The 56,691-nt window shown below is 70.1% G+C and carries 49 protein-coding genes, 1 tRNA gene and 1 pseudogene (1 of these 51 only partly in view); 23 read left to right on the forward strand and 28 right to left on the reverse strand.

Going from position 1 to position 56,691, the window contains the following annotated elements:
• Positions 1 to 139 precede the first annotated feature (139 nt).
• Both ACFWTC_RS14285 and ACFWTC_RS14290 read right to left on the reverse strand, forming a co-directional pair.
• A complete protein-coding gene (locus tag ACFWTC_RS14285; protein WP_384027588.1) occupies positions 140 to 2,908 on the reverse strand; it encodes a hypothetical protein in 2,769 nt (922 codons plus the stop codon).
• Positions 2,909 to 2,918: 10 nt separating this feature from the next.
• Entirely contained in the window at positions 2,919 to 4,370 is a 1,452-nt protein-coding gene (locus ACFWTC_RS14290) for a hypothetical protein (protein ID WP_384027586.1), read from the reverse strand.
• 208 nt (positions 4,371 to 4,578) lie between these two features.
• On the opposite strand from ACFWTC_RS14290, the gene ACFWTC_RS14295 reads away from it, so the two are divergent.
• The 4 genes from ACFWTC_RS14295 to ACFWTC_RS14310 all read left to right on the forward strand — a co-directional run bounded on the left by ACFWTC_RS14295 (position 4,579) and on the right by ACFWTC_RS14310 (position 8,094).
• A complete protein-coding gene (locus ACFWTC_RS14295; RefSeq protein WP_384027585.1) occupies positions 4,579 to 5,295 on the forward strand; it encodes a hypothetical protein in 717 nt (238 codons plus the stop codon).
• 59 nt (positions 5,296 to 5,354) lie between these two features.
• Positions 5,355 to 6,425, forward strand: coding sequence for a helix-turn-helix domain-containing protein (locus ACFWTC_RS14300; protein ID WP_384074210.1), 1,071 nt, complete (start codon positions 5,355 to 5,357; stop codon positions 6,423 to 6,425).
• Between the two features lie 98 nt (positions 6,426 to 6,523).
• Positions 6,524 to 7,033 (forward strand): hypothetical protein, encoded by a 510-nt coding sequence (locus ACFWTC_RS14305; RefSeq protein ID WP_384027581.1) that lies wholly within the window; start codon positions 6,524 to 6,526, stop codon positions 7,031 to 7,033.
• A complete protein-coding gene (locus tag ACFWTC_RS14310; protein WP_384027579.1) occupies positions 7,030 to 8,094 on the forward strand; it encodes a serine/threonine-protein kinase in 1,065 nt (354 codons plus the stop codon). The genes ACFWTC_RS14305 and ACFWTC_RS14310 overlap by 4 nt, the downstream gene beginning before the upstream one ends.
• Positions 8,095 to 9,136: 1,042 nt before the next feature.
• On the opposite strand, the gene ACFWTC_RS14315 is transcribed toward ACFWTC_RS14310, so the two are convergent.
• From ACFWTC_RS14315 to ACFWTC_RS14335, 5 genes are read right to left on the reverse strand one after another with little or no spacing between them, the layout of a single operon-like run.
• Positions 9,137 to 9,748 (reverse strand): NUDIX hydrolase, encoded by a 612-nt coding sequence (locus ACFWTC_RS14315; RefSeq protein ID WP_384027577.1) that lies wholly within the window; start codon positions 9,746 to 9,748, stop codon positions 9,137 to 9,139.
• 5 nt (positions 9,749 to 9,753) lie between these two features.
• Positions 9,754 to 10,875 (reverse strand): NAD(P)-binding domain-containing protein, encoded by a 1,122-nt coding sequence (locus tag ACFWTC_RS14320; RefSeq protein ID WP_384027575.1) that lies wholly within the window; start codon positions 10,873 to 10,875, stop codon positions 9,754 to 9,756.
• Positions 10,876 to 10,926: 51 nt separating this feature from the next.
• The gene (locus ACFWTC_RS14325) at positions 10,927 to 11,412 is read right to left on the reverse strand and encodes a DUF5949 family protein (RefSeq protein WP_384027573.1); all 486 of its coding nucleotides are present in this window, start codon (positions 11,410 to 11,412) and stop codon (positions 10,927 to 10,929) included.
• Positions 11,406 to 11,828: an ATP-binding protein gene (locus ACFWTC_RS14330; RefSeq protein WP_384027571.1), complete on the reverse strand. Its 423-nt coding sequence runs from the start codon at positions 11,826 to 11,828 to the stop codon at positions 11,406 to 11,408. The genes ACFWTC_RS14325 and ACFWTC_RS14330 overlap by 7 nt, the downstream gene beginning before the upstream one ends.
• Before the next feature lie 7 nt (positions 11,829 to 11,835).
• On the reverse strand, positions 11,836 to 12,288 hold the full coding sequence (locus ACFWTC_RS14335) for a hypothetical protein (RefSeq protein WP_384027569.1): 453 nt from the start codon (positions 12,286 to 12,288) through the stop codon (positions 11,836 to 11,838).
• A gap of 144 nt (positions 12,289 to 12,432) precedes the next feature.
• On the opposite strand from ACFWTC_RS14335, the gene ACFWTC_RS14340 reads away from it, so the two are divergent.
• From ACFWTC_RS14340 to ACFWTC_RS14355, 4 genes are all read left to right on the forward strand, one after another.
• Positions 12,433 to 13,536: a helix-turn-helix domain-containing protein gene (locus tag ACFWTC_RS14340; protein WP_384027567.1), complete on the forward strand. Its 1,104-nt coding sequence runs from the start codon at positions 12,433 to 12,435 to the stop codon at positions 13,534 to 13,536.
• Between the two features lie 15 nt (positions 13,537 to 13,551).
• Positions 13,552 to 14,217: a YdcF family protein gene (locus ACFWTC_RS14345; RefSeq protein WP_384027566.1), complete on the forward strand. Its 666-nt coding sequence runs from the start codon at positions 13,552 to 13,554 to the stop codon at positions 14,215 to 14,217.
• Positions 14,162 to 14,995, forward strand: a complete 834-nt coding sequence (locus tag ACFWTC_RS14350; protein WP_384027564.1) for a WbqC family protein — start codon at positions 14,162 to 14,164, stop codon at positions 14,993 to 14,995. The genes ACFWTC_RS14345 and ACFWTC_RS14350 overlap by 56 nt, the downstream gene beginning before the upstream one ends.
• Before the next feature lie 151 nt (positions 14,996 to 15,146).
• Entirely contained in the window at positions 15,147 to 16,016 is an 870-nt protein-coding gene (locus ACFWTC_RS14355; protein ID WP_384027562.1) for a helix-turn-helix domain-containing protein, read from the forward strand.
• A gap of 105 nt (positions 16,017 to 16,121) precedes the next feature.
• On the opposite strand, the gene ACFWTC_RS14360 is transcribed toward ACFWTC_RS14355, so the two are convergent.
• From ACFWTC_RS14360 to ssd, 6 genes and pseudogenes are all read right to left on the reverse strand, one after another.
• Positions 16,122 to 16,550 carry a hypothetical protein gene (locus ACFWTC_RS14360; RefSeq protein ID WP_384027560.1) on the reverse strand — a complete coding sequence of 143 codons (429 nt, stop codon included), beginning with the start codon at positions 16,548 to 16,550 and terminating at the stop codon, positions 16,122 to 16,124.
• Complete coding sequence (locus ACFWTC_RS14365) at positions 16,550 to 19,063, reverse strand: hypothetical protein (RefSeq protein WP_384074205.1); 2,514 nt, start codon at positions 19,061 to 19,063, stop codon at positions 16,550 to 16,552. Before ACFWTC_RS14365 ends, ACFWTC_RS14360 begins: the two co-directional genes overlap by 1 nt.
• The gene (locus ACFWTC_RS14370; protein ID WP_384027556.1) at positions 19,060 to 20,859 is read right to left on the reverse strand and encodes a hypothetical protein; all 1,800 of its coding nucleotides are present in this window, start codon (positions 20,857 to 20,859) and stop codon (positions 19,060 to 19,062) included. The genes ACFWTC_RS14365 and ACFWTC_RS14370 overlap by 4 nt, the downstream gene beginning before the upstream one ends.
• Before the next feature lie 158 nt (positions 20,860 to 21,017).
• Positions 21,018 to 22,472: a site-specific integrase gene (locus tag ACFWTC_RS14375; protein ID WP_384027554.1), complete on the reverse strand. Its 1,455-nt coding sequence runs from the start codon at positions 22,470 to 22,472 to the stop codon at positions 21,018 to 21,020.
• Between the two features lie 105 nt (positions 22,473 to 22,577).
• Positions 22,578 to 23,300, reverse strand: a pseudogene (locus tag ACFWTC_RS14380) (CpaF family protein); the annotation flags it as partial.
• On the reverse strand, positions 23,297 to 24,457 hold the full coding sequence (gene ssd, locus ACFWTC_RS14385) for a septum site-determining protein Ssd (RefSeq protein ID WP_384027553.1): 1,161 nt from the start codon (positions 24,455 to 24,457) through the stop codon (positions 23,297 to 23,299). The pseudogene ACFWTC_RS14380 and the gene ssd, both read right to left, overlap by 4 nt.
• A gap of 540 nt (positions 24,458 to 24,997) precedes the next feature.
• Between ssd and ACFWTC_RS14390 the strand changes: the two genes are divergently transcribed.
• Positions 24,998 to 25,870 carry an HAD family hydrolase gene (locus ACFWTC_RS14390; protein ID WP_383926692.1) on the forward strand — a complete coding sequence of 291 codons (873 nt, stop codon included), beginning with the start codon at positions 24,998 to 25,000 and terminating at the stop codon, positions 25,868 to 25,870.
• Between the two features lie 442 nt (positions 25,871 to 26,312).
• On the opposite strand, the gene ACFWTC_RS14395 is transcribed toward ACFWTC_RS14390, so the two are convergent.
• Positions 26,313 to 27,134, reverse strand: coding sequence for an oxidoreductase (locus ACFWTC_RS14395; RefSeq protein WP_383926689.1), 822 nt, complete (start codon positions 27,132 to 27,134; stop codon positions 26,313 to 26,315).
• Between the two features lie 109 nt (positions 27,135 to 27,243).
• On the opposite strand from ACFWTC_RS14395, the gene ACFWTC_RS14400 reads away from it, so the two are divergent.
• Positions 27,244 to 28,284, forward strand: a complete 1,041-nt coding sequence (locus ACFWTC_RS14400) for an ATP-binding protein (protein WP_383926686.1) — start codon at positions 27,244 to 27,246, stop codon at positions 28,282 to 28,284.
• Here the strand turns inward: ACFWTC_RS14400 and ACFWTC_RS14405 are convergent.
• On the reverse strand, positions 28,238 to 29,545 hold the full coding sequence (locus ACFWTC_RS14405) for a hypothetical protein (protein ID WP_383926683.1): 1,308 nt from the start codon (positions 29,543 to 29,545) through the stop codon (positions 28,238 to 28,240). The two genes, ACFWTC_RS14400 and ACFWTC_RS14405, sit on opposite strands and share 47 nt — an antisense overlap.
• A 235-nt stretch (positions 29,546 to 29,780) precedes the next feature.
• Here ACFWTC_RS14405 and ACFWTC_RS14410 point away from each other — a divergent pair, with 235 nt between their 5' ends.
• The 6 genes from ACFWTC_RS14410 (at position 29,781) to ACFWTC_RS14435 (ending at position 37,909) form a co-directional block, all read left to right on the forward strand.
• Positions 29,781 to 32,264 (forward strand): SulP family inorganic anion transporter, encoded by a 2,484-nt coding sequence (locus tag ACFWTC_RS14410; protein ID WP_384027551.1) that lies wholly within the window; start codon positions 29,781 to 29,783, stop codon positions 32,262 to 32,264.
• Positions 32,265 to 32,445: 181 nt separating this feature from the next.
• Positions 32,446 to 34,443: an acetate--CoA ligase gene (gene acs / locus ACFWTC_RS14415; protein WP_383926677.1), complete on the forward strand. Its 1,998-nt coding sequence runs from the start codon at positions 32,446 to 32,448 to the stop codon at positions 34,441 to 34,443.
• A gap of 280 nt (positions 34,444 to 34,723) precedes the next feature.
• On the forward strand, positions 34,724 to 36,106 hold the full coding sequence (nhaA, locus tag ACFWTC_RS14420) for a Na+/H+ antiporter NhaA (protein WP_384027592.1): 1,383 nt from the start codon (positions 34,724 to 34,726) through the stop codon (positions 36,104 to 36,106).
• A 55-nt stretch (positions 36,107 to 36,161) separates the two neighbouring features.
• Entirely contained in the window at positions 36,162 to 36,620 is a 459-nt protein-coding gene (locus ACFWTC_RS14425; protein ID WP_383926674.1) for a phage holin family protein, read from the forward strand.
• A complete protein-coding gene (locus ACFWTC_RS14430) occupies positions 36,617 to 37,576 on the forward strand; it encodes an alpha/beta fold hydrolase (protein WP_383926671.1) in 960 nt (319 codons plus the stop codon). The genes ACFWTC_RS14425 and ACFWTC_RS14430 overlap by 4 nt, the downstream gene beginning before the upstream one ends.
• 159 nt (positions 37,577 to 37,735) lie before the next feature.
• Positions 37,736 to 37,909, forward strand: a complete 174-nt coding sequence (locus tag ACFWTC_RS14435) for a hypothetical protein (RefSeq protein ID WP_383926668.1) — start codon at positions 37,736 to 37,738, stop codon at positions 37,907 to 37,909.
• 145 nt (positions 37,910 to 38,054) lie between these two features.
• On the opposite strand, the gene ACFWTC_RS14440 is transcribed toward ACFWTC_RS14435, so the two are convergent.
• From ACFWTC_RS14440 to nth, 3 genes are all read right to left on the reverse strand, one after another.
• Positions 38,055 to 39,257, reverse strand: a complete 1,203-nt coding sequence (locus ACFWTC_RS14440; protein ID WP_384027549.1) for a MarP family serine protease — start codon at positions 39,255 to 39,257, stop codon at positions 38,055 to 38,057.
• Between the two features lie 13 nt (positions 39,258 to 39,270).
• Positions 39,271 to 40,005, reverse strand: coding sequence for an NUDIX hydrolase (locus ACFWTC_RS14445; protein ID WP_383926662.1), 735 nt, complete (start codon positions 40,003 to 40,005; stop codon positions 39,271 to 39,273).
• A 218-nt stretch (positions 40,006 to 40,223) separates the two neighbouring features.
• Positions 40,224 to 41,093: an endonuclease III gene (gene nth / locus ACFWTC_RS14450; RefSeq protein ID WP_384027547.1), complete on the reverse strand. Its 870-nt coding sequence runs from the start codon at positions 41,091 to 41,093 to the stop codon at positions 40,224 to 40,226.
• A gap of 250 nt (positions 41,094 to 41,343) precedes the next feature.
• Here nth and ACFWTC_RS14455 point away from each other — a divergent pair, with 250 nt between their 5' ends.
• Together ACFWTC_RS14455 and ACFWTC_RS14460 are read left to right on the forward strand one after the other, a co-directional pair.
• The gene (locus ACFWTC_RS14455; RefSeq protein ID WP_003981529.1) at positions 41,344 to 42,018 is read left to right on the forward strand and encodes a Crp/Fnr family transcriptional regulator; all 675 of its coding nucleotides are present in this window, start codon (positions 41,344 to 41,346) and stop codon (positions 42,016 to 42,018) included.
• Between the two features lie 121 nt (positions 42,019 to 42,139).
• Complete coding sequence (locus ACFWTC_RS14460; RefSeq protein WP_384027545.1) at positions 42,140 to 42,958, forward strand: nucleotidyltransferase domain-containing protein; 819 nt, start codon at positions 42,140 to 42,142, stop codon at positions 42,956 to 42,958.
• 6 nt (positions 42,959 to 42,964) lie between these two features.
• Here ACFWTC_RS14460 and ACFWTC_RS14465 read toward each other — a convergent pair whose 3' ends face one another.
• From ACFWTC_RS14465 to ACFWTC_RS14485, 5 genes are all read right to left on the reverse strand, one after another.
• The gene (locus ACFWTC_RS14465; protein WP_383926659.1) at positions 42,965 to 43,258 is read right to left on the reverse strand and encodes a hypothetical protein; all 294 of its coding nucleotides are present in this window, start codon (positions 43,256 to 43,258) and stop codon (positions 42,965 to 42,967) included.
• Positions 43,255 to 44,100: an MBL fold metallo-hydrolase gene (locus ACFWTC_RS14470; RefSeq protein WP_383926656.1), complete on the reverse strand. Its 846-nt coding sequence runs from the start codon at positions 44,098 to 44,100 to the stop codon at positions 43,255 to 43,257. Before ACFWTC_RS14470 ends, ACFWTC_RS14465 begins: the two co-directional genes overlap by 4 nt.
• Positions 44,097 to 44,996: an NUDIX hydrolase gene (locus ACFWTC_RS14475; RefSeq protein WP_383926653.1), complete on the reverse strand. Its 900-nt coding sequence runs from the start codon at positions 44,994 to 44,996 to the stop codon at positions 44,097 to 44,099. Before ACFWTC_RS14475 ends, ACFWTC_RS14470 begins: the two co-directional genes overlap by 4 nt.
• A 197-nt stretch (positions 44,997 to 45,193) precedes the next feature.
• Positions 45,194 to 45,667 (reverse strand): RidA family protein, encoded by a 474-nt coding sequence (locus ACFWTC_RS14480; RefSeq protein ID WP_383926650.1) that lies wholly within the window; start codon positions 45,665 to 45,667, stop codon positions 45,194 to 45,196.
• A complete protein-coding gene (locus tag ACFWTC_RS14485) occupies positions 45,664 to 45,825 on the reverse strand; it encodes a DUF4177 domain-containing protein (protein ID WP_007264966.1) in 162 nt (53 codons plus the stop codon). The genes ACFWTC_RS14480 and ACFWTC_RS14485 overlap by 4 nt, the downstream gene beginning before the upstream one ends.
• A 72-nt stretch (positions 45,826 to 45,897) precedes the next feature.
• Here ACFWTC_RS14485 and ACFWTC_RS14490 point away from each other — a divergent pair, with 72 nt between their 5' ends.
• Together ACFWTC_RS14490 and ACFWTC_RS14495 are read left to right on the forward strand one after the other, a co-directional pair.
• Entirely contained in the window at positions 45,898 to 46,878 is a 981-nt protein-coding gene (locus tag ACFWTC_RS14490) for an ArsA family ATPase (RefSeq protein WP_383926647.1), read from the forward strand.
• Positions 46,875 to 48,269, forward strand: coding sequence for an ArsA family ATPase (locus ACFWTC_RS14495; protein WP_384027544.1), 1,395 nt, complete (start codon positions 46,875 to 46,877; stop codon positions 48,267 to 48,269). Before ACFWTC_RS14490 ends, ACFWTC_RS14495 begins: the two co-directional genes overlap by 4 nt.
• Before the next feature lie 29 nt (positions 48,270 to 48,298).
• Here the strand turns inward: ACFWTC_RS14495 and ACFWTC_RS14500 are convergent, their stop codons facing one another.
• Positions 48,299 to 48,649 carry a WhiB family transcriptional regulator gene (locus ACFWTC_RS14500; protein WP_267721232.1) on the reverse strand — a complete coding sequence of 117 codons (351 nt, stop codon included), beginning with the start codon at positions 48,647 to 48,649 and terminating at the stop codon, positions 48,299 to 48,301.
• A 397-nt stretch (positions 48,650 to 49,046) separates the two neighbouring features.
• Between ACFWTC_RS14500 and ACFWTC_RS14505 the strand changes: the two genes are divergently transcribed.
• Complete coding sequence (locus tag ACFWTC_RS14505) at positions 49,047 to 51,314, forward strand: transglycosylase domain-containing protein (protein ID WP_384027542.1); 2,268 nt, start codon at positions 49,047 to 49,049, stop codon at positions 51,312 to 51,314.
• A 131-nt stretch (positions 51,315 to 51,445) separates the two neighbouring features.
• On the opposite strand, the gene ACFWTC_RS14510 is transcribed toward ACFWTC_RS14505, so the two are convergent.
• Positions 51,446 to 51,907 carry a GatB/YqeY domain-containing protein gene (locus tag ACFWTC_RS14510; protein ID WP_383916559.1) on the reverse strand — a complete coding sequence of 154 codons (462 nt, stop codon included), beginning with the start codon at positions 51,905 to 51,907 and terminating at the stop codon, positions 51,446 to 51,448.
• Positions 51,908 to 51,975: 68 nt separating this feature from the next.
• Between ACFWTC_RS14510 and ACFWTC_RS14515 the strand changes: the two genes are divergently transcribed.
• Positions 51,976 to 52,944, forward strand: a complete 969-nt coding sequence (locus ACFWTC_RS14515) for a metallophosphoesterase (protein WP_383916556.1) — start codon at positions 51,976 to 51,978, stop codon at positions 52,942 to 52,944.
• Between the two features lie 402 nt (positions 52,945 to 53,346).
• Positions 53,347 to 53,420, forward strand: a tRNA-Pro gene (locus ACFWTC_RS14520).
• 156 nt (positions 53,421 to 53,576) lie between these two features.
• Here the strand turns inward: ACFWTC_RS14520 and ACFWTC_RS14525 are convergent.
• From ACFWTC_RS14525 to codA, 3 genes are all read right to left on the reverse strand, one after another.
• Positions 53,577 to 54,089, reverse strand: a complete 513-nt coding sequence (locus ACFWTC_RS14525) for a hypothetical protein (RefSeq protein ID WP_384027540.1) — start codon at positions 54,087 to 54,089, stop codon at positions 53,577 to 53,579.
• A 388-nt stretch (positions 54,090 to 54,477) separates the two neighbouring features.
• Positions 54,478 to 55,014, reverse strand: a complete 537-nt coding sequence (locus ACFWTC_RS14530; RefSeq protein ID WP_384027538.1) for a DUF5956 family protein — start codon at positions 55,012 to 55,014, stop codon at positions 54,478 to 54,480.
• Positions 55,015 to 55,787: 773 nt separating this feature from the next.
• Positions 55,788 to 56,691, reverse strand: partial view of a cytosine deaminase gene (codA, locus tag ACFWTC_RS14535; protein WP_384027536.1) — the 3' portion only. Its footprint extends 419 nt past the window's final position; 904 of the gene's 1,323 nt are visible here — the last part of the coding sequence; the start codon falls outside the window, past its right edge; its stop codon occupies positions 55,788 to 55,790.

The raw sequence follows: 56,691 nt of genomic DNA on the forward strand, positions 1-56,691 counted from the left end.
GTGAACGGGGCTATCCAGGACGGCTCCGACGCCGTGATCACACCAGCCACACCAAGATCATCTCACCGTGACCAGCAGTTACGGGACAAGCCTTAGCGTGAACCCCAAACGAGCCACCGCCAGCATCGGTTGAGTCGGCTCAGGTCAGTGATTGGTTCAAAGGGGCGGATGACTGCCACGGCGTCGACGCGTCGCATTCGAGGCCGCCAGCATCGGACACTCTGAGTATGAATTCGCGACCGGCCTCAAGGTCGTCGTCGCCCTCCGGCGACCAAAGATATTTGTCTCGCTCTCGAAAGATTTGTCGCAGATCACCAAGCCGGCCAACCACGACAAGGACGCGAACGCCACCGAGGTAGTGGTCCGCCTCGCCGCTTTGAAAGTAGGTGAAGGTCAGCTGCCCCTGTTCGCGGTTGACCGGCTTGTACCAGCGCTCCACGTTCAGGGTGGCCCGCAGAAGTCCATTGCCCATTGTTTCTACGCTGACTACCGTGCCCTCGGCAATGTCCGCGGCGCACCACCCTCCAGTCCCGTCCGGCAGCGTGAGCCCCGCCCCGAGAGTGCTGTTGAGGTGGTTGTAGTACAGGTAGCCCACGCCAGCCAGCACCACAATCATCAACGCCAGGAGAGCCCCCGTGATCTTCAGCGCAGTCCGCGACCGCCGCCGGCGATTCGGTCGTGGCCTATGAGCATCGCCCCTGAAAAAGAGTTGCTCGCGCAGCAGGGCTGTATCGGTATCCGCGACTTCGGCATCACGCTTGGTACCCTCCGGCGCTGGCTTTGCTGTGACCGCAGTGAGGTCGAGACGGTCCAGGATGCGGGGATGCTGGGCTAGTTGCTGCCAGGAAGCGAACCCGCCGAGCGAGGCGTGGGCGGGCAGATACCGGACGAGGTAGGGGTTCAGTGGGGCTGCAGGGAGCCGGTCGTCAGCGTCCGCCGCGAGACGGGTGGTGATGAGGCGGTGACGGCGATCGTCGGGCGAGGAGGCGGCGAAGTGTTCAGCGAATGTGCGGTGAGCGAGCCGGTAAACGCTCTGGCCGAACTCGGTGTCAAGCATGAGGTACGGCGCTGCCGCCCGGGTCAGCGCCACGATGTCTGCGTCAGAGACTGTGACATCGTCGCTGACGGCGGTGGCGGCGCTGGCCCAGAGACCGTCACGGACCGGAAACCCGTGTCCCTGGGCGAGGGCGAGAGCCTCGAGGAGCGGTCGGTACGCCGGGGCTAGAGCGGTGAGACGGTCAACAGTGCGTGCGAACAGCTGGCGGTGGTCGCTCGCCAGTAAGGATTCCAGACCGTCCAGCGCCCCGAACAGGGCATCGCTTTGGATGATTTCGTAGACCGCGAGTCGGGCGTACAAAAATTCCCTGCCCTGGGAAGCAATGTCCGTTGCCAATCGGTCGACGTTAGCTAACGCCCCCATAAATCCGATCCTGTGTGCGGCGGCGGTCAGGCGTTGTCGCACATATCGGATGACCGCCTCGGGCTCCCGCCTTACGTTGATCACCACCGCTGCGCTGTCCGGGGCGGCGCCGAGGGCCTCGAGCAGGTTTTGGTCGTCGCGCTGCGGGACGTCGGGGCTCCTCTTCGTAGAGCGGCGGGTTCCGACGACGACGCGTACGTGGGGCAGGCTGGCGAGTCGGCGCAGGATGTGTTCTGCGGTGGCGAGCGGAAGTTGTGCCTCGTCGAGGGCGTCTGCGAGCACCGTGAATCGCCTACGCCTGCGGCGCATGCGTTCGTAGAGCCAGTTGGCCTGGACGGTGAGGGATGGGTCGGTGGGCAGGGCGCCGAGGGCGGCAGCCGTGGCGATGCGTGCGACCAGCTCCTGGGGTGTGACGCCGGTGAGGTGGAGGACGGCGTCGAAGGGCTCTTCCGGGCGGGGGGTGGTGGAGGGGAGGGGGTCGAGGTGGCCTGCGCGTTCGAGGAGGCGGCTCAGTTCTGGATGGGTGTGGATCAGAACGCGGCCGAGTAGCGCGGACTTGCCGGAGCCTGCCGCGCCCGTCACGACGAGGAGGCCACTGCGAGCCGTCCGCAGCCAGGTCAGCACCTGATGAAGTTCGTCGGCACGGCCTTCGAAATGCCAGAGCTGCTCGCCCAGTTCGACTCCGGTGGCTTTGTGGACGATGTGGCGGCGTTCGTCGTCAGTGAGGGTGGCGAGGACGGCTTCGAGCTCGGCTAGCGTGTCGAGCGGGGCGGTTAGGGCGCCCGCGAGGGCGGGAACCTTGCGGTGGAGGGCAGCGTCGGGGGCGGGGCTGTGGGGGATGACGGGGCAGCCGTGCAGGTTGCGGCCCAGCTCGCCCGCGAGTGTCCATAGGTTGATGGCGTCCTCGGCCGGGAAGTTGACCGTCAGGGCGGTGGACAGCGCCTGGCGGAACTGGCCTAGATTCGCGACACCGTCCTCCGATGTGGACACCAGCAGCACATTGCGTGGCCCGCCACTGGAGTCGCTATGGGCCTTGGCGCTCATCAGCTGGACGAAGCGGGCGGAGCGGCAGGCATCGATGACGACGATCGCCCAGCTTCCTCTCGCCTGACGGTGGGCCTGGCGTGCGGCCAGGTATTGCACGAGCGTCTCCGGCGTCATTCCGCCGGCGGTCAAGGGGCGGGGGCTGAGAGCGTGCGCGAGGAGTGCCGACTGGCCGTCGCTCTCGCCGTGGCCGACCCAGTATAGGAAGGTATTGCCGGGGTTCTGGGGCTCCGACCAGGCGCGCAGGCGTTGTTCGACTGCGTCCGCGCCCTTGTCGTGTTCGTCGTCGATGTTCCAGGTGTCGGTCTCGGCGCCGAAGGGGGCGAGGAGGTCGGCAACCCCGTCAACCTCAGCACGTGCATTGAGCTGGGCATGGTGGCGGTAGGTCCCGATGTCGACCGGAAAGTACTGCAGTAGGCGGTCGGCGTCCGCGTCTCTGGCCATGGCAAGCGCCTTATGAGTCCTCGTCCGAACCGTCCGGTCCGGAGGCCATGACGAGTTGGGTTACGGGTGCGTTGCCGCCCGTGTCGACCCGTACCCGGTACAGCCCGGGGGCGGGCAGAGTGACCCAAGCTGCGATTTCGTCATCTGTCCATCCCAAACGAGGAGTGGCGATGCGACGGTCGTCTTCGGCGTTATGCACGGTGCACGTGATGCCGACGTAGGTGTCCGCTCCCGTCACCCGCAGAGTCCAGGCCTGGCCTGCGACGATGTCCTCCGGAACGGCAAGGCCGATCTCGCCCGCGCCCATCGGCGGGCCCAGGTGCTCGACCTGCTCGGTGATCACAGCCCGAATGTGACGCAGCACAACACTGTCCTTGGCGAGGGCGCCGTGCTGCAGGGGTAGGTACGTGACGGCGGGGCCGGGGAGGGTGGCAGATTCACGGTAGACCGTGCCGTCCCCGGCCCGGTCGCGGCGTTCGGGTATGCCGTTGGTATCGCGGAGAAGAGCACCGTCGGAGTGGGTCTGAAAGGCTACGTACTGCTCGTGGACCAGGCCGTCCGTCAGACGCAGGCTCTGCATGGTCGGCTGGGCGACGCCGACGATGGGGCGGTGGCCGGGTAGGGCAGCCGGTCCTTGAGTAATGATGCGGTGCTGGGAATCCATTGCCTGTGCGGCGAGTTCCATATCGCCTCCGAGGGCGGCCACGTCCGCCGCGGTGAGACGGTGAACGTCCCGGCCGGCGTCGACGCAGCGGAAGACGGGCAGCAAGTCATGGATGCCGGGCAGTGTGGCGGCGGCTGCGGCCATCCGGTGCCGGGGCAGGGTGGGCAGCGGGTCGTGGCGGCTGCCGTTGAGGATGACGGCGGCCTTGACCGCGCCGTAGAAGGGGGTGCCGAGCGTGATGACGGCCCGGGTGTCGGGAGCGAGATCGGGGGCGTGGGCGAGGGCGGCGCGGGTGACGAGGCCGCCCATGGAATGGGCGACGAAGACAAGCCGGGCGGGACGTTCGCCGCGGCTGCCGGGGTGGGCGCGCCAAGCGGTCAGGTGACGGCGCGCGGCCTCGGCCAGCCGGGCGGCATGAACGGCGACCGGTAACCGCCAGTCGTAGGGGAAGGTGAGCACAGCCGTCTTGTCGACGGTGACCTCGTGCACGGCGGTAAGCAGGTCCCTGTATGGCTCGCAGCCCTGCAGGAACGGCGCCCAGGCAGGGACCTCCAGCAAGCCGGTTGCCGTCACCCTGCCGTAATCCCCCTCGCGCTCCCCGGAGGTGCAATGGAGGGGCAGCATGCCGTCGCGACGCTGCCAGGCCCGCGCCAGCATCCGTGGACTCAGTCCCCAGATTCGACGGCCGGTCTCGGTCTCGGTCAGTGCGCTACCCATGATCCCTGGGAGCACGATCACCGCGTCACGACTGATGTCACGCGCCGTGAGCGGCTGCGGTAGCCAGGGATGCGAGCCCATACCCGGACGGTGCGACTCCAGCGGACTGCCTAATCCCCCATACGCCATACCCGTAACCATAACCAGCCAGCACGGCTAAGGGCAGAGAAACGGCGAAGGGCGCCAGACAGACCGACGGAGGCCCATCACTCCGCCCTCTAGGCACCGCGAGCGAACTGTCTCACAGGCTTGCCTCATGCGGAGGACGCGAGATGACAGATTCGAACCTGTGTGCGACGATGACCGTGGTTTCAAAAAACACACCTCGAATGAGGTATGGTTTTTGAAACCACGGTTGTCTGGAGGGGATGTGCAGAATCTGGATCCCGAGCGGTGCGTGCAGCGACTCGCGCAGCTCGATTTCTCGACTGACCTGTTCCACAACGCGCTCGACCTCGCCGCTGCTGATATCCGCAGCTGCACCGACTTCGACGCGCCGGCCATGCGCGGCTTCATGTTCTGGAGCCGTACCAACCGGTACCTCGCCGAGGCTCTTGATCCGGACGGGTGGAAGCACACGTCGCGGGACAGCATCCTCCGGATGATCCACCCCAGCACAAGTCACGCGGTCACGGCGATCAGCGCCCAGGGAGGTGTTGGTGACCTGAACGCCCGTGTGAAGTCGAAGAACCCGAAGGGTCCAGCCATGGCTCGTCTGGTCGAGAGGAACGGTCAGTTCTCGTTCCTCACGCACGACGAGGCTCTGTACGGTCGCGAGCTCGATCAGATCCCGACCTGGTGCCTGCTCTACAAGTGGGACGAAGGAGTGATCTCCGCCGAGTTGTCGCTGCCGATCAAGATGAACGGGAAGTTCGTCGATGAGTGGCAGGAGCGCATCCCGCTCGCGCTGCCCGACCTCGGTGATCCCGGTGCGGACATCGCGCTTCTGGACGATCCGGGCGACGACAGCGGCCCGGAGGTCGTCGTGGAGCTGCTGGGGGGCTGACCGAAGAGTGAGAAGTGCGGACGTGGGAGTTGAGGAAAGTGTTCACCCCTGAGCGGTTGGTGCTTGCCCGTAAGAGGCGCCGGATGACGTTGGCTGAGCTGGCCCGTAGGTCGGGGTTCTCGGCGCAGAGCATCACTGCCTTCGAGAACCACCGCAAGACGCCGTCCCCGGAGACGCTTTCCTCCCTTGCAGCCGCTCTTCACTATCCCGTCGCATTCTTCGAGGCATCGCCTGCGTCACAGTTGCAGCTGGACGCGGTCAGCTTCCGTGCGCCGTCCAAGATGACGGCCGCAGAGCGTGACAGCGCTTTGAGTTCAGGGGCTGTAGCGATCGCGCTTAACAGCTGGCTGGCGGGGCTGTTCAAACTGCCGAAGCCGAACCTGCCCACCTACCCGCATCTTGACCCGGAGGCCGCCGCCGAGCAGGTAAGGGCCGCGTGGGGTCTCGGAGAGGCGCCACTCCCGAACACGGTTCACCTGCTGGAGGCCAACGGCGTACGCGTGTTCTCGCTCCCGTCGGACTGCCTGGACATCGACGCTTTCTCGACCATCAACGCAGGCACCCCCTATGTCTTCCTGAACACCCGCAAGACCGGGGAACGAGGACGCTTCGACGCCGCCCACGAGCTTGGCCACCTCGTGCTGCACTGCGAGCACCGCATCCCGCATGGGCGGGACTCTGAGGGTGAGGCCAACGACTTCGCATCTGCGTTCCTCATGCCACGTGCCGGCATCCTCGCCCAGAGACTTCATAACGCGTCTCTCGACCGGATACTGAGCGCCAAGCGCAAGTGGGGCGTCTCAGCTATGGCGTTGACCTATCGACTGCACAAGCTTGGGTTGCTCTCGGAGTGGCGCTACACACAGACCGTCAAGGAGCTTGCACATCGTGGGTACCGCCGCGACGAGCCTGACTCCTCCCTGGTCCGCGAAAGCAGTCAGCTGCTCGCAAAAGTGTTCGAGACGCTGCGCCAGCCACTGGATATGTCTCCGGCAGATGTCGCGGCCGAGTTGAGCATCTACCCTGAGGAACTCAACGAGTACGTCTTCGGCCTGGTACCCATTGGCGTCGATGGAGGCGGCGAGCAGTCGGCACCCGTACGGCCCGACCTGCGCTTGGTCAAGGGATAGCCGGCGCGGCTGGCCACCGCAGAGCTATGCAACGACCCGCTCTCGACTCAGCACGTGAACATCAGCACCGGCTGAGTCTTCCCGGAAAGACGTGACACATGAAGCTCCTGGGTGTGGCTGTCTCATCAGGCGCGATCTACTACGGGGCGCTCGCTGTTCCCGATGCGGCCCAGGGCATCTCCCATATCGCTGGCGCTCCTGAACGGCTACTTCCGGCAGCCGGGTTGACTGGAGCTCAGCGACTGGCTGACACGCACCAGCGGATCGCCCAGGACATACGGGTGCTACAGCCCGATGCCGTGACCGTAGTAGCTACCCGCAAGAACAACCAGTGGGTCTACCGCGATGCCTTCGAGCGCATCTCCATGATCTCGGCACTCATGCTCACCTGTGTCGAGCAGGGGATCCAGTTCGAGGAGTGGACCACGGAGCGGATCGGAAAGCTCGTCAGTACTCCCGCGCTCAAGCTGGCCTCTTTTGACCACAGGGCTGTCGGGTTCGAGCGGATCCCCACCTACTGGAATGTTGGGCGTGGACCGGCGTTTGCCGCGGCCATGGCATACGCCACTGAGACCCGCAGCATGAGTGGTGAGGGACAGGGTTCTTGAACGAGCAGCGCGAAAGGCCCCTCGTTCTGGACTACGAGTGCCTCCACAGCATGCCCAACGGCCTGCGGGAGGTTCGGGTGTGGCTGGACCCTGTGCTGGAGACGTGGCTGGTCGGCAAGCGCATCGACCTGTCCGAAGTCCAGGGCGCGGACTTGGTGGAGCCCCGAGTCATGGAAATGATCAACCACCCGAACGTGGTGCCTGTGCGTTCTGTCGCCACGATCCCCAGCTACAGGCCCCCCATGCAGGTGGTGGAGGTGTTCATGCCCTACTACGAGTTGGGCAGCATCACCGACGCGCTGCTGAGGGGCGAGCGCTTCACTGCGGCGGAGTCCCTGCGGATCATGCGAGCGGCCCTGCAAGGTCTGACGGAGATGCACGAGCGATACGGGATCCTGCATCGTGACGTAAAGAGCCCGAACCTGTTCCTCACCGGAGACGCCAACACGGTCAAGATCGGCGACCTTGGCCTTGCTGGCGCAATGAATTCCGTGGGCAAGGCGCCCGGCGTGAACGCACCACACCTGTACGCCCCGCCCGAGCTGTTGATCGGGGACGGGCTCACCCGCTCCTCTGATCTGTACTCACTCGGCGTGGTCCTTCTCGAACTGCTCAGGGGCAGATTCGACTACGACGCGTACACGACTACGGACGTCGTAGATGCCCTCCTTGCTGGTCGGCCGCCCCTGCGCCCGGAGGACTCAGCTATGCCTGCCTGGGTGTGCAAGTCACTGCGCAAGCTGGTCCAGAAAGCTATAGACCCTGATCCAGCGCGCCGCTTCCAGAGCGCCCGGGAGATGAGCGACCAGATTGCCAGGATTCGCACCGCGGATTGGCAGGAGGCCGATGGGCAGACCTGGGAAGCGCCGTTCCTCCGCCACCCAAAGACCCGCGTACGAGTTACGGCGGCGCCCTCCAAGGGAGGCGGGATCACTCTGATCACGCACCGCCGCAAGACAATGTCATGGCGTCGAATCGGACAGGACGTGACGGTGCCGAGCCTGGATCACCGTGACGCGCGTGCGGTGTTCGAGAGTGCCAATAGTCTGGCCGTGAGCTGACGGACGGCGAAGTCGACAGCCTGTCCCTCCTGTGGTGACAGGCCCTTGGTGCCCACAGTCTCCGCAAGTTCCGCCGTCTCATACTCTGCGTCGCTGCCCACGCCCACCGGCACCAAGGCACCCAGCCGGGCGAGCTCCCACATCTCCGCTCGTACCCGCCCCACGTCAGCACCGCCACGCCGAATCATCGGAGCGAGCACTGCACGCCAACCGTCTGCATTCTCGCGGGCCACGCCCTCCCAAAGCTGCTCCACAAGCACTTCGGCTGCCCACGCATGCCGCGGCACGCGACCCTCGGGCAGGCGAGAAATACAAGACACCAGCAGAGCACCTTGAGGTGAGAGCGCTTCCATAGCTAGCTCCTCCTCAATGACGGTGGCATAGCAGAGTTGACGGTCTGGAGAGAAGTCGTCCTTTCAGCGTGCCGGACAGCCCGCACACACGCAAGGCTCGCCACCATGACTTATTGCACGCTTGTTCGAATCAACGCGCCCTCCCGCTCCTGTCTTCGTGGCTCAAGGGGGTGCACCAGCCTTCGGACTGCCGCCAGCGCAAGCTGTTGGTCGTACTCCTTCACCCACTACAGGCCGGATGAGTGACGAGCCCAGCTGCTGGGCCGTCTCTGCCGAAACCCTCCACAGCGCGTTGGCCTACGACGCGGAGCGGAAGGGACACAGGCCGGCGACCAGGTATTGCGTCATGGGTCTGTCTGCGGATTGTGTCGGCGTACGCGTGAAAGTCGGGTGTACGCCGACATCCCGGAGGGCATTTTTCGCTTATCCGGCATTTTCGGCCCCTCCAGCCCCTTCAGTCCCGTGCCGGGGTGAGCCGAAGGCCGAGGCCGGCGATTCTGCCTGGTCACGGACCTGCGCTGGCCTGCCGGGCTCAGGGACGGCCGAGGGTCCGGGTCATCCAGCCAGCCTCCCGCCACTGGTTCGGTGTCGAGGGTGCCGCGAGCGTCGATGACCTTGCACTGGTGGGGCCGGTGGCGAGCCGCTTGGGGTCGATGCTCGAATCCGCCGCCTGAGTCCCGTCGGTCCCCTCACTCGCCTGCGATGGGCCAGGGCTCGGCGAGGGGAAGCTGGCCGGTCATAGCGGCGTCGCTGTCGGCGTTGAGGATGGCCTCGGCGATGTGCTTTCGCAGGATCGGGTCGCTGATGGTGTCGAGGTCGCGCCAGGCGGCGTCGGAGACCTCTTCGGCCTGGAGTTCGCCGATGTCGGCGGTGGTGTGGAAGAGGAACCGGAAGTCGAAGTGCAGGTGGGCGGGTTCGTCCTTGGCGGGGTTGGCGGCGATGGGGTGGGCGTCGATGTGGAGCGGGGTCTCGCTGTGCGGGGTGACGACGTGGGGCGGGATGCCGGTCTCTTCGGTGAGCTCGCGGCCGGCGGCCTGAAGGAGGGTGTTGTCGGCCGGTTCGAGGTGGCCGCCGGGCAGGAGCCACTTGCCGATGGCGTTGTGGTGGATGTGCAGGATGCGGCCGTCCGGGCGGATGAGGATGGCGCCGGCGGTGACGTGCCCGGGTGAGGCCTTGCGGCTGGTCAGGTCGGCGTCGTCGTCGAGGAGGTTGCCGATGACGTCGAGTTCGGGCTTGGCCTCGGGGTGCCGGTCGAGGTAGGCGCCCAGGGTGGTGCGGATGTGGTCTGCCGTGATGGTCATGGTGATCACCTGTTGAAGTAGTTGAGCCAGGTCGCCGCGATAGCGGCGCGGTCGGCCGCGGGGACCTCGTGGATGCCGGGGGCGAGGTCCCCGCGGGTGAGCATCCTGATCGCGGCGAGGATCTCGGCCTGGACCAGGAAGATGAACGGCCCAACGCTGGCGCCGTGGATGAAGTTGACGGCGTTGCCGCCATTCGCCAGATAGAAGTAATGGCCGGTGGTCTGGTAGCGGGTGACGTGGTCGCCGACGGTAGTGCGGGTGTAGACGTCCGGGAGCCCGTTCAGCTCCAGCTCGTCCTCGCTGCTGGTGACGGTCGCGACGTAGGCGCCGTTGCGGAGGTGGGCGAAGTCCTCGCCCCGCAGGGAGATCGAGCCGGTCGCGCAGAGAACCAGGCCGGCGCCGGTCAGCGCGGACTCGCGGTCGCGGGCGACGGTGAAGCCCTGGGAGAGGGCCTGGGTGCGGCGGACAGCGTCGATGTCGAAGACGGTGACCTGGACTCCCTTGGCGTGCAGGAGGCGGGCGATGGAGGAGCCGAGCTTGCCGAAGCCGATCACGAGAGCGGGGCGGCCGTGGAGGATGTCGCCGCGTCCGCGCATGACTGCCTCGGTGGAGAACACGACGGACTGGCCGACGAGGAAGTCCTCGGGGTCCTTCAGCGGCGAGCGGGCGACGGAGATGACGGGGCAGGACAGCTTGTCGAGGTCCTCGTAGCGGCGGTGGCCGTTCTCGGTGTCCTCGATCACCCCGGCGAGCCGGCCCGTGAAGCGGCTGTGTACCTCCTCGAGGGTGGGGGCGAAGTAGCCCCCGACGTCCAGCAGGGTGAGGGCCTCGCCGCCGGCCCGGGATTCGAGGTAGTCCAGGGCGGTGTCGGCGTCGGTGAACAGCTCGCGGGTCAGGGCGTCGACCGGGACGGTGTGCTCGACCTCGCGCTGGGCGGCTGCGGTGATGGACTTGGGCTTGGGCAGCACCGCCTTCAGCGTGGTCATCGAGGCGACCGCTCGGACGAAGGCGGGCCGCTCGGGCAGCAGGTGCGTGACCAAGAACGATGCGGTCGGCTCGTCCGGGGTGAACTGGGCGGCGATCTTGGCGAAGTAGGCGTCCAGCCGTGCGCGTTCGTGGGTTTCCATGGCAGTGACCTCTCGTTGCGAGATGGGGGCCTTGCATGGGGGCTGGGTGGTTCAGGCGGTGCGGGAGGTTCGGGCGAATCCGAACAGCAGCCGGTCGGCGGCCAGGGCGGCTTCGAGGTAGGCGTCAACGCGGACGGCGTCGGCCCACTGGGCGAGCGGGTCGAGGCCGACGATCAGGGCGGCTCGGCCGCTGTCCTGGACCAGGCGGGTCCACTGGGGGTGGGCAGGCAGTCTCAGGCCCCAGCGGGCGCCGGGGAACTTCAGCAGGGACCGGGAGCCGATGGTCACGAGGGTTCCCTGAGTGTCGGGGACGGCATCCTGGGCCTGGGCGAGGCCGCCGAGGATCTCGGCGAGGTGCCGCATCCGGCCCTCGATCGCCTCGGGGGTGTCGTGGCTGGTCCGGCCGAGCGGGTGGGCGAGGAGAATGTGGGCGACCTGCTGGCCGTCGGGGGCGGTGCCGGGCCAGGTCCAGGCGCCGAGCGAGGACAGCAACCCGGTGTCCGGGCTGGGGAGGGCCGCAACATTGCGGGTCAGCATGCTCGCGCCAGTCCGCTCGGCTGGCCCGCCTTGAACAGTGTCCAGACGATCTTGCCTCGGGGTTTGCGTTCCTCGACGCCCCAGCTGTCGGCGAGCTCGGCGACGATCTGCAGGCCGCGGCCTGCTGTGTCGGTCTCGGCCGGGTGCGCGATCGCGGGCTGGCGGCGGTGGCGGGGACGGCTGTCGTGTACTTCCAGGCGTACGAAGTCGCCTTCGGCGTCCAGCCTCACCAGGAAGCCGTGTCCGGGCTGGCTCGCGTGGATCAGGGCGTTCGAGGCCAGCTCGGAGACGCAGAGCCGGATGTCCTCGGTGGGGTCGTGCAGGCCCCAGGAGGTCAGGGTCGTGACGGCGAAGTCTCGGGCGAGGCCGACCGACTCGGGCCGCGGGTCGAAGAACTTCTGCTTCGCATCAGGCATCGGGGCCTCACGTATCGGTGTCCAGAGCGGGGGCGGGACCGGGACTGCGGCGGCGGACACGTGCAGGGGCCGCCCGGGCGGGCCCCGCCCCGGCCGGATGGCCGTCGCGGGGGCCGCGGACCAGCAGCAGCCGGGCCCCAGCGGAGGTGATTCGCGCCTGCCGTGGGGCGGCTATCGCCTTGGGGCCCAGGTGCGATGCGGCGGGCAGGACGACGCCGTAGGTGTCCGGCAGTTCCAGGACATCCAGCAGACCGGTGAACGCCGCCGACCTCTCCGTGTTCGCCATGCGTTCGGTGAAGACCCCGGACAGAGCGAGCTCGTGCCGGCGGCAGTACTCGGCCAGGGCGGCGTGCAGGGCCTCGTGCCGGGCGGCGGAGACCCGCACCAGCCGCAGGAAGCCATAGACGACCGGGCCGCGAACGCCGCGATGCTCGGTGAGGGGTTCCATCTTCGTGACCATCCAAGAAGTCCGGTAACTGGTGTCACTGGCCAGCCTGAACCTGCCCCAGCCCAGGGGAAATGACTCTCTGTTGTACTTCTGTTGCACTTGTGTCCCCCCACCCGCCCGGGCCGTGCTTCGATGACGGCGGGAAGGGAGCGACGTGTGGCGACCGTGCACCACTGGACCGGCCTGGAGGCCAAGGCACTCCGGCTTGCGCTGCGGCTGAGCGTCCGCGCGTTCGCCGATCACCTCGGCGTCGGCGTGCGGACCGTCTCCAAGTGGGAGAAGCTCCTCGCCGGCACCGAACCCCGCCCAGATACCCAGGCGATCCTCGACACCGCCCTGGCCCGCGCGGACGCCGCCGTCCATCTCCGGTTCGAGACGTTCCTGTCCGAGGCCGGGCGAACCTCCGGCCCCGGCGGTGGCCGCAGGGTCACCGCCAGCGGGCCGCTTACCTGGGAATACGAGACGTGGACCGACGACCTGGACCGGGCCGGGGTAGCCCTGGCCCGGCAGGACTTCACCTTCGCCGAGAGCCTCATCGGCCGCTGGACCACCCGGTTCAAGCCGGTCAGCCTCGATGACAAGGGCCTGTATCTGTTCGCCCGCTCAACCGCCCTCCTCGGCGATCTCCAGCGTGACCAGGGTGCCGTGATCGGCCCGCTGTCGGCCCAGCACTCCTATTCGGCCGCCAGGTCCCTGTTCACCCAGTTAGACATCCCCCGCCGCGTCGCCCAACTCGACCTGTCCCTGGCCGTGGTCACGGAGATGTCCGGGAAGCTGGAGATCGCCGCCCACCAGTACGAACACCTCGCCGTCGACGACCGGCTCTCCCGCCGCGACCGCGCAAGAGCCCGGCTGTGGGTGGGGACCGCCCTGAGCAAGGACGGCCAGCACGACTATGCGACCCGGGTCATGACGGCGGCGACCAGAGAATTCGAAGACCTCTCCGAACCCGAGGACTGGTCGGTGGCCCACCAGAAGATCGCCCTCGCCCACCGAGGGGCCGGTGACCTGGCCTCGGCCCTGCACTTCATCTCCATTGCCCGCAGCACCGCCTCCACGGACGCGCCGATGCAGCGGGTCCGCCTGGAAACCGCCCACGGGCACGTCCTCCTGACCGATCCCGCGACCCGCGATGATGGCCTTCACGTCCTCGACGAAGCCGCGAGACTGGCCGGGCAATTCGGCCTGAGCCACCAGCTCGCCAGCATCGAGAACATCAAGGCCATGAGCGAGGGGCCCACCGGGCCCCGCCGACGGTGACCAGGAGAAGATCGCGTGAGTGACAACCAGCAGACGATCACCGAGAACCAGTGGCGCAAGGCCAGACTGATCTGGGACTACCACCAGATGGGGCACGACCTGAAGCCTGCCGACGTCGCGATCGGCCTGGGCAGCCACGACCTCGGCGTCGCCGCGGCCTCCGCCGACCTCTATCACTCCGGGCTCTTCCCGACCCTGGTGTTCACCGGCGGCAACAGCCCCACCACCCGGGCCCGCTTCCCCCGTGGTGAGGCCGTCCACTTCCGCGAGCACGCCCTCGAACTCGGCGTCCCCGACGAAGCGATCCTCGTGGAGCCGAACGCCGCCAACACCGGGCAGAACATCACGCTCTCCCGCGACCTGCTGGCCGCTGCCGGCATCGTCCCGAAGACGGTGCTGCTGGTCTCCAAGCCCTATATGGAAAGGCGGTCCTTCGCCACCGCCCGCAAGCTGTGGCCCGAGGTCGAGATCCTCTGTGCCTCGGAGCCGCTGGAGCTGGATGACTACCTCAAGAGCATCGGCGACGAGAAGCTCGTCCTGGACATGCTCGTCGGCGACCTCCAGCGGGTGATCGAGTATCCGAAGAACGGGTTCGCCATCGCCCAGGACGTCCCGGAGGACGTGCATGCCGCATACGAGTCCCTCATCCGCGACGGCTTCACCAGCCGCCTCATCTCCTGACCTGCCCGCCGCAGGCGGGCTGTGTGCGATCCACCAGCCGAACCTGTTCCCCCGGCTGACGACGCTGGCCAAGCTGTTCGCGGCGGACACCTGGATCATCCTCGACGACGTGCAGTTCACCCGCCGCGACTACCAGCACCGCACCCGCCTGGCCGCCCTGTCGGACCCGGACCGGAGGCAGTGGCTATCTATCCCCACCCGCCTGCCCCAAGGCCGCCAGACCACCCTCCAGGCCGCCCTGATAGTCGATCCTGCCTATGCCCGCCGGCGGACATCGGCGATGCTGCGGCAGGCGTATGGAGCCAGCCCGCACTGGTCCGCCCTCGCCCAAGCCCTGGAGCCGGTGGAGGCCGCATTCAGCAGCGGCCGGACCGCGACCGTCGCCGAGACCTCCACCCGGATCCTGCTGGACCTGCTCGGCTGGAGAGGGCAGATCCTCCGCAGCGGCCAGCTGCCTGCCAGGCCGGGACGGTCCCAGCGGCTCGCGGACCTGGCGGCCGCGGCCAGCACCGGCCGGTATCTGTGCGGGACCGGCGGCATGAGATACCTGAATGAGGCTCCGTTCGCGGCCCAGGCGATCACCGTCGTCCCGTTCCGGCCGCCGACGACCAGTATCTGGTCCTCCGGCCGCCAGGTCAGTGCCCTGTGGGCCCTGGCGACGCTCGGCCCCGCCTCCCTGACCGAACGGCTCTGGGCCGTCACCGTCGCCCACAACATGGGACTTGCAGGTAAGCGGGCTTTTCCGGCAGATAGGTGGAAGGGCACGGCATCCGGGTGAACCCTGCTCGGGCTGTGCACGCGGCTTCGTTCGCGCGAGATGACACTCGCCAGCAGGGCTCATTGATCATTACGGCGAATGCTTTCGCTCGGGCCCGGCCGCCGCAATTCCCGCGGCTGGTAGAGAGTCCCGAGCCGGAGGTGGACCGCCCGTGGCGGCGAACGGAAACCCCACCGTCAGGAGGCGCCGGCTGGGCGCCGAACTGCGCCGGCTCCGCCAGGCCAGCGGCCTGACGAGTACGCAGGTGGCCGAACACCTGTTGATCTCCCAGCCCAAGATCAGTCACTTGGAGAACGGCCGCCGCGCCATCAAGCCCCGTGATGTCCGGGACCTGTGCGGCCTCTACGGGGTCACAGACCCGCAGGTCGTCGACTCGTTGATGCGGATGGCCACGGAAGCGGACCGGCAGGGCTGGTGGGTGGCCTGTGGGGAAGTCCCGTATGCCGTCTACATCGGCCTGGAGACGGCAGCCACCTCGATCCGCACCTACGAGCCTCTGGTGATCCCGGGCCTGCTGCAGACGCCCGCCTATGCCCGGGCCATCATTGCGGAAACGATCCCTCTGGCCACAGCTGAACAGATCGCCACGCGTCTCGAGGTCCGGCTGCGTCGTCAACACCGGGCCCACCACCCGGCCCGGCCTTTCCGCTTATGGGTCGTGCTGGACGAATCGGCCTTGCGCCGCGTGGTCGGCAGCCCGGCGATCATGCGCGAACAGCTCGAGTATCTGAACCACCTCAGTACCCAGCCGCACACCACCGTGCAGGTCCTCCCGCACGACGTGGGGGCCCACCCGGGCGTCTCGGGACAGTTCTCCATCCTCGGCTTCGCGGACACTCCCGGGTCAGGGACGGTGTATCTGGAACGGTTCACCAGCGACCTCTACCTGGAGAATCGATCCGACCTGCGGCACTACAGCGTCATGCACGACCACCTTCAGGCCCAGGCCCTGAACCCGGTCAGCACCCGCCAGTTCATCAACCGTGCTGCCGAGAAGCACCTGATGGAAGCCGCCGCCTGAGCACGTATCCGCGTACTTCCCCACCTCCTCGAGGGGGGAAGTACCACCGAACGTGCCCAGCCGCGTACGACTTCGTCATGCACCACCACGTACGGATCTATGTGCTCAGCCGTCTGTTCGAGCGTGGTCAGGCTCCGCAGCGGGAGCCGGGATGGAGGCCAGACGCCGGCTGTTGCCGAGCTTCTTCTTCAGGGCGAGGTTCTCGTGGTAGAGGTTCGCGGTGACCGCCGCGAGCGCGTCGAGCTTGCCGTTCACTTCGGTGACCTGGGCCTTCGCCTCCCGCAGCTGTTTGCGGAGATCGGCGATCGTCTCATCCCGCTGCACTTCGCCAGGGGTGCGAAGAACCGGCCGGGCGACCTTGGCATCCCACTCAGCCAGGACCTCCTCGGCCCGGTGGACGGACGCATGGCTGACCCTCGCCTCCCGGGCCAGATTCTCCTTGGTCAGGGCCCCGTCGGTATGCAGGGGCTCTCCGGCCAGCAGCCGGCCCATGGCCTCCCGCAGCTTGGTCTCGGTCGCGGCGGATACCGGCATCAGACGGCTCCTCCTTGCTCTCTCAGTGCGCGGGTGATGCGCTCGACGGAATCCAGACGGATCAGGACGGCTTCTCGGCGGGGCGGTGCCATGCGGGGCTCTTTGGCCATGGCCTTCAAGTCGTCTTCCTCGGCGATCCAGATCGGCGCGTGCGCGCGGGTGATCACCGAGTTTCTGCAGCGGGCGGGCTCGCAGGCGCCGATCAGCGGGGCCCGGCCGCGCTGATCGGCGGGCAGTTCGTTCTGGCACTCGGCCTGCGGGGCGTCGAACATGCAGTGGTTGATCGTGCCGAAGTGCAGTTCAGGGAACTCGGAGGCCAACAAGGCGGCTTCGACACGCTCGTCCGCGATCTGGGCCCGCAACTGGGGGTCTTCGTCCATCTTCTCGATGACCTTGTCCAGCCCTGCGTGCAGCCGGGCAGCGCCGGGGCCGACCGCGACACTCTCGCCATTTCGGCGGGCTTTGAGAAGTTCGACCAAGCGCAACGACGCCGCATGTTCGAGCTGGCGGTCGAACTCCTTGGCCCACTTGGTGTCCATCTGTCCGTATGCCTGGGTGGTGCGGTTGGCCAGAGCCCTGCGGGCGGCGTGCTTGAGCTGAAGCCCCAGGGCGATCTCGGAGTCCGGCTCCCGGCTGGTGATGACCGACATGGTCCGGCGGAACATATGCGAGCGCACGTATCCGTCCGGGATCTTCTCAAGCCCCAGACGGCCGTGGGAGGCGTTGATCCGCTCGATGAAGAAGTCGATCTCACCGGCGGCTTCGATACCCCGTCCCCTCGTCCCGCGGGCTGCGTCAAGCGGGACGAACAAGTGTGTGGGGTGCCAGGACAGCCGCTCGGCAACAGCGATGGCCTCGGCAACTGGCTCGATGATCCACCAGAGCAGTTCCGGGCGAGTCGGATCCTTCTTGGTTTTGCGCGATGCCACGGCTGGCGAGCCGAAGTGGGTAGTCAGGGAGCTTCGTTCAATCTCCTGAACTTCAGAGTCACGCATCATGCTCATCGCCCCGATGAAGACGTAGCAGGCTGCGCGGACCATCCGCAGTTCGTCTTGCAGATCGCTCTGACTGATCTCCGTGCGCCAAGGCCGGCTGCCGCCATCGGCAAGGACAACCGTGGCAGCCCCCGGGCAGGCCATGACCCGCGACTGCCATCCGGCTCTGTTCCCAGTGCTGTCCAGAGCGATGACCTGCCCAGCAGCCACCGCGTTCTCGATCAATTCCACCCGTGCCCGGCTAGTGGTCGCGCGTCGGTCCACCTTCGTTCCGCGCGCCTTGCCCCAGACGAGCCGGGTGAGCATGGAGACGATGGGCGTCCCGGCCTTGCCGTATCGGTCATCCGCGGCACGGATCGGGACCTTGTTGCCCGGATCGGCCAGCCAGTTTCTCAGGGTGTCGTCAAGATCGCGCGCCGAGAGCCGCTGCCCCTTGTCCTTGGGCTGGTAGGCGGGGGCACCCATGTGGCTGCCGGCCTTCGCGCCATACACAGCCTCGACCCGTCCTTGCGCGACCACCTTCAGGACGGCCGCCCGCCGGGCCCCGACGCGTGCAGGCAGGAAACCCCTCCGGAGGGCGAACAGGTGCATGTTCGCCCCGCCCGTGATCATCTTGCTCAAGGTGAGCCACATCGGAGAGCCTTCCGGGGCTCCCCTCCACTCCCGGGCATGGACCGGGACGCGATTCTCGGGCTCTGCCAGCCACCTTTTCACCTGGTCGTCCAGATCATCCGCGCTGACCGACGGCTGCCTGTGCACGATGGGAGGCTGAGGCAGCTGCGCGAGCTCGCGCTCGAAAGCGTCCCTCCAGTCGAGGACGTCTGGCGCGAAGGTGTGAATGTATGACCAGGCGGCCCTCTGCAGGGGCCACCAGGTTTCTGGCGCGATGGTCTCAGTGGACAGCCCGTCCGAGTCGCTCACCGAGCCCAGGCACGCCTCAACGGCCCTTTTCGCTATATGGACGGCAGGCTCGTCCCCCCACGGATCCTCGAACGGGGTCGTGTCCGTGACGACCGCGGCGACCGACTGCAGCTTCCGGATTGCGTTGATGTAGGTGGCAACCGTGCGCCATCCCAGTTCCGCGGCCTGGCTCTCGATGAACGACTGCCACTCCTGCGGATCCCACCCGCCCAGATCCTGCCCGAGGCCCTGCTTCCTGCCCCACCGCCAAATGACCTGCAGTTTCCGGCACGTCGCGATCACGGTGCCGAAGGCCGCCGGCTCGGCCAGCAAGAACACGCCCATCCGCCGCAGAACCGGATGGGTGGGGTTGAGCAGGGAGAACGCCACTTCCCTCAGCAGCAGATTGAGCCGCCAGTCACGCGCCGGCAGGTTGATCTTCCAGGCCCCGCGGGCCCGGTTGGCGGGTCTGTCGATGCAGTCCCCCGCCCAAAAGTGCAGATCACCGAACACGGGCGAGATGCTGCCCTCGAGGACCTGATGCGAGTGCCCGAAGACCGGCTCGTCGTCCCGGAAACTGGCCGAAGGCTGCGGGGTGTATGCCGGGCGAGCCATCATCGGTCGAACTCCGTCCGTTGTCCCAGTGGCAGGTCGAGCCGCAGGCCGAGCTCCGCGATCTCCGCTCTCGCTGACGGAATCCGGTCTGCGTACTCGCTGAAGACCGCTTCCAGCGCCGCGGCCTGGCGCCCCCAGACGGCCTGCCACGTCGGCGGCGGCAACGCGGCCCGCAGCCGTTCGATGCGATCGGCAAGCATCAGCAGCCGAGGAAACTGCGAGGTGAAGATCACGGCGTTGCGGCAGAGCATGCACATCGCCGGCGCGACATGGCAGAGCTTGTTGCCCGGAGTGTGAGGCGAGTCGTAGGGGTCGCGGCAGTTCACCAGGCCCATGTCGAGTTCGCCCGCTCGCATTGCCTTCGCCTGCCCGACGCTCAGCCCGAGGTCGGCAGCGACCTCTGGTTCCTCCAAGCGGGCCTCTGCTTCCTCCTCGACGAGCACGGGGGCTTGCGTCGTCCGCTGGAAGACCCACTCCTGGGACCTGTTGATCGCCTGTCCCGCCAGGATGTGTGCGGTGGTCCCATGTGCGTAGTGGTTGCGATAGACCTCGACGTGGTGGTCATCGCCGGCAAGGTCTGAGACGGTCCCGCCCAGGGCAACCGCCCGGACGACCTTCGACGTCTTGCGCAGCCGTTTGACTTCGTGCGGCTCGGAAATCTCCAGGGGCCTTCCGTCCGCGTCTCGCTGCACGGCGATCCAGTGGGTGAACCGGCAGTTCCGACGGCTGAACCTGGCGAGTTGCGCCTCCAGGTGACCTCCCTCGTGCTGACGTTCGACGGCCAGGAACAGCCATGGATCCGGGGCGAAGACCTCACGGGCCCGTGCCGTGACCGCCAGCAACCGGCGTATGAGACCGACCGTGTCCCAGGCACCACCGGCGGTGTAGAACAGTTCCTCGGTGTCGTCGGTCGTTGACGCTTCCGGGTGCAGGTCAGCGCGAATGCGGGACGCTCGCATCTTGCGCTGGACGAGCCGAAGCCCGCCATCAGTGAACTCGAGGTCCGGCAGCTGCAGGTCATGGAGTTCTTCTGCCGTGGTATCGGTCATGGAGAGCAGGAGCAGGACGCGAAACGCCTGGAGATCCAGTACGTCCGGGAAGAGCAGCCGGCTCAGGGACCGCCCCAGGACTCGGAAGCCGGACTTTTGTGCCTTGGGGTCTTCCGGTGGCGGAGGCAGCAGGTCGTGCACCGCCTGTGGCCAGTAGACAGCGTTCTTGGGCAGGTTGTTTCTCAGCGTCTCCGTACTCAGCATCCCCTTGTGGGCTGCCCAGACGAGGTTGGGAACCTCGCGCCACCCGCCAATGCGGGGATCTGTGCCCGCGGCCAGCAACGCGCTGCCCATCTCCAGCCGGGCTTCCGTCGCCCTCACCGCCGCGCGGGCAGCGTCGCGCAGGGCCACCCGCTCGGCGTTCGAGAACTCGTCCAGCGGCTGTGCGGGCGGAGGGCGAAATGCCGCCGGAGCCTGTGCCCGCAGCCGGAGGTTCTCCGGGACTCCTGGATCGGTAGCGGCTCGCTGCCCAATCAGAGCCAGCAACGAGCGTGCCTTGTTGTAGGGCTGCTTCGACTGGAGCCCGTGCTTCTGCCGAAGGAACCCCTCCCACTCGTAGAGGACTTCCACGAGGTCGACGGCGTGTCCGTCCAGCCGTGCCTGGGCCGGGTCTTGGCCGAGCTCCGTCAGGTGCCGGTCAGTGAACTCGGCGAAGCTCCGCGCCGCGCCGGCATAGGTGTCCCCGCCACCGGCCAGCGAGGTAACCCTGGTGATCTTCAGCCATTCATCCGCCAGTTGGGCGGCCAGCACGCTGCATCGGTAGGCCGCCGGATCAAGGCTATGGACCTTCGTCCGGCCTCGGTATTCCTCTCGAAACACCCGGATCCCGACGCGGCCCGGCTCCGGCGCCGAGGCTGGAACGGGTGCATTGGAGCGGGTGCGGGGCTTGCGCTCTCCTCGCCGGGCCATCAGCCAGCCTCCCGGTCCACCAGCACCGACGCATAGTCCGCGTAGGTCTTGTCCTGGTCGTTCCACTCCTCGATGGCCTTGTTGACCAGGGCATTCGTGTCCCGGATGTAGCGCAGATACCGCATCGTGGATTTCGGATCCCGGTGTCCCAGCAATCCCTGCAGGATCAGCAGAGGGTTCCTGGAAATATGGTCTGCCAGGAATGCGCCGTGGCCGCCCTCGCGCAGCCGCTCGGCCTCCTCCCGCACCACCAGCTGCGTCAGCATCTGCAGCATGTAGATCGCGAAGGTGTGCCTGGTGTCGTGGATCTTAAGCTGCTCGGGCATGACCACATCACACGCGTGCTCTTTCGAGATCTGCAGCGTCCGCTGATGGGCCTCGTCGAAGATCTGATCCCACCGCTGCTTGGTCGGCATCCGCCCGCCCCGGCCGACGAACAGTGCCATCGGCTCCAGGCCCCGGTCGCCCTCGAAGACTGCCCGGCGCCGGATCTCCGCCGGTATCGCCTCGATGCGGAAGGTGCGACGGCGGCCGTTGAGGTTCCCGGTCAGCTTCCTGCGGCGCAGGTTGATGTCCGAGACGACGAACAGCTCCTCCCGCCGCCTGGACAGAGCCTTGGCGGCTGCCCGGACCATCGCGGCTCGCTCCGTGCGCCGATACATGTCCAGCTCGCGCAGCGTCGCGTCCTGGACCGCGACCACGCGCGGCAACCCGAACTTCGCGATCGCCTGCAACGGCACCTCGGCCGGTGAACCGTCCCGCCGCGGCGCCGGCACCTCAATGTCCAAGAGGCAGCTGAACTCCCGCAACCGCATGCCGGTCGTGATCGCCAGCTCCCCAGCAGCACTGTTGCGCAGAGGTGACTGGCCTCGAAACCCGCGGTCAACACGGTCATCCGGCAGCAGGCCGCGCAGCCCGACCTGCTTGAGGAAGCGCCACTGCCGAAAGGTCAGATGCCGCACGTTCAGCTCGCTCGTCGCACCCCAGGACAGCACGTCCCGGCCGTTGCTGCGGCGGTGATACGGCCGCTCGTCCACCAGCTTCGCGTGGACCGCCCAGTCGTAGAAGTTGTTGATCGTCGCCCGGCGGCGTTTCCAGGTCGCCGGCATGTCCGGCGACTCCCGCAGCTCGGTGCAGTCCTCGCGGTAGGCCAGCAGATCGTCCTCGGTGGCAGACAGCAGATCTGTTGGCGGGTCCAGCTCTTCGAGGAAGTCCACCAGGTCCATGACGTCGTAGGCGTAGTCCTGCATCGTCTTCGCCTTCACCGTCTTCGACAGCTCCAGGAAGAAGCTGGACAACGGCTCCACCGGCCGCATGTCCGGGCCCAGGAAGAACGGCGTGCCCTCCTTCACTGCCCCCGGACGCTGTACGTACGCCGCGGCATCAAGCGGAACCCCCGGAGGCGCCTCGTAGTAGCGGCGCACCTTCTCGTGGGACACAAAGAAGTAGTCCAACTGTCCCTCCCCTGAGACATGTAGAGATCACAGAACCTAACAAGAAGCCCGCTGATCTCATACACCTCAGAAGCAACACTGAGACATCTAGCAATACTTGCCCTAACCGGCCCCCTCCTGGTTGGCCGGGCGGGTCTCCAGCCGCACCACATGTGGGTGGTCGGGCCGCAGTTCGGCCGAATCCTCGGCGAGCACGATCCGCTCACCGGGCCCGACAAGCCCCAACAGGGCACTGAGGAGGGTGGTCTTGCCGGTGCCCGTGCCTCCGGAGACCAGGAACGACAACCGGGCCTCGACCATCTCCCGGAGCAGCCGGTGCCCGCCGGGCGGCAGCGTCCCGGCCGCGACGAGCTCCTCCAGGGTGAAGGCCCGCGGCCGGACCACCCGCAGGGAGAGGCAGGCCGATCCGACGGCGACCGGCGGCAGTACGGCGTGCAGCCGGGTGCCGTCCGGCATCCGGGCGTCCACCCAGGGCCGCGCGTCGTCCAGCCGCCGCCCCGCCACGGCGGCCAGCCGCTGGGCGAGCCGCCGCACGGCATCGGCGCCGGTGAAGGTCACCCCGGTCAGCTCCAGACCACCGCCCCGGTCCACCCACACCCGGTCGGGAGCCGCGACCAGTACGTCGGTGACCTCGGGGTCGGTGAGCAGCGCCTCCAGCGGGCCCGCGCCGACCAGCTCGGACCGCAACTCCGCCGCGACACCGAGCACTTCCGCGTCACCCAGCAGCCGGCCCTGGGCCCGCAGGGCCGCCGCCACCCTGGCCGGCGTCGGCTCCGCCCCGCTCTCGGCGAGCCGCCGGCGCACCGCGTCCAGCAGTACGGCGCTCATGCCGGCACCCCCTGGGCGGGACCGAGCGCCCGCTGCCAGAAGCCGTCGCAGAAGCGGGCCAGCGCTCCGCGCCCCTGAGCCCCGGGAGGTTCCCCCTCGGCCACCCGCCCGGGAAGCCCCACCTCGACCGGTACCTCGCCGGCCAGCGGCACCCCCAACAGTCCGGCCACGTCCTCCGGATCGAGGCCCGCCGGACCGCGGCCCCGTACGACGACGCGCACGTCCCGGGCCGCCATCCGCACCCCGGCCGCGACCCGCCCCGCGGCAGCCACCGCGCGCAACTCGCCCAGCACCACCATCAGCACCAGGTCCAGCTGGGCCAGCACCTCGGCCACCGCCTCGTCCACGCGCCGGGGCAGGTCGACCACGACCACCCCGCCCCGGCGGCGCGCGGCGGCGACCACCGACCGCGTCGCGGCGGGCGGCACCGCCACCCGGTCCCCGCGATCCCAGCTGAGCACCCGTAGCGCGTGCAGTTCGGGCAGGGACTCCTCCAGCGCCCCGGCACCGACCCGGCCCCGCGAGCCCGCGAAGTCCGGCCAGCGCAGCCCCTGTACGGACTCTCCGCCAAGCAGGACGTCGATGCCCCCGCCGAGCGGGTCGCCGTCGATGAGGATGGTCCGCTCCCCGGCGCGGGCCGCCCGTAAGGCCAGCGCGCACGCGAGGGTGGAAGCCCCCGCGCCGCCACTGCCGCCGATCACCCCGACGGCGAGGGCCGGCCGCCCGGCCCCTTCCACCACGTCCGCGATGCGGTCGACGAGGCGGCTCTCCGCGTCGGGGAGCCGGAGCACCTCCTCGGCGCCGATCTCCAGCGCGCGTTGCCACACCAGGGGGTCGTCCAGATCCCTGCCGACAAGGAGCACCCCGTCCCGGCGCGGGGCTCCCCGCACCCGCCGCGCCGCGTCGTCCCCTACCAGCACCAGCGGCGCCGACTCCCAGCCGACGCCCCCGCCGTCCGCGGCGACCCCGGCCCCATCCGTCTCCCGGGCCCCGCCCGGCGCGCCGGTTCGCTCCGGCAGCGCGTGGCGGACGTGCGGCTCGGCCCCCGCCGCGGCGCACAGCCGCAACAGGTCGTCGAGCAGCAGGGGATCCTCCGTGATGATCAGCGGCCGGCCGCCCGTGGGCCCGGCCGCCGGATCCCTCCCCGCGCCGCCCACCGCACCTGCTTTCCAGCGTGTCCCCGAACCGGTCCGCTTCCCGGCCACCACGTTTTCCGACACTTCACACGACTTCGATCGCGCCACGATCTCCGCCCCCTTCTCGCCACATATCCGAGCGCCGCGGACTTCGCGGCCCTCATCACGGTGCAGCCATCGGGGAAATGAAGTGGATCTTGTTGGAAAACTGTGGACAGCGGTCCGATTGTGGATATCCCGGTCACCCTCACAGGTGAGTTCCAGAGCGCGGCGGAACCACTACGCTGCGTCACGAGTTTGATGAGGTGAGGGCCTTCACCACGCAGGCCCCGTCATGAGGAAAGGGGCTGGGAGATGGTCGCTTGGGGCCGAAGGCAGGGACGCGAACCGCGTCCGGACATGCGACGACCCCCGCCGGGGGGGAGAGCGGGGGTCGTCCCCACGGTCCGACTCGGGGGGGGAGGAGCCAGACCGGGTTAGCACGGTCGCGAACGATCCGTGACTTCCATGGTGTACCCGATAGCCTTCTCAGGCAAACCCACGCGCCACACCTTACGCCGAATGGTGGGCGCATATGCTCGGGGCGTGGAAAATCAGCCCCTGCCGCACTCCTCGCCTCGTACCGCAGCCTTCTTCGACCTGGACAAGACGGTCATTGCGAAGTCGAGCACCCTGACGTTCAGCAAGTCCTTCTACCAGGGCGGCCTGATCAACCGGCGAGCCGTTCTGCGCACCGCGTATACGCAGTTCATCTTCCTGGCCGGCGGAGCCGACCACGACCAGATGGAACGGATGCGGGAGTACCTGTCCGCCCTCTGCAAGGGGTGGAACGTGCAGCAGGTGCGGGAGATCGTCGCGGAAGCCCTGCACGACCTCATCGACCCGATCATCTACGACGAGGCCGCGTCCCTCATCGAGGCCCACCACACGGCCGGGCGGGACGTGGTGATCGTCTCGACCTCCGGAGCGGAAGTCGTCGAGCCCATCGGGGAGATGCTCGGTGCCGACCGGGTCGTCGCCACCCGCATGGTCGTGGGCGACGACGGCTGCTTCACCGGCGAGATCGAGTACTACGCCTACGGACCGACGAAGGCGGAAGCCGTCCGCGAGCTCGCGGAGTCCGAGGGCTACGACCTCTCCCGGTGCTACGCCTACAGCGACTCCGCCACCGACGTCCCGATGCTGGAGGCGGTCGGACACCCGCACGCGGTCAATCCCGACCGGGCGCTGCGCCGGGAGGCCGTGGCCCGGGAGTGGCCCGTCCTGGTCTTCAACCGCCCCGTACGCCTCAAGCAGCGGCTGCCCGGGCTGTCGATGCCGCCGCGGCCCGCACTGGTCGCAGCGGCGGCCGTGGGAGCGGCGGCGGCCGCGGGACTCGTCTGGTACGCGAGCCGGCGCCGGGCCGGCGTGCGCGCCCTGGCCGCCGCCCACTGACCCGGCCTCCACCCCGGAACCGGCACCGGCCACCCAGCCGCCCCGCCACCCGCCACCCGTCACCCGTCACCCCACCGATTCGAATGTCCTGACCTGCCGGAACGCGGGCCGTCCCATTCGTCCGCGCTCGTCCCGGAAAGTAAAGAAGTGGGGCGAGGGGTTCCGGATATCTCCGAAGCGGAGTACAAAGGAATCAACGGCCCGCGAGACCAAAGAACATCCGAGAGGATCATCTTTAAAACGCAGTAAGGCCCACGGACCGATGCATGAGCGCCGAGTACCCACGCGACGTCGACCCGTCGATTACGGGCCAGCCGCACCAGGTGACGGGCAAAGTCCCGACCTGATGGGCAATCATCGAGGACGCTTGGTAACTGGACGCGCATGTCAGCGGCGACACCAAAGCAAGACGGTGTCGCCGCAACCCCTGTTCGGGGAGATGTCAGGCCGCGCCCCGCTGCAGGGCTTCACAGACCGCCGTCGACTCGCGGACGCCGAGTTCGACCGCGCGGCCGCAGTGGGCGATCCAGGCGGCCATCCCCTCCCCGGTCCCCGAGAGGTAGCCCTCGAAGGCCGCCAGGTACGCCGCGCTCCCCTGCTCCGCGTGTCCGGCCTCCGCCGGGCAGATCGCCTTCGGGTCCAGACCACTGTTGATCAGGACGATGCGCTCGGCAGCCCGCGCGACCAGGCCGTTGTACGAGGCGAAGGGCCGCAGCGCCAGCAGCTCGCCGTGCACCACCGCGGCCGTGATCAGCGCCGGGGCGGGACCGCCCGCGATGATCAGCCGGGACAGCCCGTCCAGGCGCCCCGCCACCTCCTCCGCGCTCGGCAGCGGAAGGTCCACCAGGGGTTCGTCCACCGGCTCGCCCGCGAGCCGGGGCCGCCCCACCACGTCCCCGTCGGCCGTCGACCCCGACGCCACCAGGTGCAGGCGCGCCAGGACACGGAGCGGCGACTGACGCCAGATGCTCAGCAGCTGCCCGGCCTCCGCCGTGAGCCGTAGCGCAGCGCCCAGCGTCAGCGCCTCCGGCTCCGATCCGAAGTCGGTGCGGCGGCGCACCTCCTCCAGCGCCCAGTCGGCACCGGACAGGGCCGCGCTCCCGCGGGCACCGCGCAGCGCGGCCTCCGAGGTGATCTCCGCACTGCGCCGGCGCATCACCCGGTGCCCGTACACCCGGTCCACGGCCTTGCGTACGGAATCGACGGACCCGGCGACACCCGGGAGACCGGCCAGCGGGGCCAGCGGGTCAGCAGCGCTACTCATAAGTAGGGAGCCTACGCACTGCGCACCCGCAGCACCGACCCCTCATTGGAGTGGTCTTCTTCACTCACCTCGACCACACGTCGCTACCGTTCCACTACGCTTGGTGAACATGAAGATCGCTTTCGTGGGAAAGGGCGGCAGCGGCAAGACCACGCTGTCCTCCCTCTTCATCCGCCACCTCGCCGCCAACGAAGCCCCCGTCGTCGCGGTGGACGCCGACATCAACCAACACCTGGGCGCCGCGCTCGGCCTGGGCGACGCCGAGGCGGCCGAACTGCCCGCGCTGGGCGCGCACCTGCCCCTGATCAAGGAGTACCTGCGGGGGTCCAACCCGCGGATCGCGTCCGCCGACACGATGATCAAGACCACCCCGCCGGGCCGCGGCTCGCGCCTGCTGCGCGTCACCGGCGACAACCCGGTGTACGAGGCCTGCGCGCGCACGCTGCTGCTCGACGGCGACCCCGTACGGCTCATGGCCACCGGGCCGTTCACCGAGGCCGACCTGGGAGTGGCCTGCTACCACTCGAAGGTCGGGGCGGTCGAGCTCTGCCTCAACCACCTCGTCGACGGCCCCGACGAGTACGTGGTCGTCGACATGACGGCCGGGTCGGACTCCTTCGCCTCGGGCATGTTCACCCGCTTCGACGTGACCTTCCTCGTGGCCGAGCCGACCCGCAAGGGCATCTCCGTCTACCGCCAGTACAAGGAGTACGCGCGGGACTTCGGAGTGGCGCTCAAGGTCGTCGGGAACAAGGTGCAGGGACCCGAGGACATCGAGTTCCTGCAGGACGAGGTCGGCGAGGACCTGCTCGTCACCGTCGGGCACTCGGACTGGGTGCGGGCGATGGAGAAGGGCCGCCCGGCCGCCTTCGAGCTGCTGGAGGCGACCAACCGGCTCGCCCTGCAGGCACTCCAGGACGCGGCCGACGACTCGTACGTGCAGCGTGACTGGGACCGGTACACCGAGCAGATGGTCCGGTTCCACCTGAAGAACGCCGAGAGCTGGGGGAACGCCAAGACCGGGGTCGACCTGGCGGACCAGGTCGACCCCGATTTCGTGCTCCACGAGGGGGTGGAGCACGCGGGGGAAGGCGGGGCTCTGGTCAGCCCTCGTCCGCAGCCGCTTCAGCCTGCTCCGCAGCCGGCTTGACGTCCGCGGGGGCGGTCGGCTTCACCGGCGGCCCCGCGGTCAGGAACTTCTCCCAGCCCTGCTTCGGCGTCTCGCCGACGTCGAGGGTGCGCATCCACTCCAGGGCCTTCGGGTCCTGCGCGTCCAGCCAGTCCGCCAGCTCGCGGAACGGCACGCAGCGTACCTCGGGCTTGGTGCACATGCCCTTGATCGACTCCTCGATGGCACGCATGTAGGTGCCGCCGTTCCAGGACTCGAAGTGGTTGCCGATGATCAGCGGCGCGCGGTTGCCCTGGTAGACACGGTCGAAGGCCTGCCGCAGGCCGTCGCGCATCTGGTCGCCCCAGTACTGGTGCTGCGAGGGGTCTCCCTGCGAGGTCGTCCCGGACTGGTTGACCATGTAGTTGTAATCCATGCTCAGGGTGTCGAAGGCCCGGCCGGGCATGGGGACCAGCTGCAGCGGAAGGTCCCAGAGGCCGTCGGTCTTCTTGGGCCAGATCTGCTTGCTGATGCCGCTGGAGTCGTAGCGGAAGCCCATGTCCTTGGCCGCCAGCATGAAATTCTTCTGGCCTTCGAGGCACGGGGTGCGGGCCCCGATGAGCTCCTTGTCGTAGTCGAAGGGGAGCGCTTCCATCCCCTTCAGGCCCGCGTTCGTCTTCCAGTTCTTGACGAAGGACTTGGCCTGGTTGATCTCGCTCTTCCACTCCTCCACGGACCAGGTACCCACACCGCCCTCGGGGCCGCAGAAGTGCCCGTTGAAGTGGGTGCCGATCTCATTGCCCTCCAGCCAGGCCCCGCGCACCTGGGTGGCCGTGTCCTTGATGCCCTGGAGGTCGCCGAAGCCGATGTCCGAACGGCCCGCCGCGTGCTGCGGGGCGGTGTAGAGGGTGCGCTTCTCCTCCGGGAGCATGTACACGCCGCTGAGGAAGTACGTCATCCGGGCGTTGTACTGCTTGCCCACCTCGCGGAAGTGCGAGAACAGTTTCTGGCTGTCCTCGCCGGCGCCGTCCCACGAGAACACCACGAACTGGGGCGGCTTCTCGCCCGGCTTCAGCTTCTGCGGCTTCTGTACGTTCGGCTGCGATCCGGTGTACGCGGTCGAGCCGTCACCGATGAGCCGGTTGACGCTGCCCGGGGCCTCCGGGGCGGCGGCGCCCTTCTTGGGGTTCTGGCCCCCGGGGGCCGGGGGCTTGGCGGGCTCCGAGGAGCTGCAGCCGGCAACCCCCAGCACAAGCGCCGTGGCGACCAGGCCGCCGGCGATCTTCTTCGTGGCGGCGATCATCCGCCCCACCTCTCCCTCGCAGTTCCATCGCAGGACTTCCGCGCCGCAACGTCCCATGCGGTCCACCGTGAGGAAGGTATGACAAGCCGGACAAAATGCTTATTCACCCTTGCGTGCTAATTCGTAGACTATTTGCCCCAATTATTCACCATCCCCCTTTACTCTGGATTACCATCCATTTACCGAGTGTTGAGACTCCCGCCGCTTCACCCCTCCCCCGAGGAGACGGGACCTTATGACAGCCATCTCCCCCACACCCGCCCGCGAGAAGGCCCGCAAGGACTTCTCCGCGGACCTCTCCGCCTCCATCGCCGTCTTCCTGATCGCCCTGCCGCTCTCGCTCGGCATCGCCCTGGCCACCGGCGCGCCGCTCCAGGCGGGCCTGGTCGCCGCAGCGGTCGGCGGAATCGTCGCCGCCCGGCTCGGCGGCGCCCCGCTCCAGGTGAGCGGGCCCGCAGCCGGACTCACCGTCGTCACCGCCGAGTTGATCCAGCACTACGGGTGGCGCACCACCTGCGCGATCACCGTGCTCGCGGGCTGCTGCCAGCTCGGGCTCGCCGCGCTGCGCACCGCCCGGTCGGCGCTCATGGTCAGTCCGGCCATCGTGCACGGCATGCTCGCGGGCATCGGCGTGACCATCGCGCTCGCCCAGCTGCACATCGTGCTCGGCGGCACCCCGCAGAGCTCCGCCGTGGCCAACGTGCAGGGGCTCCCAGGCCAGTTGGCCGACCTGCACCCGGCCGCGCTCGGCGCCAGCGCACTGACCCTGGTGGTCCTGCTCGGCTGGCCGCGGCTGCCCGGGCGGGCGGGCCGCGCCCTGCGCAAGGTTCCGGCCGCGCTCGCCGCCGTCGCCACGGCCACGGCCTTCGCCGCCCTGGCCGGGCTCACCCTCCCCCGGGTGGACCTGCCGTCCTGGCGCAGCCACGCCCTGCCCGAGCTTCCCGAGGGCCCCGTCCTCGGACTCATCGCCGCCGTACTGACCATCACCCTCGTCGGCAGTGTGGAGTCCCTGCTGTCGGCGGTCGCCACCGACAAGCTGATCGCTTCCGAACGCGGCACGACCAACCGCCCGCCGCGCGCCGACCTCAACCGGGAACTGCGCGGCCAGGGCGCCGCGAACATCGTGTCCGGGGCCCTGGGAGGGCTGCCCATCACGGGGGTGGCCGTCCGCAGCGTGGCCAACGTCAAGTCCGGTGCGGCCAGCCGCAGATCCTCCATGATGCACGGCTTCTGGGTGCTCCTGGCGGCCGGACTGCTGGTGCCCGTCCTCGACCTCATCCCGCTGGCCGCGCTGGCCGCGCTGGTCATGGCCGTCGGCGTGCAGATGGTCAGCATCACGCACCTGCGCAGCGTCACCCGGCACCGGGAAGTCCTCGTCTACGGGACGACCATCGCGGCCGTGGTGCTCGGCGGCGTCCTGGAGGGCGTGGCCATCGGCATCGCGGTGGCCGTGGCGCTGGCGCTGCACCGGCTGGCCCGGACCCGGATCACCCTGGAGCAGCTGGAGAACGGAACCCACCGGGTCTGCGCGCGCGGCCAGTTGACCTTCCTCGCCGTGCCGCGGCTGAGCCGGGTGCTGAACCAGATCCCGCACGACCGGCACGCGGTGATCGAGCTGGACGGCTCGTTCATGGACCACGCGGCCTACGAGACGCTGCAGGACTGGCAGGACTCCCACCTCGCGCACGGGGGCTCGCTGGAGGTCAGCGGCCGCTCCGGGGCCGCGGCGCACGCCTCCGAGGACGACCGGGCCGACCGGGCCGGCCTCCTCGCCGGCACCGGCATCGATGCCGACGGAGCCGACCCGGACGGGCCCGGGGGCCGTACCGACCGCTCGGACCGCGCGGGCCTCGCCGACCGCGTCCAGCGCGACCGGTCCCGGCGCTCGCCCCAGCGCGGGGCGCACCAGTGCTGCCGGCCCTGGACCCCCTGGCAGAACCACTGCGACCACCGGACCACGGGAAGCCGTACGGCCCCGACGGCCGCGGAGACGGCCAGGACCGCAGGGTCGGAGGAGGCGGCCGCGGCCCCCCGCCGGCGCGGCGCTGGCCAGCTGGCCAGCGGGATCGGCGCCTTCCAGCGCGACACGGCGCCCCACGTACGGGACGAGCTGGCGCGGCTGGCCCGCGAGGGTCAGCGGCCCTCGCAGCTCTTCCTGACCTGCGCGGACTCCCGTCTGGTGACGAGCATGATCACGGCGAGCGGCCCGGGCGACCTGTTCACCGTCCGCAACGTCGGCAACCTCGTCCCGATGCCGGGCGCCGAGTCCGGGGACGACTCGGTCGCGGCGGCCATCGAGTACGCCGTGGACGTGCTCCAGGTGGACAGCATCACGGTGTGCGGGCACTCGGGCTGCGGGGCCATGCAGGCGCTGCTCAGCTCCTCGCCCTCCACCCCGATGACCCCGCTGCGCCGCTGGCTGCGGCACGGCCTGCCCAGCCTGGAGCGGATGGCCAGCCGCCACCACGCCTGGGCGCGGATCTCGGGCCGCCTCCCGGCGGACGCCGTGGAGCAGCTGTGCCTGACCAACGTGGTGCAGCAGCTGGAGCACCTGAAGGCCCACGAATCGGTGGCGCGCAGGCTCGCCGAGGGCACGCTGGAGCTGCACGGGATGTACTTCCACGTGGGTGAGGCCCAGGCCTATCTGCTGTCCGAGGGCCAGGACTTCTTCGACTGCCGGGTCTTCGACAGCGTCGGTCAGATCGGGCAGCACGCCTGAACCGATACCCTCCCGTATCCGTGCAACCGTTCGGCCCCTTGCCGCATCCTGCTGCGGTGAGGGGCCCTTCGTGCGCCGGACGCCGCGGTCCGGACACCGTTCGCATGCGGCCCCAGACGTGCTATAGGTCTAAACCAATTCTCGGTTACCCCTTGTCACCTGGGCCTCCGACTGATGAGCTATGCCCGGGGACACAACGGACACCCTGGGAAAGGGAGATGTCGTGAGCAATGAAAGCCTGGCCAATCTGCTCAAGGAGGAGCGGCGGTTCGCACCGCCTGCCGATCTGGCCACCGCCGCCAACGTGACACAGGCTGCGTACGCACAGGCCGACGCGGACCGGCTGGGCTTCTGGGCCGAGCAGGCCCGGCGGCTGACCTGGGCCACCGAGCCGACGGAAACGCTCGACTGGACCAACCCGCCCTTCGCGAAGTGGTTCGCGGACGGCAAGCTGAACGTCGCGTACAACTGCGTGGACCGCCACGTCGAGGCCGGCAACGGCGACCGCGTCGCCATCCACTTCGAGGGCGAGCCCGGCGACAGCCGCGCCATCACCTACGCCGAGCTCAAGGACGAGGTCTCCCGGGCCGCCAACGCCCTGACCGAGCTGGGCGTGCAGGCCGGCGACCGCGTCGCCGTGTACCTGCCGATGATCCCCGAGGCGGTCGTCGCGATGCTCGCGTGCGCCCGCGTGGGCGCCGCGCACTCCGTGGTCTTCGGCGGCTTCTCCGCCGACGCCGTCGCCTCCCGCATCCAGGACGCCGACGCGAAGCTCGTGATCACCGCCGACGGCGGCTACCGCCGCGGCAAGCCGAGCGCGCTCAAGCCCGCCATCGACGCCGCCGTCGCCAAGTGCCCGCAGGTCGAGCACGTACTCGTCGTACGCCGCACCGGCCAGGACACCGCCTTCACCGAGGGCCGCGACGTCTGGTGGCACGACGTGGTCGGCCGCCAGTCCGCCGAGCACACCCCGCAGGCCTTCGACGCCGAGCACCCGCTGTTCATCCTGTACACCTCGGGGACCACGGGGAAGCCCAAGGGCATCCTGCACACCTCGGGCGGCTACCTCACGCAGGCGGCCTACACCCACCACGCCGTCTTCGACCTCAAGCCGGAGACCGACGTCTACTGGTGCACCGCCGACATCGGCTGGGTGACCGGGCATTCGTACATCGTCTACGGGCCGCTCGCGAACGGCGCCACCCAGGTGATCTACGAGGGCACGCCCGACACCCCGCACCAGGGCCGGTTCTGGGAGGTCGTGCAGAAGTACGGCGTCACCATCCTGTACACGGCGCCCACGGCCATCCGGACGTTCATGAAGTGGGGCGACGACATCCCCGCGAAGTTCGACCTGTCGAGCCTGCGCGTGCTCGGCTCGGTCGGCGAGCCGATCAACCCCGAGGCCTGGATCTGGTATCGCAAGCACATCGGCGGCGACCGCTGTCCCATCGTGGACACCTGGTGGCAGACCGAGACCGGCGCCATGATGATCTCCCCGCTGCCGGGCGTCACCGAGACCAAGCCGGGCTCCGCACAGCGCGCGCTGCCCGGCATCGCCGCCACCGTCGTGGACGACGAGGCGAACGAAGTCCCGAACGGCGGAGGCGGCTACCTCGTCCTCACCGAGCCGTGGCCCTCCATGCTGCGCACCATCTGGGGTGACGACCAGCGCTTCATCGACACCTACTGGTCGCGCTTCGAGGGCAAGTACTTCGCGGGCGACGGGGCCAAGAAGGACGACGACGGCGACATCTGGCTGCTCGGCCGGGTCGACGACGTCATGCTGGTCTCCGGCCACAACATCTCCACGACCGAGGTCGAGTCGGCGCTCGTCTCGCACCCCTCGGTCGCCGAGGCAGCCGTGGTCGGCGCCAACGACGAGACCACCGGTCAGGCCATCGTGGCCTTCGTCATCCTGCGCGGCAGCGCCTCCGAGACCGACACCCTGGTAGCGGAGCTGCGCGCCCACGTGGGCGCCACGCTCGGCCCCATTGCCAAGCCGAAGCGCATCCTGCCGGTGCAGGAGCTGCCGAAGACCCGCTCGGGCAAGATCATGCGCCGCCTGCTGCGCGACGTGGCGGAGAACCGCGCGGTCGGTGACGTCACCACGCTGGCCGATTCCTCGGTCATGGACCTGATCCAGTCCAAGCTCCCGGCCGCTGGCAGCGAGGACTGACGCCGGCGGTTCCACGGGCCCGGGAGGGCGTCCGGCGCGTCACGCGCGGGACGCCCTCCGCCCGTTTAAGGTGATGGTCACCCGATACGACTGTGCAGCCCTGTAAAATAGGTGAAACGTCAATAGGTGACGTCTCAAGGGACGTCCGAACAGTGCGAACAACACAGGGTGCGCCGGGAAGTCTGGTCGGCAACTGCATGAGCCATGCCGTCGACCAACCGGAGGTGCCCCCACCGTGGACACGCCCACGCCCACCCCCAGCCGCAAGCTCCTCGGCCGGATGTCGCTGCCCGAGCGCCGTTTCGTCGCCGCCGCGCTGCGCACCGAGACCGTCGGCGGCGTGCTGCTGCTCGTGGCGGCCGTCGCCGCCCTGATCTGGGCGAACGTCCCCGGCATCTCGGAGAGCTACTACAGCGTCGGGTCCTTCCACATCGGCCCGGCCTCCCTCGGCCTCGACCTCTCGCTCCAGCACTGGGCGGCCGACGGCCTGCTCGCGATCTTCTTCTTCGTCGCCGGCATCGAGCTCAAGCGCGAGCTCGTCGCGGGCGACCTGCGCGACGCGAAGGCCGCCGCCCTCCCGGTGATCGCCGCCCTCTGCGGCATGGCCGCACCCGCGCTGGTGTACGTACTGGTCAACACCCTCGGCAGCGGCTCGATGGACGGGTGGGCGGTTCCCACCGCCACCGACATCGCCTTCGCCCTCGCCGTACTCGCGGTCATCGGCACCTCGCTGCCCTCCGCCCTGCGCGCCTTCCTGCTGACCCTCGCGGTCGTCGACGACCTCTTCGCCATCATGATCATCGCGGTGTTCTTCACCAGCGACCTCAACTTCGCGGCGCTCGGCGGGGCCCTCGCGGGCCTGGTCCTCTTCTGGTTCCTGCTCCGCAAAGAGGTCCACGGCTGGTACGTCTACGTCCCGCTCGCCCTGGTCATCTGGGGCCTGATGTACAACAGCGGCGTCCACGCCACCATCGCCGGTGTCGCCATGGGCCTGATGCTCCGCTGCTCCCGCAGGGAGGGCGAGTCCCAGTCCCCGGGCGAGCACATCGAGCACCTCGTACGGCCCCTGTCCGCCGGACTGGCCGTACCCCTCTTCGCGTTCTTCTCCGCCGGTGTCTCCCTCTCCGACGAGGCCATCGCCCAGGTCTTCACCCGCCCCGAGACCCTCGGCGTGGTCCTCGGCCTGGTCGTCGGCAAGACGGTGGGCATCTTCGGCGGCACCTGGCTGGCGGCCCGCTTCACCAAGGCCGAGCTGAACGACGACCTGGCCTGGCCCGACGTGCTCGCCGTGGCCTCGCTCGCCGGCATCGGCTTCACCGTCTCCCTCCTCATCGGCGAACTCGCCTTCAGCGACGACCCGGTCCTCACCTCCGAGGTCAAGGCGGCCGTACTGATCGGCTCGCTGATCGCCGCCGTCGTCGCGTGCGTCCTGCTCAAGCTCCGCGACCGGAAGTACCGGGCGCTCACCGAGGCGGAGGAGCGCGACGAGGACCACGACGGCATCCCCGACATCTACGAGGAGGACAAGCCCGAGTACCACCTCCGGATGGCCCGGATCTACGAGGACAGGGCCGCCGAGCACCGCCGCAGGGCCGCGGCGGCATCGGCCGCCACGTCCGAAGCGGCATCCGGGTCCAGCGCCGGAGCCGACCGTCCGGCATGATCTGACAGACGACGCAGGACAGCCGCCGACAGCAGACGACAGAGGGAGAGAGCGAATGAGCGCAGTGGACCAAGGGGCGCGGGGAGCCGAGCGCACACTCGGCCAGCTGGTCGCCTCGGCCACCGCCGAGATGTCCGCCCTGGTGCACGACGAGATCGCCCTCGCGAAGGTGGAGATCAAGCAGGACGTCAAGCGGGCGGGCATCGGCAGTGGCGCCGCGATCGTAGCGGGCGTGCTGATCGTCTTCTCCATCCCCGTACTGAGTTTCGCCGCGGCGTACGGCATCCACAATCTCGGGCTGCCGCTGTGGGCCTGCTTCCTGATCGTGGGAGCGGTGTTCTGGCTGGTCGCGGTTCTGATCGGGCTGCTCGCGTGGGCGAAGTTCAAGAAGGTCAAGCCCCCGGTGAAGACCATCGAGTCCGTCAAGCAGACCGCGGCGCTCGTCGGGACCGTCAAGCCGCACCCGCGGCCGGTGAGTGACCAGGCCGTGGGTGTGACACGCTCGTCCTCATGACAGCGCCCACGCCGGACCCCAGCACTCCCCCCACTGCTGCCACGGCGGTACGGCTCGACCTCCCCGGCGGCCGCAAGGTCACCCACCGCGACGTCGCGGCCAACGGCGCGCGTTTCCACGTCGCCGAGCTCGGGGACGGGCCGCTGGTGCTGCTCCTGCACGGCTTCCCGCAGTTCTGGTGGACCTGGCGCCACCAGCTCACGGCGCTCGCCGACGCCGGGTACCGGGCGGTCGCGATGGACCTGCGCGGCGTGGGCGGCAGCGACCGCACCCCGCGCGGCTACGACCCCGCCAACCTCGCGCTCGACATCACCGGGGTCGTACGGTCCCTCGGCGAGCCGGACGCCGCCCTGGTCGGGCACGACCTGGGCGGCTACCTCGCCTGGACGGCCGCCGTGATGCGGCCCAAGCTGGTGCGCCGGCTCGTGGTCTCCTCCATGCCGCACCCCCGTCGCTGGCGTTCCGCGATGCTGTCGGACTTCGGGCAGACCAGGGCCAGTTCGCACATCTGGGGCTTCCAGCGGCCGTTCGTCCCCGAGCGGCAGCTCGTCGCCGACGACGGGGCCCTCGTGGGCGAGCTGATCCGCGACTGGTCGGGACCGCTCCACCCCGAGGACGCGGACCTCGACGTCTACCGCAGGGCGATGTGCATCCCGTCCACCGCGCACTGCTCGGTGGAGCCGTACCGCTGGATGATGCGGTCGATGGCCCGTCCCGACGGGCTCCAGTTCAACCGCCGGATGAAGCGCCCGGTCCGGGTGCCGACCCTGCACCTGCACGGCTCGCTCGACCCGGTGATGCGGACGCGGAGCGCGGCGGGCTCCGGCGAGTACGTCGAAGCCCCGTACCGGTGGCGACTGTTCGACGGCCTCGGGCACTTCCCGCACGAGGAGGACCCGGCGGCGTTCTCCACCGAGCTCGTGAACTGGCTCAAGGACCCCGAGCCGGACCGCTGAGGCGCCCCGGTCGGGCTGCGGGGCGGCTCCCGGGGGATCCTGACGCACCGGCAGTCCGCGGCCGCTCCCATATGACAAGCATTCAATTGCCCGGCGCATAGGCCAATTGGCCGCCCCGGACGGGATTACCGACCTTGGGGCACGGGCACAGCTCGGAGTATGAGCTGGACGCACGACTACGGTGACACCGCACACGAACGCCGCTCGGCCACCGCGCCGGGCACCCACGAGAGGCCTGGCCGGCACGGCCACGACCTCCGGCTCGGAATTCCGCGCATCCTGCGCCGCCGCGCCCGCTGGGTCTCGGCACGGCTCCGCCACCCGCGGACGTAGAGCCCGGCGCGGCGCACGGACGCCGGCGCACCCGCTTCGCACGCAAACGCTTCGCACGCAGACGCTCCGCCTGCGGACGCTCCACATGCGGACACCGACTCGTGGACGCACCCTCGTGCCGTACGGACCTCCGCGCCCGTACGGCTCAGAGGGCGCAGGTCTGGCTGTCGACCCTGCGCGTGGCGGCGGCGCCGAGCCGGATGTCGTCGCGGATCTCGTCCGCCGTCAGGGCGTAACCGGTGTTCGGGTCGTCGAGCGACTTCGCGAAGATGACCCCGTACACCTTGCCGTCGGGCGTGAGCAGCGGGCCGCCGGAGTTGCCCTGGCGGACCGTCGCGTACAGCGAGTACACGTCACGGCGGACGGTGCCCCGGTGGTAGATGTCCGGGCCGTTGGCGTTGATCCGGCCGCGGACACGGGCCGGGCGGACGTCGTAGGCGCCGTTCTCCGGGAAGCCGGCGACGATCGCGTCGCTGCCGCTGCCCGCGTCCTTGTCGATGAACTCCAGCGGCGGGGCCTTCAGCTTCGGCACGTCCAGGACGGCGATGTCGCGCGCCCAGTCGTAGAGCACGACCTTGGCGTCGTAGAGCTTGCCCTCGCCGCCTATCTGCACGGTCGGTTCGGTGACCCCGCCCACGACGTGGGCGTTGGTCATCACCTTGCCGGGCGCGAAGACGAAACCGGTGCCTTCCAGCACCTTGCTGCAACTGGGCGCGGTGCCGACGACCTTCACGATCGAGCGCTTGGCCTGCCCGGTGACGGGGCTGGTGGCGAGCGCCGGGTCGGGCGCCCTCACCTCGGTGATGGGCTCGTTGGAGAACGGGCTGAACACCTGGGGGAAGCCGTTGCGCGCGAGGGTGGAACTGAAGTCCGAGAACCAGGTGTTCGCCTGGTCCGGCAGGACCCGCGACACGCCCGTCAGCACCTTGGAGTTGCGGACCTCCTTGCCCACCGTGGGCAGGGAGGTGACGGCGACCCACGAGCCGATCAGCCACGCCACCAGCAGCATCGCGACCACGTTGACCAGGGCGCCGCCGGTCGCGTCCAGCGCGCGCGCCGGCGACCAGGTGATGTAGCGCCGCAGGCGGCTGCCCAGATGGGTCGTCAGGGCCTGACCGATCGAGGCGCAGATGATGATCGCGACGACGGCGATGACGACGACCGTGGTGGACACCTGGGTGCCGTTGTCGGTCACCCGGTCCCAGATCAGCGGGAGCAGGGACACGGCGATGAGACCACCGCCGAGGAAGCCGATCACCGACAGGATGCCGACGACGAACCCCTGGCGGTAGCCCACGATCGCGAACCACACGGCGGCGACCAGCAACAGGATGTCCAGCACGTTCACATGGGCCACCGTCTCATGAGCGCCAGTCGAGCGGTACGTGCCGGGATCGGTCCCAAGGGAGCTCCCAGCCCGCGAAATGCAGGATCCGGTCGATCACTCCGGCGGTAAAACCCCAGACCAGAGCCGATTCGACGGTGAACGCGGGACCTTGGTGCCCACTCGGGTGGACGACGGTGACCCGGTGGCCGGGGTCCGTGAGATCCGCCACGGGAACCGTGAACACCCGCGCCGTCTCGGCCGGGTCCACGGCGCCGATCGGGCTCGGGGCCCGCCACCAGCCCAGCACCGGGGTCACGACGAACTCGCTGACCGGGATGTAGAGGCGGGGCAGCACCCCGAAGAGCTGGACCCCGGCGGGATCGAGGCCGGTCTCCTCCTCGGCCTCGCGCAGGGCGGCGCGCAGCGGCCCGGTGGTCTGCGGGTCGCCGTCCTCGGGGTCGAGGGCGCCGCCGGGGAAGGAGGGCTGGCCGGGGTGGGCACGGAGGCTGCTGGCCCGCTCCATGAGGAGGAGCTCGGGGCCGCGGGGGCCCTCGCCGAACAGGATCAGCACCGCGGACTGGCGGCCCCGCCCGTCCTCGGGCGGCAGGAACCGGCTCAGCTGGGCCGGGCGGACCGTCCGGGCGGCGTCCACGACCGGGCCGAGCCAGCCGGGCAGCCCGTCGGTGGTGAGCTCGGTGCTGCCCCGCCCGGCAGGGGGCGGGAAGGCGCCGTACGGGGCCTGCTGCGCGCCCGGGGGCGGCCCGGGCACCACAGGGGCCCCGCCGGCCCCACCGGGCCCACCAGGCGCGGCAGGGAGCGGGCCGGGCGGAGCGGCGGCCCGGCCCGGCGGCTCGGCGGAGCCCACCGTCCCGCGGGCCGCCCTCTGCGTACCGGCGTCGGCCGGGCGGTTCTGCGTAGCCCCAGTCATAGGCACCCCTGTCCGTGTTCTCCCACACCGCCAAACGCGGTCCGGGTACCGAATCGTTCCTACGGCTGCGCCGCCGCCCGCGCGGCCAACGGCGGGGCCGGGAGCCCCGGGTAGTCCGGGGGCGGGGTCAGCCGCTGGCCCGGCTGGCCGCCCTTCTCGTACTTGAGCAGCTTCTTCGCCTTCTCCGGGTCCGTCTCGCCCTCCCCGTACGCGGGGCACAGCGGGGCGATCGGGCAGGCTCCGCAGGCCGGCTTGCGGGAGTGGCAGATCCGGCGGCCGTGGAAGACGACCCGGTGCGAGAGCATCGTCCACTCGCTCTTGGGGAAGATCGCGCAGATCTCCGCCTCGACCTTCTCCGGGTCCTCCTGCCCGGTCCACTTCCAGCGGCGCACCAGCCGGCCGAAGTGGGTGTCGACCGTGATCCCGGGGACGCCGAACGCGTTGCCGAGCACCACGTTCGCGGTCTTGCGGCCGACCCCCGGCAGCTTCACCAGGTCCTCGATCCGGCCCGGCACCTCCCCGCCGAAGTCTTCCCGCAGGGCCTGCGAGAGGCCGAGCAGCGAGCGGGACTTCGCCCGGAAGAACCCGGTCGGCCGGATGAGCTCCTCCAGATCCTCGGGGGCGGCCGCCGCCATGTCCTCGGGGGTCGGGTAGGCGGCGAACAGGGCCGGGGTCGTCTGGTTCACCCGCAGGTCGGTGGTCTGCGCGGACAGCACCGTCGCGACGAGGAGCTCGAAGGGGTTGCGGAAGTCCAGCTCCGGATGGGCGTACGGGTAGATCTCGGCCAGCTCGCGGTTGATCCGGCGGGCCCTGCGCACCATGGCCAGGTGCGACTCGCCGCGGACCGGCTTCGCTTTCTTGGCCGAACCTTTGCCCTCGGGGGCGGGCGGGGCCTTCGCGGGCGCCTCCACAGGGGCGTGTTCGCCCACGGCTGAATTGCGGGGTGCCGTCACTCCGGCGGACCCCTTGGCCTGTGCTCTCACCGGCTTGTTGGACACCCGGCCAGCCTAAGGCCGGCCGCTGACACCCGCCCGGACCTCAGGTAACACCACCCCGATTGGCCTCTCGCCGCACAGCACACCCGTCCGTCCGGCATCCTTGTGATTGATCGCACTGTTTGAGCCGTCCGGCAAAATGGGGACACGGACCCCTGAGCTGGTCGACATAGGAGAGAGACTCGTGGACGACGTACTGCGGCGTGCCCCGCTCTTCGCGGCGCTCGATGACGAGCAGGCCGCGGAGCTCCGCGCCTCCATGGGCGAGGTGACCCTCGCACGCGGTGACGCCCTGTTCCACGAGGGCGACCCCGGTGACCGGCTGTATGTCGTGACCGAGGGCAAGGTGAAGCTCCACCGCACCTCCCCCGACGGCCGCGAGAACATGCTGGCCGTCCTCGGCCCCGGCGAGCTGATCGGCGAGCTGTCGCTCTTCGACCCGGGCCCGCGCACCGCCACCGCCACCGCACTGACCGAGGTCAAGCTCCTCGGCCTCGGCCACGGCGACCTGCAGCCCTGGCTCAACGCCCGGCCCGAGGTCGCCACCGCCCTCCTGCGCGCCGTGGCCCGGCGCCTGCGCAAGACCAACGACCAGATGTCCGACCTGGTCTTCTCCGACGTTCCGGGCCGTGTGGCGCGGGCGCTCCTCGACCTGTCGCGCCGTTTCGGCGTGCAGTCCGAGGAGGGCATCCACGTGGTGCACGACCTCACGCAGGAGGAGCTCGCCCAGCTCGTCGGCGCCTCCCGCGAGACCGTGAACAAGGCGCTGGCCGACTTCGCGGGCCGCGGCTGGCTGCGCCTGGAGGCGCGCGCCGTGATCCTGCTGGACGTGGAGCGCCTCGCGAAGCGGTCCCGCTGACGCCCGTCGCACCCTGAAGGGGTCCTGCCCGCACGCCGGGCAGGGCCCCTTCGCGCGTCCCGCGGCCGCCTCACGCGACCCCGCCGGGCCGCCCCGCCTGCCGACGGGGCACAGTGGAGCCATGGAGCACAGGGGGCTGGACACGGACGGGTACTTCAAGCGCGAGGGGTCCCTGGGCCGGGTGCCCGCCGCCTTCGCCGGCGTCGTCGCGGCCGCGCGGGCGCGGACCGCCGAGGCGTACGGGCACCGGCTGCACAGCGCGTACCTGTACGGGTCCGTGCCGCGCGGGACCGCCCGGCCGGGCCGGTCCGACCTGGACCTGCTGCTCGCCCTGCACCACGAGCCCGGCGCCGAGGACCGCGACACCGCCGAGGTGCTGGCGCGCGGGCTGGACGGGGACTTTCCCGCGATCGACGGGGTGGGGATCCTGCTCCACGGCAAGGAGAACCTGCTGAGCGAGGCCGAGCGGTACGACCTCGGCTGGTTCCTCGCCTGCCTGTGCACCCCGCTCCTCGGCGCGGACCTGGCCGAGCACCTGCCGCGCTACCGCCCGGACGGCCTGCTCGCCCGGGAGACCAACGGCGACCTGGCCGCCATGCTGCCGGGCTTGCGCGCCCGCGCCGCGGCCGCCTCGACCCCGGAGGAACTGCGCCGGCTGACCCGGGGCCTCTCGCGGCACCTCGTGCGCACCGGGTTCACGCTGGTGATGCCGAGGTGGGGCGGCTGGACCAGCGACCTCGCCGAGTCCGCGGAGGTCTTCGGCCGGTACTACCCGCAGCGCGCGGCCCAGATGCGGGCGGCGGCCGCGGTGGCCCTGGACCCGGTCGCCGACCCGGCCGTGCTCCGCGCGTACGTCGAGGACCTCGGCCCGTGGCTCGCGGACGAGTACGCGGCCCGGCACGGCACCAAGACCCCCCGCAAGCCCCCGGAGGGCTCCTGAGCGGCCCTACAGGGTGATTTCCAGGGCCTCGACGGCCGACTTCGCCTCCGCCAGGCCCGCGCCCGTGGCGCTGCGGTAGGCCTTGATCGCCTCGATCCGGCGGCCGTCGCGCAGCAGTGCCCGTACCCCGTCCAGGCCCGCCGGCTCCGGCTCGACGATGCCGAGATGGTCCAGGATCAGGCCCAGGCGGCGCTCCGCCCGGTCCGCCCGGCGCTCCAGGCGCTGCAGGCGCAGGGTCACCGCCGAGGTGACCCAGGCGGCCGTCGCGACCAGCATCAGCAGCAGGAACAAGTCGTTCACTCGGGCCCTCCCGGGATCAGTCCGTGATCTTGAAGGTACTCGAGCTGCGCCCGGACGGACCATTCCGCGGCCGGCCACAGCGAGCGGTCGACGTCCGCGTAGACCCGGGCGACGACCTCCTCGGGGGTGGTGAAGCCGTTCTCGACGGCGGTCTCCACCTGGGCGAGCCGGTGGGCCCGGTGGGCCAGGTAGAACTCCACGGCCCCCTGCGCGTCCTCCAGGACGGGCCCGTGCCCCGGCAGGACGGTGTGCACCCCGTCGTCTACGGCGAGCGAGCGCAGCCGGCGCAGGGAGTCCAGATAGTCGCCCAGACGGCCGTCGGGGTGGGCCACGACGGTGGTGCCGCGCCCGAGGATCGTGTCGCCCGTCAGCACGGCCCCGTCGGCGGGCAGGTGGAAGCAGAGCGAGTCGCTGGTGTGGCCCGGGGTCGGGACCACCCGCAGCTCCAGTCCGCCGGTCCGGATCACGTCCCCGGCGGCCAGGCCCTCGTCGCCGAGGCGCAGGGCCGGGTCCAGGGCGCGGACGCGGGTGCCGGTGAGCTCGGCGAAGCGGCCGGCGCCCTCGGCGTGGTCCGGGTGGCCGTGCGTGAGGAGGGTGAGCGCGATCCGCTTGCCCGCCCGCTCGGCGGTGGCGACGACCGCGCGCAGGTGCCCCTCGTCCAGCGGTCCGGGGTCGACGACGACGGCCAGCTCGGAGCCCGGCTCGGACAGCAGCCAGGTGTTGGTGCCGTCCAGGGTCATCGCGGAGGCGTTGGGGGCCAGGACGTTGACCGCGCGGGCGGTGGCCGGCCCGGAGACGACCAGGCCGCGGGGCTGCCCGGGAAGAGCGGCGGCATCGGTCATGCGGGACCTCCCGGGCGCACTCGCTTCGTGAACTCGTCGTGGCCCGGCCAGCTGAGCACCAGCTGCCCGTCCTCCAGCGAGGCCCGGGCCAGCACCGGGGCGAGGTCCTGCGCCGCGGCCGCGCCGAGCGCCTCGGCGGCGCTCCCGTACGGCTCCAGGGAGCGCAGGGTGGAGATCGTCGGCGGCATCATCAGCAGCTCGCCCTTGTCGTACCCGGCGGCCGCCTCGGCGGGGCGGATCCAGACCGTGCGGTCCGCCTCGGTGGAGGCGTTGCGGGTGCGCTGGCCGACGGGGAGGGCGGCGACGAAGAACCAGGTGTCGTAGCGGCGCGGCTCGAACTCCGGGGTGATCCAGCGCGCCCACGCCCCCAGCAGGTCGGAGCGCAGCCGCAGGCCGCGGCGGTCCAGGAACGCGGCGAAGGACAGTTCGCGGGCGACGAGGGCCGCCCGGTCGGCCTCCCAGTCGTCGCCGGTGGTGTCGCCCACGACGGTGTCCGGGGTCTCGCCGGCGAGCAGGACGCCCGCCTCCTCGAAGGTCTCGCGGACCGCTCCGCAGACGATCGCCTGGGCGGTGGCCGGATCGGTGCCCAGCCGGGCGGCCCAGTCGCTCCGGGAGGGACCCGCCCAGCCGACCTGGTGCTCCTCGTCGCGGGGGTCGACCCCGCCGCCGGGATACGCGTACGCGCCGCCGGCGAAGGCCATCGAGGCCCGCCTGCGGAGCATGTGCACGGCGGGCCCGGCGGGAGTGTCGCGCAGCAGCATCACGGTGGCGGCCCGCCGCGGTGCGACCGGGGTGATCGAGCCGTCCGCGAGCGCGCGGATGCGGTCGGGCCACTCCGGCGGGTACCACTGGCCTCCGGCGGGGGGCTGCTGCTGACCGTACTGACCATTCGGCATGGCGGGATGCTACGGCCATCCGGCCCGATGTTCGAGGGGCACCTCGCGGCGCCCGGCCGTCCGGCCGCCCGGAAGCGGGCCGGGGCCCGGCCCTGCGGGGGTACCGACGCGAACGGGCCGGGGCGCGCCCCGCGCGACCCGGCCCGTCTCCGTACGGACGAACAGGCGGACGGACCGGCGGACGCCGGCCGGCCGCGTCAGGCGGAGGGCTCGACCTCGACCTGGATCTCGACCTCGACGGGCGCGTCCAGCGGGAGGACCGCCACGCCGACCGCGCTGCGGGCGTGGACGCCCTTCTCGCCGAGGACCTCGCCCAGCAGCTCGCTCGCGCCGTTCAGCACGCCCGGCTGGGCCGTGAAGTCGGGGGCCGAGGCGATGAAGCCGACCACCTTCACGACGCGCACGATCTTGTCCAGGTCACCGATGACCGACTTGACGGCGGCCAGGGCGTTCAGCGCGCAGACGGCGGTGAGCTCCTTGGCCTGCTCCGCCGAGACCTCGGCGCCGACCTTGCCGGTGACCGGCATGCTGCCCTTGACCATCGGGAGCTGGCCCGCCGTGTACACGTACGCGCCGGACCGCACGGCCGGCTGGTACGCGGCCAGCGGCGGGACGACCTCCGGCAGGGTCAGGCCGAGCTCGGCCAGCCGCGCCTCGACGACGCCGCTCATGCCTTCTCCCGCTTGAGGTAGGCCACCAGCTGCTCGGGGTTGTTCGGCCCGGGCACGACCTGGACGAGCTCCCAGCCGTCCTCGCCCCAGGTGTCCAGGATCTGCTTGGTGGCATGGACCAGCAGCGGGACGGTCGCGTATTCGAACTTCTTGGTCATGGGAGCGAGGGTAATGCCTGTGGTGCGGGGCTCCTGCGCGGCCCGTGGGCCGAGTGGTTAGGCTCGGACGCTGTGAGCAGGCTCCAGGTGGTCAGCGGCAAGGGCGGCACCGGCAAGACCACGGTCGCCGCCGCACTCGCGCTCGCCCTCGCACGCGAGGGCAGGCGGACTCTACTGGTGGAGGTCGAGGGCAGGCAGGGGCTCGCGCAGCTCTTCGGCGCCGAGGCGCTCCCCTACGAGGAGCGGAAGATCGCCGTCGCTCCCGGGGGCGGTGAGGTCTTCGCGCTCGCCATCGACGCCGAGCGGGCGCTGCTGGACTACCTCCAGATGTTCTACAAGCTCGGCTCGGCGGGCCGCGCCCTCAAGAAGCTCGGCGCGATCGACTTCGCGACGACCATCGCCCCCGGGCTGCGGGACGTCCTGCTGACCGGCAAGGCGTGCGAGGCCGTCCGGCGCAGGAACAAGGCCGGCGGGTTCGTCTACGACCACGTGATCATGGACGCGCCGCCGACCGGCCGGATCACCCGCTTCCTGAACGTGAACGACGAGGTGGCGGGCCTGGCCCGGTTCGGCCCGATCCACAACCAGGCGCAGGCCGTCATGAAGGTGCTCAAGTCCCCCGAGACGGCCGTGCACCTGGTCACCCTGCTGGAGGAGATGCCGGTGCAGGAGACCGCGGACGGCATCGCGGAGCTCCGGCAGGCCGGGCTGCCGGTGGGCCGGGTCGTGGTGAACATGGTGCGGCCGCACCACCTGGACGAGGACACCCTGCGCGCCGCGGCCGGCGACCACCGCGCCGACGTGGCGAAGGCACTGTCCCGGGCGGGACTCGGCGGGGCGCGCCGCGGCGGGCTGGCCGGGCGGCTGGTGGACCCGCTGCTCGCGCAGGCGGCCGAGCACGCGGGCCGGGTGGAGCTGGAGCGCGCGCAGCGCGCCGTGCTGAACGGGCTGGACGTGCCCGCGTACGAACTCCCCCTGCTGGGCACGGGGATGGATCTGGCGGGGCTGTACACGCTCGCCAAGGACCTGCGGAAGCAGACGGTGGCCGAATGAGCGAGGGGGTGGACACCGTGGGCCTGGACACTCCGCCGCGGCTGGCGGTCGACCGGCTGCTGGACGACCCGGAGACCCGGATCATCGTGTGCTGCGGTTCGGGCGGGGTCGGGAAGACCACCACGGCCGCGGCACTGGGCGTACGGGCGGCCGGGCGCGGGCGCAAGGCGGTGGTGCTGACCATCGACCCGGCGCGGCGGCTCGCCCAGTCGATGGGCATCGACTCGCTCGACAACACGCCGCGCAAGGTGGGTTCCGTGGGGGCGGACGGCGGTGAACTGCACGCCATGATGCTGGACATGAAGCGGACCTTCGACGAGATCGTCGAGGCGCACGCGGACGGCGAGCGGGCCCAGGCCATCCTGGCCAACCCCTTCTACCAGTCCCTGTCGGCCGGCTTCGCGGGCACGCAGGAGTACATGGCGATGGAGAAGCTGGGCCAGCTGCGGGCCCGGGACGACTGGGACCTGATCATCGTGGACACCCCGCCGAGCCGCTCGGCGCTGGACTTCCTGGACGCCCCGAAACGCCTCGGGTCCTTCCTGGACGGGAAGTTCATCCGGGTGCTGATGGCTCCGGCGAAGGTGGGCGGCCGGGCCGGGATGAAGTTCCTCAATGTCGGCATGTCGATGATGACGGGCACGCTCAGCAAGCTGATGGGTGCCTCGCTGCTGAAGGACGTACAGACCTTCGTGGCCGCGATGGACACGATGTTCGGCGGCTTCCGCACCCGCGCGGACGCCACGTTCCGGCTGCTCCAGGCACCCGGTACGGCCTTCCTGGTGGTCGCGGCCCCGGAACCGGACGCTCTGCGCGAGGCGGCGTACTTCGTCGAACGGCTGGCCGCGGAGAGCATGCCGCTGGCGGGGCTGGTCCTGAACCGGGTGCACGGCAGCGGCGCCGACCAGCTGTCCGCGGAGCGGGCGTTGGCCGCCGCAGAGAATCTTGAAGAAGGGTGCATTGTCGATCAGGAGTCCGGGAAAGCTGGACTTCGTGACGCGGCCGCGGAGGCCGCCGAGGCTCCCGCGGGAACTCCCGAGACCGGCTCCCCCAGCGCCGTACGCGACACCGCGGAAGTCGACACGCAGGACGCGTACGACACGTACGACTCGCACGACCAGAGCGGCGCGTACGACTCGCACGACGAGAACGGCGCGCACGCGGCCGACGACGCGATCACGGTGGACGTGATCACGGCGGGGCTGCTGCGCCTGCACGCCGAGAGGATGCAGGTGATCGCGCGTGAACGACGCACACGCGACCGCTTCACCTCGCTGCACCCCGAAGTGGCGGTGGCCGAAGTGGCCGCCCTGCCCGGCGACGTGCACGACCTCGCCGGGCTGCGGGCCATCGGAGAGCGACTCGCGGCCGGGGTTTCGGCCGGAGCGTAGACGTCCTTACGACGTGGCGCCCGGGCGGCCTACCCGGCTGCCGCGTACGTCTCGTACGGAACGTCGATCTCCGTGTCGTCATCCATGGTGAGGATGCCGGTACTGCGCTCGTACTCCGTACGAGCGGTTTCGAGCAGCCGTCGCCACGAGGTGACGGTGGGACGCCGGCGCAGCAGCGCGCGTCGTTCCCGCTCGGTCATGCCGCCCCACACGCCGAACTCGACGCGATTGTCGAGGGCGTCGGCCAGGCATTCGGTCCGCACCGGACATCCGGTGCACACCGCCTTGGCCCTGTTCTGTGCCGCTCCTTGAACGAAAAGTTCATCCGGATCGGTAGTGCGGCAGGCTGCCTGCGCACTCCAGTCGGTAACCCAGCCCATCCCGGCGCCGTCCTCTCCCGAATCGAGGCTCCCCCACGGCGGCAGAGGCATATTCACCGCTGCCAGTTGAGGACGTTACGGAAGGTGGGCACCGCGCAACACCCCCGACGGGCCCAATCTTGAATGGTCCGAACGGACTATGGGTAAGCGGCAGATCACCCGACGGAGTGATCCGGCGACATGCCCGGCCATTCCGGCGATTCGGGTGAAATTGGGATAGCGCCGACGCGACTCGGATGACACAGGGGGCGAGATTCGGACACGCGTCCACCCCATTCGGGAAGGGTGAAAAACAAGCCGAGGGGTTGATGTCGCACCGCACTGCTGTGACAGTTGGGGACAGCTTAGGCCAAGGCATTCGCGCGTGTCCGGTGAATGAGAACGTAGGCTGCCCTCCATGGGAAAGAAGCGCTCGGGCGGCGGGCTCACGGGGAGCCAGCAGGCCGTCAAGTTCCTCGGAGTGTCCGTTCTCTCCGGAGTTGTACTGGCAGGCATGGCCATCCCGGCGGCAGGCGCCCTGGGTCTGGCGGCCAAGGGCACGGTCGAGGGATTCGACGAGATCCCGGCCAATCTCAAGACTCCGCCGCTGAGCCAGCGGACCACGATCCTGGACTCCGAGGGTGGCCTGATCGCCACCGTCTATTCACGGGACCGGCAGGTGGTCCCGCTCACGGCGGTCTCCCCGTACATGCAGAAGGCGATCGTCGCGATCGAGGATTCCCGTTTCTACGAACACGGGGCCGTCGACCTCAAGGGCATCCTGCGCGCGGTCAACCGCAACGCGCAGGAGGGCGGCGCGGCGCAGGGCGCCTCCACCCTTACCCAGCAGTACGTGAAGAACGTCTTCGTCGAGGAGGCCGGCGACGACGAGACGAAGGTGCGCGAGGCGCAGGAGAAGAGCCTCGGACGCAAGATCCGCGAGTTGAAGTACTCGATCCAGGTCGAGGAGGAACTCGGGAAGAAGAAGATCCTCGAGAACTACCTCAACATCACGTACTTCGGCCAGCAGGCGTACGGCGTCGAGTCCGCGGCCCAGCGCTACTTCAGCAAGCCCGCCAAGGACCTGGCGCTGGAGGAGTCGGCGCTGCTCGCGGGGATCGTGCAGTCGCCGAGCCGGTACGACCCGGTGAACGACGCGCAGGAGGCGATGAAGCGGCGCAACATCGTCCTGCAGCGCATGGCCGACATGAAGGACGTCTCGCAGGCCGAGGCGGACGTGGCGAAGGCCAAGCCCGTCACCCTGAAGGTGACGAAGCCGCGCAACGGGTGCATCACCGCGGTCAAGGGCGCCGGCTTCTTCTGCGACTACGTGCGCAACACGTTCCTGACCGACGCCGTCTTCGGCAAGACGCGCGAGGAGCGGGCCAAGGTCTGGAACCAGGGCGGCCTGACCGTGCGGACGACCCTGGACCCGCAGTCGCAGGACGCGGCCAACGAGTCGATCAAGGACCACGTGTACCAGGAGGACTCGATCGCGACGGCGGTCACCCTGGTCCAGCCGGGCACCGGGCGGGTCCTGGCGATGGGTCAGTCCAAGCCGTACGGCTTCGGCAAGAATGAGACCCAGATCAACTACTCCGTGGACAAGCGGATGGGCGGCTCGAACTTCGGCTTCCAGGTCGGATCGACCTTCAAGCCCTTCATCGCGGCCGCCGCGCTGGAGCGGGGCCTGCCGCCGACGAAGGTCTACCAGGCGCCGAACAAGATGGACTACCCGAGCCCGATCTCCCGCTGCGACGGCTCGCAGTACATCAACGTCAACAACAAGGAGACGGCGAAGAACGAGACCGAGGACGAGATCGGCCCCTATGCGCTGCGGACGGCCATGGAGAAGTCGATCAACACCTACTTCGTCGAGATGATCTCCGAGATCGGCCTGTGCCCGGTGTCCGAGATGACGAAGAAGCTCGGTGTCGTCCCGGCGAGCGGCGCGAAGCTGGCCGACGGCCCGGCCATCGCGCTCGGCTCGGAGGAGATGTCACCGCTGACGATGGCCAACGCGTACGCGGCCTTCGCCAACCGCGGCACCTACTGCACCCCGGTCGCCATCGAGTCGATCACCGACTCGCACGGCAAGGCCCTCGCCGTGCCGAAGTCCAAGTGCGACCGGGCGATGTCGCAGGACACCGCCGACACCATCAACACGCTGCTGCGCGGGGTGGTGGACTCCGGTACCGGTGAACGGGCCGGCCTGAGCGACCGCGACAGCGCGGGCAAGACCGGTACGACGGACAACCGCTACAACGCCTGGTTCGTCGGCTACACGCCGAACGTCTCCGGCGCGGTGTGGGTCGGCTCCGGCGGCGCGAAGAAGATCACGATGGAGGACATCGTGATCGGCGGCCGGTCCTACGACAAGGTCTTCGGCGGCGGGCTGCCCGGTCCGATCTGGAAGGACGCGGTCTCGGGCGCCCTGTCCGGGCGCGAGGCCCCCGGCTTCACCACGGTCAGCATCCCCGAGCCGAACGTCCCGGCGGGCGGCCCTCGGGGCAACAAGCCTCCGGCGACGAACCCGAGCAGGCCCGGGAAGCCGGGCAAGCCGGGCGGGGACAACAAGCCCGGCGGGCAGACGAACGCCGGAGCCGCGAACGCCGGCGGCGATGGCGGCGGTGGCGGCGACCCGGAGAACCCCTTCCCCTTCCCCTTCCCGGGGATCGGGCAGTAGGCGCGGCCTGCCGGAGTCCGGAGCACCAGAGCACCGGAGGCAGAGGCACGAACGGGTGAGGGCCCGGCCGGATCGATCCGGCCGGGCCCTCACCCGTTCGACCGGGCAACCCTTCCAACCGGGTCGTCCGGTCAGGACAGCTGCTGCTTGACGACGGCGGCGACGCGGCCGCCCTCCGCCAGCCCGGCCACCTTCGGGTTCACGATCTTCATGACGGCGCCCATGGCCCGCGGCCCCTCGGCGCCCGCCGCCCTGGCCTCCTCGACGGCCTGCGTCACGATCGCGACGAGCTCGTCGTCGGTGAGCTGCTTGGGCAGGTACGTGTCGAGGAACTCGCCCTCCGCGGTCTCCCGGGCGGCCTGCTCGGGACGGCCGCCCTGGGCGAAGGCATCCGCTGCCTCGCGGCGCTTCTTCGCCTCCTTCGCGATCACCTTGAGGACCTCCTCGTCGGAGAGCACGCGGGCTTCCCTGCCGGCGACCTCCTCCTTGGTGATGGCGGAGAGGGTCAGGCGCAGCGTCGACGAGTGCAGCTCGTCGCGCGCCCTGATGGCGGTCGTGAGGTCTTCCTGGAGCTTGGCCTTGAGCGTGGTCATGCACATGAGTCTGCCAGGTGTGGGGCCGATGGTGCCCGGGTGTTTTCCCCGTCTGCGACGATGGGTCCATGCGCGCGCGTTACGGAGTACCCCTGAAGGCTGCTGCCGCAATCGCGGCGGTGGGGACCGCTGGTGTGGCCTATGCCGCCGGATTCGAGGCGCGGTCGTTCCGCCTGCGCCGGGTCACGGTGCCCGTCCTGCCCCCGGGAATGCGCCCTTTGCGCGTACTCCAGGTGTCGGACATCCACATGGTCGGCGGGCAGCGCAAGAAGCGCGCCTGGCTGCAGTCCCTCGCCGGCCTGCGCCCCGACTTCGTCGTGAACACCGGCGACAACCTCTCGGACACCGACGGCGTGCCGGAGGTGCTCGACGCCCTCGGCCCGCTGCTGGACTTCCCGGGGGTGTACGTCTTCGGGTCCAACGACTACTACGGACCGCGGCTGCGCAACCCCGGGCGCTACCTCATCGAGCGGACGCAGGGCCGACACGGGCTGAACGGCAACAAGCCGGTCGTCGGCGCCGTCCACAACCCGTGGGAGGACCTGCGGGACGCCTTCGACGCGGCGGGCTGGCTGAACCTCACCAACACCCGGGGCCGGCTGAAGCTGGACGGCCTGGAGCTGGCCTTCACCGGCCTGGACGACCCGCACATCAAGCGGGACCGCTACGAGCGGGTGGCGGGCGGTCCGGAGGCGGATGCCGACTTCTCGATGGCCGTCGTGCACGCCCCGTACCTGCGCGTACTGGAGTCCTTCACCGCCGACCGGTACCCGCTGATCCTCGCGGGGCACACCCACGGCGGGCAGTTGTGCATCCCGTTCTACGGGGCGCTCGTCACCAACTGCGACCTGGACACGAAGCGCGTGAAGGGGCTCTCCACGCACGAGGCGGACGGCAACCGCGCGTACCTCCACGTCTCGGCGGGCTGCGGCACCAACCGGTACACCCCGGTCCGCTTCGCCTGCCCGCCGGAGGCGACGCTCCTGACGCTGACGCCAGGCACCGGGGACGTGCGGGGGCCGGCCCCCGCATGTTGACGGCATGATCCCGCCGCCGCCCTCCCGCGCCCGCACCCTCGCCGCCGCGACGGGCTTCCGCGCCCTGATCGCCGCGGCGGCGGCGACGGGGATCGCCATCGAGTGCGCCCACGGCAGCGTGCCTGGTCCGGGGCGCCCTCCTGGCTCCCGGCACGAAGGGCCGCTACCCGTACCCCTTCCTCGACGTGGCCCGGTACGGCTCGCGGGCGCCGCGCTGAACGCCGCCCGTCCTGGAGCTCGCCTTCTACGCCCTGGGGCTCGCGCTGGCGGCGGCGGACCGCTTCCGCCGGGCGTCGCCACTGGCCGTGCACCCGGCCCGCGAAAACCGGATTTCGTCTCCGGCCGGAGGTCCGCTAAAGTAATCGATGTCGCCAGGACAGCACACGCTGCCAAGGCGACGCTCGGGGTGTAGCGCAGCTTGGCAGCGCGCTTCGTTCGGGACGAAGAGGTCGTGGGTTCAAATCCCGCCACCCCGACGCTGTAGTACCAGGTCAGAGCCGGTGTCTTGCAAAAGACACCGGCTCTGCTTGTTTCCCCGCCCTCTCGGGAGGACCCTGGGGGAACTCCGCGATGACCAAGCGGCCACCGGACGAGGTGGGCCTCGTCCGGGCCGGATCAGGCGTGACGGGTTTTTACGACAGGGCGCTGCTCACTCCGTCGGCGATCATCATCCACAGGGGCTGGCCGCCCGTGCCGAAGGCCGAGGCCAGCGCGTAGCCGATCGACGCGTCCGCCGGGCGGAGTTCGGCGCCCTCCTGCCATTCGGCGAGCACCAGCTCGTCGCCGTCGGAGGAGAAGTCGCCGATGTGCGCGCCGTCGCGGGTCAGCCGGCTGCTGGGGACGGAGTCCGGGACCAGGCGGTAGAGGGCTCCCTCGCATGCCACGTCCACCCGGTAGGAACGCCTGGTCAGGCCCCCTTTTGCCGACTTCAGCTCGATCTTCCGGCCGTCGATCCGCATCGTCAGGTGCACGGGGTCGCGGGTGCCGATGGCCGTCTGCGGGTCCGCCTCGGAGCCCGGGTCGCGCTCCAGGGTCACGCGGGGTATCCCCTCGCCCTCGACCTGAAGGGCCTCCTGGCCGTCCTGGCGGACGATGATCGCGCCGAAGTGCGTGTCCTCGATGGGGGTTCGGGACGAGTCGTTCATGGGTCGAGTCCTTCGGTGCGGTCGGAACCTGCGGTGCGGCGCAGGCGGTACGGCCGGGCGCACGGTCCCGGCGGTGGCGTCGGGTGGAGAGGTTTTCCCGAGCGTTCCCACGAGCATCGGGGGTCCTGCTCGACGTGGGCGAGGCGGCGCCGGAGGTCGGCACGGCGAGCGGATGTCCGTACCGTCGAGGCGGATGCCGCCGCCGTCCAGGGCGTGGAAGCGCTGGATCGGGGAGAACACCGGTGGCCTTCCCGATCCGGAGGAACCGGTGATCGCTGTGACGGCGCCGGGCGGCGCGGGGGGACTGGTCCCCTTCAGAGTAGGCGGGCGCCCCCGACGGGCGAACTCCGCCTTCTCCACGACGACTTCCGGCAGCGGGTCAGCGTCTTCACCCCGCCGCGCCGTCCGCCTGGGCGGGCGGAGTCGTGGCCAGGGCCGTCAGTTCCGTGCGGGTCAGGGTGAGGAGCGCCGGGGCGTCGTGGGGGTTCAGCGCGCGGGCGGTCGCCGCCGCGTCGAGGTGGGCCAGGACCGCTTCGAGCGTCGGGAGGTCGCCGAGGGGGCGCAGCAGCCACAGCCGGCCCGGCGGCCGGGGCGGGAGGCCGAGGGCGGCGAGCGCCTCGTCGGCCTCGCGGTCCAGGCCGGCGAGGTCGGCTCCGGCGAGCGGGGCGCACTCGACGGCGGTGATGTGGCCGTGGCCGTCGAGCGAGGTCTCCACCGCCCAGCGGGTGGACCGGTCAGGGACCCAGGTACGGGCCGGTGCGGGCCAGACGTACGGCAGGAACGCCCAGCGCGCGCCCTCGGGGGCCCGCTCCCAGCCCAGCGCCTCCAGCTCCCGGACCTCGGGCAGCCGGTCCGGCTCCTGCTCGCTGCGGCCGGAGCGGCGCTGTGCGAGCGGGTGCGGCGTTCCGTCCTCGTCCCACGACATGCGGGCAGGCTACGCCGCACCGCCCCCGCAACCCCCGCCCGACGCGTCCGCGCGCCCCGAGGCCGTGCTCCGGGCGCCCGCGCCCGCCGCCCCGCCGGCCTCGGGGGCGGCGCGCCGCCGGACGCGGCCCCGGCACCAGCTCGTGCCACAGGTCCAGCGCCGGCGTCTCCTGCCTGTACGGCCCTCCGGCCCGGCCGGAGCTCCCGGTAGCGGCCCACCAGCAGTTCGGCCTCGGCCGCCGTCGCGGCGGGCAGTCGGGAGGCGATGGCTTCGTCCCACCAGTACGACGACTTGGAGTAGTGCAGCCGCCGGATGCTGCCGCTCGCCGCGGGCGTACGCGAGGAGGTGGCCGTGCCCCTGCTTGAGGCGCCCGGGCAGGGCGTCGAGCGTGGCCCGGGCCCGCTGCCAGGCCTCCAGCGCGCGCACCACGCCGACCGGCGTCATGCCGGCGTGGAGGAGGCTCCCGTAGAGCGCGGAGTCGCGGTCGCCCCACACCGCCTCCCGGCCCTGCGCGGTGGACGCCAGGTGCGCGGCGTCCGGGAGCGGCAGGTGCGACAGGCAGGCCAGGGCCTGCCGTTCGCGGAGCGTCCGGGCCGGCCCCTCGTTGGCTCCGGTGTCCGGCAGGCATCCGCGCCGGGCCGCCAGGTGGCGCGCGGCCCGTGCGGACGGGCGGACGGGCGGACGGGCGGGCGGAGTTGAGGTTCACGGTTCCTCGCCGCCTCGGCGGCGGCCCCGTCACGCGTCCGGCGGGTGCACCGTCACGGAACGGGCGGTCAGCGGGGGCGGCGGGTGAAGTCGACCTCGGACCCGGGCTCCCCCGGCCAGGACAGGCGGGCCGGGGCGGGCGGGTTCTCCGCGAGGACGCGCCCGTGCGCGACGACGTACCGGGGGGGGACCTGCCGGCGGATCGCCTCCAGCGGGGTCGGCGCCGGGAGCAGGACGAAGGAGGCCGGGGCGCCTTCCGCGATGCCGTACTCCGCCTCCGGGAGGCCCAGGACGCGCGCGGCGCGGTCCGTCACCATCGCGAAGGCCTCCGGGATCTCGTCGGCGCCCGTGAGCTGGGCGGCGTACACGCCGACGAGGGCGGTCTGGAGCGGGTTGCCGGTGCCGAGCGCGTTCCACGGGTCCATCACGTCGTCGTGGCCGAAGGCGACGTTCACCCCCGCCGCCAGCATCTCCTTGACCTGGGTGAGGCCGCGGCGCTTGGGGTAGGCGTCGAAACGGCCCTGGAGGTTGAGGTTGGCGAAGGGGTTGGAGACCAGGTTGATCCCCGAACGCGACAGCAGGCGCTGGAGTTTGAAGCTGTACGCGCCGCCGTAGGAGCCCATCGCCGTCGTGTGGGAGGCCGTGGCGCGTCCGCGCAGGCCCGAGCGCAGGGCCAGGGTGGCCAGCACCTCCACGAAGCGGGAGTGCTCGTCGTCGATCTCGTCGCAGTGCGCGTCGACGCGCAGCCCGTGCTCCTCGGCGAGCGCGAAGGCCGTGGCCAGCGAGGCGACCCCGTCCTCGCGCGTGTCCTCGAAGTGCGGGATCGCGCCGACGACGTCCGCGCCGCGCCGGACCGCCTCGCGCAGCAGCGCCTCGCCGTCCGGGAAGGAGACGATGCCCTCCTGCGGGAAGGCCACGATCTGCAGGGTCATGAAGTCCCGCACCCGGTCGCGCACTTCGAGCAGGGCGTCG

Source organism: Streptomyces sp. NPDC058619 (assembly GCF_042717785.1).
Classification (GTDB): Bacteria; Actinomycetota; Actinomycetes; order Streptomycetales; family Streptomycetaceae; genus Streptomyces.

Excerpts from the sequence above, each read along its gene's own strand:
- ACFWTC_RS14285 (WP_384027588.1), bottom strand. The coding sequence starts at position 2,908 with ATGGCCAGAGACGCGGACGCCGACCGCCTACTGCAGTACTTTCCGGTC.
- ACFWTC_RS14290 (WP_384027586.1), bottom strand. The coding sequence starts at position 4,370 with ATGGGCTCGCATCCCTGGCTACCGCAGCCGCTCACGGCGCGTGACATC.
- ACFWTC_RS14305 (WP_384027581.1), top strand. The coding sequence starts at position 6,524 with ATGAAGCTCCTGGGTGTGGCTGTCTCATCAGGCGCGATCTACTACGGG.
- ACFWTC_RS14315 (WP_384027577.1), bottom strand. The coding sequence starts at position 9,748 with ATGACCATCACGGCAGACCACATCCGCACCACCCTGGGCGCCTACCTC.
- ACFWTC_RS14320 (WP_384027575.1), bottom strand. The coding sequence starts at position 10,875 with ATGGAAACCCACGAACGCGCACGGCTGGACGCCTACTTCGCCAAGATC.
- ACFWTC_RS14325 (WP_384027573.1), bottom strand. The coding sequence starts at position 11,412 with ATGCTGACCCGCAATGTTGCGGCCCTCCCCAGCCCGGACACCGGGTTG.
- ACFWTC_RS14330 (WP_384027571.1), bottom strand. The coding sequence starts at position 11,828 with ATGCCTGATGCGAAGCAGAAGTTCTTCGACCCGCGGCCCGAGTCGGTC.
- ACFWTC_RS14335 (WP_384027569.1), bottom strand. The coding sequence starts at position 12,288 with ATGGTCACGAAGATGGAACCCCTCACCGAGCATCGCGGCGTTCGCGGC.
- ACFWTC_RS14350 (WP_384027564.1), top strand. The coding sequence starts at position 14,162 with ATGCCGCATACGAGTCCCTCATCCGCGACGGCTTCACCAGCCGCCTCA.
- ACFWTC_RS14360 (WP_384027560.1), bottom strand. The coding sequence starts at position 16,550 with ATGCCGGTATCCGCCGCGACCGAGACCAAGCTGCGGGAGGCCATGGGC.
- ACFWTC_RS14365 (WP_384074205.1), bottom strand. The coding sequence starts at position 19,063 with ATGATGGCTCGCCCGGCATACACCCCGCAGCCTTCGGCCAGTTTCCGG.
- ACFWTC_RS14390 (WP_383926692.1), top strand. The coding sequence starts at position 24,998 with ATGGTGGGCGCATATGCTCGGGGCGTGGAAAATCAGCCCCTGCCGCAC.
- ACFWTC_RS14395 (WP_383926689.1), bottom strand. The coding sequence starts at position 27,134 with ATGAGTAGCGCTGCTGACCCGCTGGCCCCGCTGGCCGGTCTCCCGGGT.
- ACFWTC_RS14400 (WP_383926686.1), top strand. The coding sequence starts at position 27,244 with ATGAAGATCGCTTTCGTGGGAAAGGGCGGCAGCGGCAAGACCACGCTG.
- ACFWTC_RS14405 (WP_383926683.1), bottom strand. The coding sequence starts at position 29,545 with ATGATCGCCGCCACGAAGAAGATCGCCGGCGGCCTGGTCGCCACGGCG.
- ACFWTC_RS14410 (WP_384027551.1), top strand. The coding sequence starts at position 29,781 with ATGACAGCCATCTCCCCCACACCCGCCCGCGAGAAGGCCCGCAAGGAC.
- acs (WP_383926677.1), top strand. The coding sequence starts at position 32,446 with ATGCCCGGGGACACAACGGACACCCTGGGAAAGGGAGATGTCGTGAGC.
- nhaA (WP_384027592.1), top strand. The coding sequence starts at position 34,724 with ATGTCGCTGCCCGAGCGCCGTTTCGTCGCCGCCGCGCTGCGCACCGAG.
- ACFWTC_RS14425 (WP_383926674.1), top strand. The coding sequence starts at position 36,162 with ATGAGCGCAGTGGACCAAGGGGCGCGGGGAGCCGAGCGCACACTCGGC.
- ACFWTC_RS14430 (WP_383926671.1), top strand. The coding sequence starts at position 36,617 with ATGACAGCGCCCACGCCGGACCCCAGCACTCCCCCCACTGCTGCCACG.
- ACFWTC_RS14435 (WP_383926668.1), top strand. The coding sequence starts at position 37,736 with ATGAGCTGGACGCACGACTACGGTGACACCGCACACGAACGCCGCTCG.
- ACFWTC_RS14460 (WP_384027545.1), top strand. The coding sequence starts at position 42,140 with ATGGAGCACAGGGGGCTGGACACGGACGGGTACTTCAAGCGCGAGGGG.
- ACFWTC_RS14470 (WP_383926656.1), bottom strand. The coding sequence starts at position 44,100 with ATGACCGATGCCGCCGCTCTTCCCGGGCAGCCCCGCGGCCTGGTCGTC.
- ACFWTC_RS14475 (WP_383926653.1), bottom strand. The coding sequence starts at position 44,996 with ATGCCGAATGGTCAGTACGGTCAGCAGCAGCCCCCCGCCGGAGGCCAG.
- ACFWTC_RS14480 (WP_383926650.1), bottom strand. The coding sequence starts at position 45,667 with ATGAGCGGCGTCGTCGAGGCGCGGCTGGCCGAGCTCGGCCTGACCCTG.
- ACFWTC_RS14485 (WP_007264966.1), bottom strand. The coding sequence starts at position 45,825 with ATGACCAAGAAGTTCGAATACGCGACCGTCCCGCTGCTGGTCCATGCC.
- ACFWTC_RS14495 (WP_384027544.1), top strand. The coding sequence starts at position 46,875 with ATGAGCGAGGGGGTGGACACCGTGGGCCTGGACACTCCGCCGCGGCTG.
- ACFWTC_RS14500 (WP_267721232.1), bottom strand. The coding sequence starts at position 48,649 with ATGGGCTGGGTTACCGACTGGAGTGCGCAGGCAGCCTGCCGCACTACC.
- ACFWTC_RS14505 (WP_384027542.1), top strand. The coding sequence starts at position 49,047 with ATGGGAAAGAAGCGCTCGGGCGGCGGGCTCACGGGGAGCCAGCAGGCC.
- ACFWTC_RS14510 (WP_383916559.1), bottom strand. The coding sequence starts at position 51,907 with ATGACCACGCTCAAGGCCAAGCTCCAGGAAGACCTCACGACCGCCATC.
- ACFWTC_RS14515 (WP_383916556.1), top strand. The coding sequence starts at position 51,976 with ATGCGCGCGCGTTACGGAGTACCCCTGAAGGCTGCTGCCGCAATCGCG.
- ACFWTC_RS14525 (WP_384027540.1), bottom strand. The coding sequence starts at position 54,089 with ATGAACGACTCGTCCCGAACCCCCATCGAGGACACGCACTTCGGCGCG.
- ACFWTC_RS14530 (WP_384027538.1), bottom strand. The coding sequence starts at position 55,014 with ATGTCGTGGGACGAGGACGGAACGCCGCACCCGCTCGCACAGCGCCGC.